Consider the following 52,576-nt stretch of genomic DNA (forward strand, 5'->3'; position numbering starts at 1 on the left):
AAGGCCTTGTCACCGTCTTGAAATGGCCGGCCGACAGGGCGCGCGCGCGCGCCATGGAACTGCTGGAAAAGGTCGGCATGGCCCACAAGGCCGACGCCTGGCCGGCAACGCTCTCCGGTGGCCAGCAGCAGCGCGTGGCGATCGCCCGCGCATTGGCGCCGTCGCCGCGCGTCCTCCTCTGCGACGAGCCGACCTCGGCGCTGGATCCGGAACTGGCCGAAGAAGTGGTCGAAGTGTTGAGCCGGCTTGCGCGCGAAGGCACGACGATGGTGATGGCGACGCATGACCTCAGGCTCGCCTCGCGCGTCGCCGACAAGGTGGTCTTCCTCGACGGCGGCGTGATCGTCGAAAGCGGCACCCCGAAAACGATCTTCTCGACGCCGGAGCGTGAGCGCACCAAGAAGTTCATCGCCTCGCTGAGCGCCCCGCACAGCTACGATATCTGAGCGACGTTCAGGGCGTGGGTTCCTCGCGGCGACCGCTATGGGGCAAGACGGATGGGGGGCGAACGTCCTCCCCCGTCACTCTCCGCCCCTCTCTTTCGTGATCCTCGGACTCCCCTTTGTTCGTCGTCCTCGCGCCCCTTCCCTGTCGTTATCCTCGGGCTTGACCCGAGGATCCACACCCAAGCGAGGGCCTTCGTCGCATTCTGGGACGCATTGGATGATGGCAGCGCATATCTGCGGACTTTTGCTGCGGCCTCCATGGATCCTCGGGTCAAGCCCGAGGATGACGGAGGAGGAGGAGGATGACGGAGGAGAGGTAGTCCTTCCCGTCCACTCACGAAAACGGCCGGATTCGCATCCGGCCGTTTCTATCTTGCCTTGCCCGAAACCTCAGGCGCCAAAAACGATCAGCAGGTCCTTGGCATCGATCTGGTCGCCGGCACGCACCAGAACTTCGGCGACCGTGCCGTCCTTCTCCGCGTGCAAGGCGGTTTCCATCTTCATCGCCTCGATCGACAACAGCACGTCGCCGGCCTTGACCGCCTGGCCCGCATGGACCGCGACCGTCGAGATCACGCCCGGCATCGGCGCGCCGAGCTGCGTGGCGTTGCCGGCCTCCGCCTTGCGGCGGATGGCGCTGGAGGCACCGCGGTTGCGATCGGGAACCTTGATCGGACGCGGCTGACCGTTGAGTTCGAAGAACACCTTGACCATGCCCTTCTCGTCGATCTCGCCCTGGGTCTGGTTGAGAATGACGAGCGTCTTGCCCTTTTCCAGGTCGGCGAACAGCTCCTCGCCCGGCGCCATGCCGTAGAAATAAGCCGGCGTCGGCAGCACGCTGACGGGGCCGTAGGTCTCGGCCGCCAGCGCATAGTCGGTGAAGACCTTGGGATACATGAGGTAGGAGGCGAACTCGTAGTCGTTGACTTCGCGCTCGAGCTTCTCTTCGATGACTTTACGCTCCGCATCAAGGTCGGCGGCTTCGAGCAGGGAGCCCGGGCGCACCACATAGGCCTTCTCGCCCTTCAGCGCCTTCTTCTGCAGGCCTTCCGGCCAGCCGCCCGGGGGCTGACCGAGATCGCCCTTGAGCATCGACACAACCGATTCCGGGAAGGCGATGTCCTTGGCCGGGTTCTCGACGTCGGCGACGGTCAGATCCTGGCTGACCATCATCAGCGCCATGTCGCCGACGACCTTCGACGACGGCGTCACCTTGACGATGTCGCCGAACATCTGGTTGGCGTCGGCATAGGCCTGCGCCACCTCGTGCCAGCGGGTTTCGAGACCGAGCGAGCGGGCCTGCTCCTTGAGGTTGGTGAACTGGCCGCCCGGCATTTCGTGCAGGTAGACTTCCGACGCCGGGCCCTTGAGATCACTCTCGAAGGCGGCGTACTGGTGGCGCACCGCTTCCCAGTAGAACGAGATCCGGCGGATCCACTCGGGATCAAGGCCCGGGTCGCGCTCGGAGCCGCGTAGGGCTTCGACGATCGAACCGAGGCAGGGCTGCGAGGTGTTGCCCGAGAGCGAATCCATCGCCGCATCGACGACGTCGACGCCGGCGTCGACCGCCGCCAAAACGGTTGCAGCGGCAATGCCCGATGTGTCGTGGGTGTGGAAGTGGATCGGCAGGTCGGTCGCCTCCCGCAGCGCCTTGAACAGCACGCGCGCCGCAGCCGGCTTCAGCAGGCCGGCCATGTCCTTGACCGCGATGATATGCGCCCCGGCCTTTTCCAGCTCGGCGGCAAGCGCCGTGTAATAGTTGAGATCGTATTTCGGCCGGGCGGCATTGAGGATGTCGCCGGTATAGCAGATCGCCGCTTCGCAGATCTTGTTCTCCTCGGCAATCGCCTCCATCGAGACGCGCATGTTGTCGACCCAGTTGAGGCAGTCGAACACACGGAAGACGTCGATGCCGCCCCTTGCCGCCTGGCGCACGAAGTATTTGACGACGTTATCAGGATAGTTTTTGTAACCGACGCCGTTGGCGCCGCGCAAAAGCATCTGCAGCAGCAGGTTCGGCGCGTCCTCGCGGATGCGTGCCAGCCGGTCCCACGGATCCTCGGTGAGGAAGCGCATCGAAACGTCGAAGGTCGCACCACCCCAGCATTCGAGCGAGAACAGATTGGGCAGCGCCCGGGCATAGGTACCGGCGACGCGGGCGATGTCGTAGGTGCGCATGCGGGTCGCCAGCAGCGACTGGTGGCCGTCGCGCATCGTCGTGTCGGTGACGAGAACCTGCGGCTGCGCCCGCACCCATTCGGCGAACTTCTTCGGGCCGAGCTGGTCGAGCATCTGCTTGGTGCCCGGCTTGATGTCGCCGCCGATGAACGGCACGACGGGGGCGGCGATCTCGTCCGACGGACGCGGACGGCCCTTGGCCTCCGGATGGCCATTGACGGTGACGTCGGCCAGGTAGGTCAAGAGCTTGGTCGCGCGGTCCTGTCGGCGCACCTGCTGGAACAGCTCCGGCGTCGTGTCGATGAAGCGCGTGGTGTAGGTGTTGTCGTGGAACTTCGCGTGGCTGATGATCGCTTCGAGGAAGGTCAGGTTCGTCGCCACCCCACGGATGCGGAATTCGCGCAGCGCCCGGATCATGCGCTGGATCGCCTCGTCGGGGTTCGGGGCCCAGGCGGTTACTTTTTCCAGCAGCGGATCGTAATAGCGGGTGATGACCGCGCCCGAATAGGCCGTGCCGCCATCAAGCCGGATGCCGAAGCCGGTGGCGCCGCGATAGGCGGTGATGCGACCATAGTCCGGAATGAAGTTCTGCTCCGGATCTTCCGTGGTGATGCGGCACTGCAGCGCGTGGCCGTTGAGGCGGATGTTTTCCTGCGCCGGAACACCCGATTCCGGCGTGCCGATGGCATAACCGTCGAGGATGTGGATCTGCGCCTTGACGATGTCGATGCCGGTGACGACTTCGGTCACCGTGTGCTCGACCTGGATGCGCGGATTGACCTCGATGAAGTAGAATTTGCCGCTGTCGGCATCCATCAGATATTCGACGGTGCCGGCGCCGATATAGTTCGTCGCCTCGGCGATGCGCTTGGAATAGGCGGCAAGTTCCTCGCGCTGGCTGGCGCTGAGGTAGGGCGCCGGCGCACGCTCGACGACCTTCTGGTTGCGCCGCTGGATCGAGCAGTCGCGCTCGAACAGATGCACGACGTTGCCGTGGGTATCGCCAAGCACCTGGCTTTCGACATGCCGGGCGCGCTCGACCAGCTTTTCAAGATAGACCTCGTCCTTGCCGAAGGCGGCCTTGGCCTCGCGCTTGGCTTCCGTCACCTCGCGGGCGAGATCCTTCGGGTCGCGGATGGCGCGCATGCCACGGCCGCCGCCGCCCCAGGAGGCCTTCAGCATCACGGGATAGCCGATCGCCTCGGCCATCTTCGCCACTTCCGCCATGTCGTCGGGAAGCGGTTCCGTCGCCGGCACGACCGGTACGCCGATCGAGATCGCCAGGTTGCGGGCGGCAACCTTGTTGCCGAGCTGGCGCATGGTTTCCGGCTTCGGGCCGATGAAGGTGATGCCCGCCTCCGCGCAGGCCTCGGCGAATTCCGGGCTTTCCGACAACAGGCCGTAGCCCGGATGGATGGCATCGGCGCCGGAAAGCTTGGCAACGCGGATCACTTCGTCGATCGACAGATAGCTCTCGATCGGGCCGAGGTCGCGCGACAGATGCGGGCCGCGGCCGACCTGATAACTTTCGTCCGCCTTGAAGCGGTGCAGCGCCAGTTTGTCCTCTTCAGCCCATATCGCGACCGTTTTCAGACCTAGTTCATTGGCCGCGCGGAACACGCGGATGGCAATTTCGGAACGGTTGGCAACAAGGATCTTCGAGATGGGCAAGTCGGACTCCTCAATGACTTGAAACGCGGGAAATGCTGCACCCGCGAAATGAAGTATTAGCGGGTCGCGGAATGAAGCGCAATTTCAGAGTCGAGCGGAAACCCGCGAGAAAGGGATCAGGAAATGAGCCCCAGCCGGAAGGCGATCGCCACGACGTGGTGACGGTTCTTGCCCTTCAGTTTCTCCTGGATGCCGTTCATGTACCAATCGACCGTGTGACTGGAAATATCCAGCACCTTGCTGATGTCGTTCGAGGTCATGCCGTCGGCGAGGTAGTTGAGCGCTTCCATTTCGCGGCGCGTCATCTGCACTTCGACACGGGACGCGAGCTCGGCTGAAATCTCCGGATCGGTCAGTTCCAGCAGCTTCCAGAACAGACGCTTGGCAATCTGGTCGAACAGGCTGATCTCGACCGGGCTCAGGTCGACGACACGGCCGCCGACCGTCAGGTTGCCGAGCAGGCCGCGGCGGCCATGCACCGGGAAGATGTAACCATCGTGAAGGCCATGGTTGCGGCCCTCGATCATCATGCTTTCCATGCGTTTGCGATGCGGATCGGAGCGGAAGGCGAACAACGTGTCGCGCCAGCGGAAACCGCGCTGCGCGTGGCCGAGGTAGCGAATGGTCGGGTCGATTACCACATACTTCTTGCGGATGTAGATCTGCGGCCAACCCTCCGGCCAACGGCCGGCGAGCAGCAGCCTCAACGGATTTTCGTGAGGCTTCGGCTGCCTGACGACGCCATAGAAGTCGAAGCCGCAGCGGTCGAGCAACCGTTCGAATTCCGGTACGATTTCTTCGCGGGTCTTCATCTCTTCGATCAGCGCGAGAAATTGCACAAGCAGCGTGATATTCATGGATCACCTTCCAGGTAGAACACGTGTGCGAGGGCCGGACACCGGACATGAATGAACCGTTCAGCGGCCATTCATGTTGCACCCGCATAATTCGACATACCATGCCCGGTCTTGTGCGGAAATCGCAAGAAATCGGAATTGGGCGGAAAAGATAGCAAACTATGGATACCTTCGCCAAGCCCGCCGATGGGCAAATGGGGTTCCGCCGTCAAATCCGTCTCAAGCTTCTGATTTTCTTTAGATATCGCTAATGACCGTCCCCGAGCGGCTTGACGGCCGGCAGCGCGGTGCCACGTGCCCGTCTGCCGGGGAGTGTCAAGGCGTGACGCATTTGCCGCTATTTGCTGCGGCGCAAAATCCGGTACCCGAAAGGGGTGAGACAGTGTCATTGTTCCAAGTGTATGCAAGAGCGCTTCAGTATCTTGCGGTTCACAAGTTCCGTGTCTCGGCGATCGTGTTCGCCAACGTCGTGCTCGCCGTCATCACGATTGCGGAGCCGATCCTGTTTGGTCGCATCATCGACGCCATTTCCTCCAAAGGCGAAGTCACGCCGATGCTGCTGATGTGGGCGGGCCTGGGTGTGTTCAACACCGTTGCCTTCGTCCTCGTCGCCCGCGAAGCGGACCGGCTCGCCCATGGCCGCCGTGCCACGCTTCTGACGGAAGCCTTCGGCCGCATCGTTTCGATGCCACTCTCCTGGCACAGCCAGCGCGGCACCTCGAACGCGCTGCACACCCTGCTTCGCGCCTGCGAAACGCTGTTCGGTCTCTGGCTCGAATTCATGCGCCAGCATCTGGCAACGGCCGTTGCGCTCGTCCTCTTGATCCCGACTGCGTTTGCGATGGATGTGCGCCTGTCACTGGTGCTCGTCGTCCTCGGTGTCTCCTATGTCTTGATCAGCAAGGCGGTGATGAGCCGCACCAAGGAGGGCCAGGCCTCGGTCGAAAACCACTACCACACGGTTTTCTCCCACGTTTCCGACGCCATCAGCAACGTGTCCGTCGTTCACAGCTACAATCGCATCGAAGCCGAGACGCGAGAGCTCAAGAAGTTCACCGAACGCCTGATCTCCGCTCAGTTCCCGGTCCTGGACTGGTGGGCGCTGGCAAGCGCGCTCAACCGCGTCGCTTCGACCATCTCGATGATGACGATCCTCGTCATCGGTACCGTGCTCGTCCAGCGCGGCGAACTCGGCGTCGGCGAAGTCATCGCCTTCATCGGCTTTGCCAACCTGCTGATCGGCCGTCTCGACCAGATGAAGGCTTTCGTCACGCAGATCTTCGAAGCCCGCGCCAAGCTTGAAGACTTCTTCCAGCTGGAAGATTCGGTGCGCGAACGCGAAGAACCGGCCGGCGCGATGGACCTGGCTGCGGTCAAGGGCGAAGTGGAATTCCGCGACGTGTCCTTCGATTTCGCCAACACCACGCAGGGCGTGCGCAACGTGTCGTTCACCGCCAAGGCCGGTCAGACGATCGCAATCGTCGGCCCGACCGGTGCCGGCAAGACCACGCTCGTCAACCTGCTGCAGCGCGTTCACGAGCCGCGTGATGGCCAGATCCTGATCGACGGCGTTGATATCGCCAAGGTGACGCGCAAGTCGCTGCGCCGCTCGATTGCCACCGTCTTCCAGGACGCTGGCCTGATGAACCGCTCGATCTGCGAAAACATCCGGCTTGGCCGTGACGACGCGTCGCTCGACGAAGTGATGGCCGCCGCCGAAGCGGCTGCCGCCAGCGACTTCATCGAGAGCCGCAACAGCGGCTACAACACCGTGGTCGGCGAGCGCGGCAACCGCCTTTCGGGCGGCGAGCGCCAGCGTGTTGCGATCGCCCGCGCCATTCTCAAGAACGCACCGATCCTGGTGCTCGACGAGGCGACCAGCGCGCTCGACGTCGAGACCGAGGCGCGGGTGAAGGATGCGATCGACGCGCTGCGCAAGGACCGCACCACCTTCATCATCGCCCACCGCCTGTCGACGGTGCGTGAGGCCGATCTGGTGATCTTCATGGATCAGGGCCAGATCGTCGAAATGGGCGGCTTCAACGAGCTCAGCCAGAGCAACGGTCGCTTCGCCGCCCTGCTTCGCGCCAGCGGCATACTGACGGACGACGATGTCCGCATGAGCCACACGGCGGCCTGAGCCGACACCTTATCAATCATGCAATGCCCAAAGCCCCGGATCGCCTCCGGGGCTTTTTTTGTTCACGTCGCGCGCATCGGCTTTGTGCTGGCGATGCCCCTCAGCCATTCCAGATAGTAGCCGTAGACGAAGTGCAGGCCGATGCCGACGATAACGAAGAATGTGCCGGCGATCGGGTTTCGGCCGGTGACGAACAGCAGCACCTGGCCGACCATCGCCAGGATCGTCCCGAAGATGAAGATCGGCAGAGAATGGCGGCCGACCATCGCCAGCGGATGGTCGGCATCGAGCCTGGCGAGGCGGCTGACGGCGGGAATGACCGCCATGAGATAGGCGATCGCCAAAACATGCGAGAGCCGCGTCAATGACAGGAAGGTCTTGTCGAATCCGGTCAGCACGGCCGGAAGACCGAAGGACAGGTCGATGTTCCACCAGGAAAACAGAACCCACAGTGCCGAAACGACGAGATAGATCGCAGCGATCGCGATCAGCAGCGGCCTGCGCGGCAGGACGGCACCCTGGCGGATCGCCGTCATCGCGACGATGCCGATGACGAAGAGGAACTGCCATGACCACGGATTGAGAAACCAGTAGCCCTCGTCGAGGAAGTTGGAAGGCACCAGCTTGAACACCCCGGCAGCGAGCCAGAGCAATGCGGAAAACACGAGGAGCAGCCGGCTGCTGATGCCGTTAAGCCAGAGGATGCCGGGCAGCATCAGGAACAGCACCGCATACATCGACAGGATGTTGTTATAACCGAGCTGGTGCCCGAGCAGGACCATCGCGACGATACCCTGTTCGGTCTGCTCGACGAAGGGCCGGATGTTGATCTCGCCGATCAGGTCCTGCCTCCCGAAATAGAGGGCGCCGCCGGCAAAGATCGCCAAAGTGACGATGCTGGTCATGATATGGGCGACATAGAGCGCCAGCGCCCGTCGCCAGATCTTCAGCGTCAGCGCCAGACGCGCGCCGGGCACAAACTTGCCGCCATAGGCAAGCCCGACGGAGAGGCCGGAGATGAGGACGAAGGCCTCGGCCGAATCCGAGAAGCCGTAGTTCTTGTGGGTCAGATATTCGAGATATTGCCCGGGAACGTGGTTGACGAAGATCGTCAGAAGGCAGAGCGCCCTCAACACGTCGAGGCGCGTGTCGCGCTCCTTGGGAACCATGCGGGCGGATATCGTCGGGTTCGAACCGCCCCCAGATGTCTTTTGCAGCATGCGGTCTAGTATCCGGGATCTGGCGCCCCTGCCCCACCCCTGTTGAAACGGGCGCCGGACGCGCGCTTGGCCTTGGGGTAAGCGCGTATCCGATGCCGTCGATCGATGTACGAACCTGTTGAGGGTTCGCGGCGCCGGCAGATCTGCAAGAAAAAACCGGCCTTGCCCGTTCGGGTGCAAAGCCGGTTTCAACGTTCATTCAATACCGGCAGTTACAGCAAAATGCCTTCATGCGCGTTTTTTGTGACACTATTATTGATGCTGACGATCGGCTCGCGACTTTTCGCATCGCGCTTGACCGAAATGCGATGCTTGGTGCCGTTCAGCGTCACTTCAGCCGAATAGCCGTCCCAGTCCTCCGGCAGCACCGGGCGGATGACCAGCTTTTCGCCATGCCTGCGGATGCCGAGAATACCCTCGACACCGGCGCGGTAGAGCCAGCCGGCCGACCCGGTATACCAGGTCCAGCCACCGCGCCCGGCCAGCGCGCCTTCACCATAGATGTCGGCGGCCACCACATAGGGCTCGACCCGGTAATGGTCGGCGCCCTCGCGGCTCTGGGCATGCGAGACGGGATTCAGCATCTGGAAGACGCGCCAGGCTTCCTCGGCCCGTCCCTGCTCGGCAAAGGCCAGCGCCACCCAGGTCGCCGCATGGGTATATTGCCCGCCGTTTTCACGCACGCCGGGCGGATAGGCCTTGATATAGCCCGGATCCTGCGTGGTTCTTTCGAGCGGCGGCGTGAACAGCCGGACGATGCGTCGATCCGGATCGACGAGTTCGGCCATCACCGCATCCATCGCGTGCCGCGATCGCTGTTCGTCGCCCTCGCCCGAAAGCACGCTCCAGGACTGGCCGATCGAATCGATCCGGCATTCGTCGCTTTCGCTCGAGCCGAGCGGCGTACCGTCGTCGTAGTAGCCACGACGGTAATAGTCGCCATCCCAGCCGGCCTCATCGAGCACCGTCTTCAGGGTCGCAAGATGCGTCTCCCAATGGGTGATGCGTGCCTTGTCCTTGCGCTGGCGGGCAAAGGGCAGGAAGCCGCGTAACGTGCCCGCCAGGAACCAGCCGAGCCAGACGCTGGTGCCGCGGCCGGCGATGCCGACGCGGTTCATGCCGTCGTTCCAGTCGCCGCCGAGAATAAGCGGCAGACCATTTTCGCCGCTGCGCTTGATCGCCAGATCGAGTGCACGGGCGCAATGCTCGTAGACATCGGCAATCTCGTCGGAGATCTCCGGCTTGTAGAAGCTGTCGTGCTGCCCTTCCTCGAGCGCTGGGCCGGTGATGAAGGCGATCTTCTCGCCGAGAATGTCGGCAGACCCGGTCACTTCGCAATAGTGCGTGACCGCATGGGCAAGCCAGACGACGTCGTCCGAGATCATCGTGCGGACACCCGCGCCGGTGCCCGGCAGCCACCAATGCTGCACGTCCCCTTCGACGAACTGCCGTGCGGCCGCGTTGAGGATCTGTGCCCGCGCCAGTTCCGGCCGATGGATCAGGAACGCCAGCGTGTCCTGCAACTGGTCGCGGAAACCGAAGGCGCCGCTCGCCTGGTAGAAGGCCGAGCGTGCCATGATCCGGCAACCGAGGCTCTGATAGGGCAGCCAGTTGTTGATCATGGTGTTGAAGGCGGCATCCGGCGTTTCCACCTTTACGATATCGGTGAACTCGTTCCAGAAGGCCTTCGCCGCATCCATGACCGTGTCGAACGCAGTCTGGCGCAACTCGCCAAGAACGGAGCGCATCTGCTCGTCGTTGTCGGCATCGCCGAGGATGAACGTCAGCTGCTTTTCGGCACCAGGCTCGATCGTCAGATCGGTTGCCAATGCCGCGCAGGCGTCGCCGTCCACATCGATAGAGCCGGAAAGCTCGGCCCCGGACAAAACCGCCTGCGGCACGAGAATGCCGCCGACCCGCCCGAGGAACTCGCGCCGGCTTGCCGTGTAGCTCACACCGTCACCACCCTCGACGGCAAGGAAGGCCGAGCGACCGGCATAGTCGATGCTGTAGGGGTTGGTCGCTACCAGCGCGTCGGAGGCTTCGTCCCACTTCGACAGGACGAAGGGCGCCATGCGGGCCCGGTTGTTGCCGAGCACCCATTCGGCAAAGCCGTAGATCTTGAGCTGGCGGGCAGCGGCGGAGCGGTTGCGGATCGAGATGCGGACCAGCTTGGCCGGCAAGGTTCGATGCACCGTGTGCGCTGCCTCGATATCGAGATCGTCCTGGGTGCTGCGGAAGGTCGAATAACCAAGTCCGTGGCGCGTCTCGAAGACGACCGACCGGCTGCGCGACAGGGCCGCGTAAGGGGTCAGCACCGTGCCGCTCGCCATGTCGCGGATGAAGATCGCTTCGCCGGGTCGGTTGACGACCACATCATTGGCCCACGGCGTCAGCTGATAGTCGCGCGAATTGCGGCTCCAGGTGAAGGCCGCACCTTCGGCCGAAACATGGAAGCCGAACTGCTCGTTGGAGATGACGTTGATCCACGGCTGCGGTGTCGCCTCGCCGCCGCGCAGGCGCACGACATATTCGCGCCCGCCGTCGGCAAAGCCGCCGTAACCGTTCCAGAAATCGAGACCGTCACCGACGATATCAGCATCGACGGCGTCGGCCGGCTGCGGCGGCGCAGCCAGCAGGGGGAAGTTGCTTTCGCTGCCCTTCACCGGCGGCGTCGAATAGAGCGAATTGGCGCGGGCGATCTGGTCGGAGATCGTACCGTTGCGGGCATGGAAGACAGCGCGGGAGGCCGACAGCAGCGTCGACCAGGTCTCCGCCTCCATCAGGTCGCGGCGCACCGAGAAGATGTGCTGGCGCGGACCATCGGACAGGCCGCGAAGCCTCAGGTTCTCACACATCGAATCGAGCGCGTGCTGCATGTCCTGGGCATAGGACGAGGCGCGCTCGTTGATGATCACCAGGTCGGCGGTGATGCCGCGGGCGCGCAGATATTCCTGCGCCCTGAGCGCTTCCCGGGCGATGCCGAGGTCGCCGTCGTCGTTGATGCGCAGGCAGAAGATCGGGAAGTCGCCCGAGATCGCCAGCGGCCACAGCGTCGACTGCGACGCAAGCCCCGCCTGAACCGTCGCGGTATCGGCCCGCAGGTGCATGTCGGGGTAAACGAGGTAGCGGCCGAGCATCTGGAAGCTTGCGGCCTCCTGCGAGGTGACGCCGACATGGCGCATCTGCACCTGGCTGCGCGTCCAGGCATGGATCAGCTCGTGATTGAAGGTTTCCGTATGCCTGTAGCGGTCGATGGCGCGATCAACGGCTTCGCGGTTCGGCGCAGCGATCGTCCAGAAGACGACGCTGACCTTCTTTCCGGCCGGAACCCGCACGACACGACGCAGCGACATGATCGGATCGAGCGTGAAACCGTCGGTTCCCGAAAGCACGGCGTCGGCGTCGAAGGCGGCAGCCTCCGCAAGGGTGCGCCCCTGGCCGATGAAGCGGCGACGGTCGGTCTCCGCCTCGGTCGGGCGGTCGCTGCCGGCATTGTCGGTGACGAGATGCGCCACTTCCATATCCGGATCACTGGCGCTGCGCTTGTTGCGGCTGACATGGATGACGTCGCCGCGCCGGCTGATTTCCGTGCGCACGAACATCTTGGAGAAGGCGGGATGCGCGCTGTCGGCCTCGTCGGTCGAAAGCACCGGTTCGGCGTAGGAGGTCACTTCGATGAAGCGATCCTGCGTTCCCGTGTTGAGCAGGATGACGCGGCGGCCTTCGGCATCGTGCTCGGTAGCAACGATGCACTCCACCTCGCTGGTGAGGTCGCCGACGGTCTTGACGAATTCGGCCTTGTCGTCGCCGAACCGCGTCAGCACCTTCTCGCCGACGGCACGTCGCGGCTCTGATGTGGCCGACCACCAGTCGCCCGTCGTCGTGTCGCGCAGGAAGATGAAGGTGCCCGTCCGGTCCTCGACCGGGTCCGGTTTCCAGCGGGTGACCGACTGGCCGTTCCAGCGGGCGTAGCCGGCACCGGTTGCCGTCAGCATGACGGCATAATGGCCGTTGGACAGGAACACGGTTTCGCGGTCCTGGGCGAGCGGGTTTTCGATAACACGGACTTCCGGACGCAACAGGTCGTCCTGGCCCTTGCCGAGCGATTCCGGCTCGCGCTTGGCGTTCATGATCGGAATGTCGCGCGGTGCCTTTTCCTGCAGCAGCAGTTCGGCCGCCTCGATCACCGGATCGGCGTGGAACCATTCACGCAGCTTGCCGGTGAAGACGACGTTGGCGACCGCGGCGATCGACATGCCATGGTGGTGGGCATAGTAGTTGCGCACCACGGCGCATTTCTGCCCCTCGGGCACGCGCGTCGGCGTGAAGTCGACGGCATCGTGGAAGCCGTAGACGCCGAGCGCACCGACTTCGCGCAGGCGACCGAGATTGGCCAGCGCCGCCTTCGGATCGTACATGCAGGCGAGGATGGAGGCGTAGGGCGCGATGACGGCGTTCTGCCCAAGGCCACGCTTGAGGCCGAGCGTCGGCACACCGAAGTTGGTGTACTGGTAGGTCAGTTCATGGTCGCGCGCGTTGAACGCCGCTTCGGAGATGCCCCATGGCGTGCCGAGACGGCGACCATGATTAATCTGCTCCTTGACCACCAGATTGTTGGTCTGGTTGAGGATGCCGCCCTGCCGCTCCTGCATGACCAGCGGCGGCATCAGATATTCGAACATCGAACCGGACCAGGAGATCAGCGCGCCGCGCGCGCCGATCGGCACGATCGGACGGCCGAGCTTGTACCAGTGCTCGGTCGGCAGGTCGCCCTTGGCGATGGCGAACAGGCTCGTCAGACGCGCCTCGGATGCCAGAAGGTCGTAGCAGGCCTCGTCGAGTTCGTTGGCATTGACGCGGAAGCCGATCGAAAGCAGCCGACGCTCCGGCCGGAACAGGAAGCCGAAATCCATCGAGAAGGCGATGTCGCGTGCGCGATCCTTCAGCACCGCCAGGCGCTGGCGCAGCGCTTCGATGGCGCCGAGGTCGAACACGCCGTCGGCAATATGCGCTTCGCAGGTGGCGACGAGCGTGTTCGCCCACTTCGTCACTTCGCTGCTCTGGGCCGTGCGCACCTCATGGTCGAGGTTGACGGTCAGCTTGTGCATGTCGCGCGCCAAAACGGCGAGGTTGATCACGCGGATCGATGCGAACTCGTGCTCGCGCTTGACGGCTGCCAGCGCGTTCTGGAAGCCGACGATGCGCTCCTCGATCAGGCGGCGCAGCGGGCGAACGGTCTTGCGGTCGTCCGGCAGGTCCTTCAGCACCTCGGCAAGGATGGCAACCACATCGCCGATGCCGTCGAGACTGCCCTGGACATGCGCAGATGGGGCTTCCGCCCATTCCCGACACATCGACGACACCGCGATCAGGTGACCGGCAAGGTTGCCGCTGTCGACCGACGAGATGTAGCGCGGCTCCATCGTTTCGAGCGTGTTGGTGCGGTACCAGTTGAACAGGTGGCCGCGATATTTCGGCATCCGATCGATGGTGGCGATCGTCTGCTCCAGGCGCGTGATCGTCTCCTCGAAGCCGATCCAGCCGAAGTCGCGTGCCGACATCACCGAGAGCAGGTAGACGCCGATATTGGTCGGCGACGTGCGCTCGGCCAGCACCGGCTGCGGCGTTTCCTGGAAGTTGTCCGGCGGCAGGAAATTCTGCTCGGCGGTCACGAAGGTCTCGAAATAGCGCCAGGTGCGCCGCGCGATCAGACGCATTTCCTCGATCGCCTCGTCGGAGACGACCAGCTGGTCCTCGGTTTCAGCCGATTGGCTGACGAACCACGCGACAGCAGGCGAAAGCGCCCAGAGCAGGGCGAAGGGAATGCCGATGAAGGGCAGGCCGGTATCGGAAATCGCAGCGAGCGCCAGTGACAGCACAGACAGAGCCGGCGCGATCCACATCGCCCGGTAGTAGTCGCCGATGCTTCCATGTCCCGCACTTTGCACCTGGGCGGCGGTGCGCCATTCCAGCATCAGCTTGCGGCTGACGAAGGTGCGGTAGAGCGAGCGAGCGATCGCGTCGCCCATCATCGCCGCGCCATGGGCGATGAAGACGATGCGAAGCGCGACCTGGGCGTTGGCGGCGCGAACTTCGGTCAGCACCGCATGAAGATGGGCGCGCGCGACGATGTCGTTGCGGCGTGGTAAGAGGCCGTTGATCAGCGACAGCGTCGGTGCGACGAACAAGCTGAAGATCAGCACGATCTGCCAGATCAGCGCCTCCGTCGGCTGCATGTAATACCAGCCCATGACCGAGGCGACGAGCCAGGCACAGGGGATCAGCGACCGACGCAGGTTGTCGTACATCTTCCAACGGCCGAGCATCGACAAGCCGTTCGACGGGTTGAAGATATAGGGCAGCAACTGCCAGTCGCCGCGCGCCCAGCGATGCTGGCGCGACATCTCGACTTCGTAGCGGGTCGGGAAATCCTCGACGAGTTCGACATCCGTTACCAGCGCGCAGCGCACATAGGAGCCTTCGAGCAGGTCGTGGCTGAGAACGGCGTTTTCCTCGATCCGGCCCTTGAGCGCCGCCTCGAAGGCGTCGACGTGGTAGAGGCCCTTGCCGGTGAAGCTGCCTTCGCCGGCGATGTCCTGGTAGACGTCCGACACGGTAAAGACATAGGGGTCGATGCCGCGATTGGCCGAGAAGATGCGTTGGAACGCCGAAGCCTCGCTTCCGGTGGTCAGCGACGGCGTCACGCGCGGCTGCAGCAGGCTGTAACCGGCAATCACCTTCTGCGTCTCCGGATCGACGATCGGGCGGTTGATCGGGTGGGACATCTTGCCGACGAGCTTCGTCACCGCGTCGCGCATCAAGCGCGTGTCGGCGTCGAGCGTCATGACGTACTGGACGTTCTCCGGCACGGTGTTGGCGCCCTGGAGGAACGATGTGTCGCGATCGCCGCGCAGCAGCAGGTTCAGCTCATGCAGCTTGCCGCGCTTGCGCTCCCAGCCCATCCACACGCCTTCCGCCTCGTTGAAGAGACGGCGACGGTGCAGGAGGAAGAAGCGCGTCTTGCCGTCATAGGCATAGCGCGCCGAAAGCTCGGCGACCTCGCGCCGGGCATAGTCGAGAACGTCGGTGTCGGCCGAGGTTTCCTCGGACTTGCTGTCGACCCAGTCGCTGAGCAGCGCGAAATAGATCTCGCCGCGCGGATTGGCGAGGTAGTGAACTTCGAGATTGCGCACCAGTTCGTCGACATGGTCGCGCTTGGAGATCAGGCAGGGCACGACGACAAGCGTGCGGGCATATTCCGGAACGCCGTCGAGGAACTCGTAGCCGACCAGCCGCGACGGTTTGACGAAGAGCGTGACGAGAGTGTTGAACAGGCCCATCGCGCCTTCGGACGCCGGCAGCGCAAACAGCAGCAGCATGATCAGCTTCGCACCGTTCGGAATATCCATCGGGCTGACGAAGGCATAGACGGCGATCATCGCCAGGATGGTCAGCAGAATGTTCGGTCCGGCGATCGCGAACCAGTCGAGCTTGCGGCTGAGGCGGATGATGCTCTGCAGCACCGACGGCCGATAGCCGATCTTCTGCTCGAGCGCCTTGCGCTGCTTGCCGACGAGGAAGGAGCCGACGTTCGGCTCCTGAAGCTGCGGCTCGACGGCGGCCGCCGCTTCCGCTTCTTTCACCATCTCGATGGCGATCTGGGTGACTTCATATTCGCTGTGGCCGGAGCGACGTGCCAGCTTTTCGATCGTATCGCGATACTTGTTGCGCGAGCCGAATTCGAGCGCGGCATAATCGGAGCCGTCGCGCAGCGCCGCATCGATCTTGCTGACGCTTTCGAACCAGACGGCCCAGTCGGTGTCGTCGATCTCGCGCAGGCTGCGGATGATGTTGCTCATCGTCGCATTGCCTGACGACAGGCGGTTCTGCTCGGCGACCAGCGCGTCCTCGACGTCGCTGCCGCGCTTTTCCAGCTGTTCCTCGATCCAGGCGATCACCGAGCCGGAGGTCTGCGAGCCGTCGCGCATGCGGTAGAGCAGCTGGGCAACGAAGGTATTGTCGGCCGCAAGCGCCTCGGATTCGGTCAGCAGCGACCGGCACTTCTCCGGGTCATTGTGACGGATGATCTGATCGGCGATGTCGTTCGCCTTGCGCCGCATGCCGCGCGAACGCTCGACGCGGATGGCGATGCGCCGCAGGTTTTCGATCAGGACGAAACGCAGGATCGACGGCAACGCCCACAATTCACCGATCTTGAACGTGTCGTGCTTCTGGAAGCCCTCGACCATCGCGGTGATGCTTTCCCGCGAGACCGTACTTTGCGTATGGGCGACATAGAGCCAGGCAAGCGCCATCGTGCGCGGAATGACCGTCCCTGAGACGGACAGTGTCGGCAGCTGGCGATAGAACTTGCGCGGGAAGTCGCGACGGACTTCCTGGATCGCTTCCTCGACCACGTGGTGGTTGTCGAGCAGCCATTCGGCGGCCGGCGTGATCGACGCCCCCGCTTCGACGTCGGCTGCCGTCGCCCGATACACCCTCAGGATTTCGTTTTCATTCTCGCGATGGCGCGGACGGAATTCGAACGGGAAAAAGCCCGGCAGGGACGGAGCGCCCTTGAGCGCAAGGGCCTCGCCGCATTGCCGCAGATCCTCCATCGAGAAAAAGGTCGAGCGGATCGAATCGTTGTAATCGATCTGTTTCGCTTCCGGTTCGCGAGAAGAGGAGGACGGCGTGTTATGAAGGGGCATGGGTGCTGGTTCTGAATCCAACCGGGGTTGATCGGCCCGGCTCTCGTTGTTCTGCCGGGTTGGCTGCGGTCCTGAGGTTCCAGGCTTGGCCGGCGCGTTGCTAGACACGGTCATGTGTCCTCCCATCCGCCGTCATTTTCCGGCAAACCGGAAACTGGCGGAAATTGGCACCGCCCTTGAACTGGGCATCGGAGAAAGCAAAGCCGGCGGCGCATTGGTTTTCAAGGCCGCGTGATGCATGAAAGTGGCATTTTTTAGCCGTGGTGCCAACAGCTTGCAAGGATCGGCGGCGCAAGTTTGAACGAATTGCGCACACTCTCATCGGGCGAAAACGGAATAGTCCGCGCCCGCCGATGGCACCCTTAAATCTATCTATCAATTTTGCCCCTTCCCGGCGCATCTTTGGGTCGCAGTTCGTCGCAAAACGCCGAGGGCGTGAAGAAGGTTCCTGCCATCGGTCGAAACATGTCTAGGGACGAAAACCTAGCCGACCTGTTCGGTGATCCATTCGCGAAAGGCGAGACTGATCGGGTTTTCGAGTTTGCCTTCCGGAACCGCGAGATAATAACTGTTCTCCGTCTGCATCGGCCGGTCGAGAACGATGCGCAATGTTCCCGCTGCCAGCTCCTGCTCGATCAGATAGCGGGGCAGCAAGGCGAAACCGAGACCGGCCGTCGCCGCCTCGATCACCATCGAGAACTGATCGAAGCGGTTGCCGCGATAAGCGCCCCGGCCGTCCATGCCGTTGGCCTCGAACCATTGCGCCCAGAGCTTGGGCCGCGTCGCCAGATGCAGCAGCGGACCACCGACGATATCCTCGAGCGTCGCAACCGGGTTGGCCGCAAGCAAGGTCGGGCTTGCCGCCGGCACGATGATCTCGCTGCAGAGATAGCTGCAGGTCGCATGCGCCCACACCGGCTGGCCGTAGTGGATGGCGATATCGAAATTCTGCTCGTCAAAATCGAAGGGTGCCGACCGCGACGCAATGTTGACCACGGTGTCGGGGTGCTGGCGCAGAAAATCAGGCAGGCGCGGCACCAGCCAGCGACTGCCGAATGTCGGCAGCGACGCGATCGACAGCGTCGAATCGGCGCGTGCCGAGGCCATCGCCCGAACCATCAGCTCTTCGGTCTGGTTGAGCAGGCGGCGAACCTCGGGCAGGAACTTCTGCCCGGCTTCCGAGAGAATGACGCGCTGGCGCACCCGCTCGAACAGGAGCACGCCGAGCTGGTTCTCCAGATCCTTGATCTGACGGCTGACAGCGCTCTGGGTCAGATTGAGTTCGGCGGCCGCCTGCGTGAAGCTGCCGTGCCGCGCCGCGCATTCGAAAGCCTGCAGCGTCGTAACGTCGGGAACCAGTCTGCGGCTTAACTTCATTCCAGCCTCGCATCAACATAGTCACAAGCAGCGCGATCAATGGCCGCTTCCTTTGGATATGATCCGAAATGAGAATGACCTTGTCCTTCACCCATAGCGCGAGGCGAGCCCCAGTGAAAGAGAATAGTTTCGTATCCGCCGATGATATCCGTTCGGCCTTTTCCGCAGCCATGTCGGTCATGTACCGCGAGGAAGTGCCGGCCTACGGCACGCTGATGGAGCTGGTCGCCAAGGTCAACGACGATACGCTCGATGCCGACCCGGCGCTGAAAGAGCGCCTCGACGCGACGGATTCGCTCGAGCGCATTTCCGAGGAGCGCCATGGCGCGATCCGTCTCGGCACGCCCGCCGAACTCTCGATGATGCGCCGCGTCTTTGCCGTCATGGGCATGTATCCGGTCGGCTACTACGATCTGTCAACCGCCGGCGTGCCGGTGCACTCGACGGCCTTCCGCCCCGTTGGCGAAACGGCTCTGAAGCGCAACCCCTTTCGCGTCTTCACCTCGCTGCTGCGCCTGGACCTGATCGCCGACGAGAGCCTGCGGGCTGAATCGGAAGTCATCCTTGCCGAGCGTCGGATCTTTACGCCCGTCGCTGGCGAGTTGGCTGAGAAAGCCGAACGGGACGGCGGCCTCGACAGGGCGGACGCCGAACGCTTCGTCTCCGAGGTGCTGGAAACCTTCCGCTGGCACGACAAGGCCAATGTCAGCGCCGACATGTACAAGCGCCTGCATGACGCCCATCGGCTGATCGCCGACGTCGTGTCGTTCAAGGGCCCGCATATCAACCACCTAACGCCGCGCACGCTGGACATCGACCAGGTCCAGGCCCTGATGCCGGAATACGGCATCGCCCCGAAGGCCGTCGTCGAAGGACCGCCGACCCGCAAATGCCCGATCCTGCTTCGCCAGACCTCGTTCAAGGCGCTGGAAGAGGCCGTCTCCTTCCGCGACGGTGACGGAGAGTGGAAGGCCGGCTCGCACACCGCCCGCTTCGGCGAGATCGAGCAGCGCGGCATTGCGCTCACCCCGAAGGGCCGCGCGCTCTACGACGAGCTTCTGGAAGCCTCGCGCAAGATCGTGCGCCCGGCAGCCGACGGCTCGAATGCCCGCGAATATGAAGCAGCACTTGCCAAAGCCTTCGAAAGCTTCCCCGATACCTGGGCAGGCATCCGCGAAGCCGGCCTTGGCTATTTCAGCTATTCGCTGACCGACAAGGGCCGCAAGACCAGGATTTCCGACCGCCGCGATATCAATGCACTGATCGCCGACGGCCTCGTGCAGTTCGACGCCATCGTCTACGAAGACTTCCTGCCGGTCAGTGCCGCGGGCATCTTCCAGTCCAACCTCGGCGACGGCGCACAGCAGGACTTTGTCGCAAGCCCGAACCAGAAGCGCTTCGAGATCGACCTCGGCGCCACCGTGCTCAACGAGTTCGATCACTATGCCGGCATCGAAGAGGCATCGATCGAAAGCTGCCTGCGGGCCTTGACCGCAGCCATCGCTGCGGAATGATACGTTCACGATGATCGAACAGGTACACATCGACGCGCTGACCGGCATCCTTGGCGACAAGGCTGTGGTCACGCGCGCTGACGACATGGAAGCCTACGAGACCGGCGCGCGCTACGATCGCGGCCGGGCCTCGGTCGTTCTGCGGCCGGCAACAACAGTGGAAACGTCGGCAACCGTTGCCTATTGCGTGCGTCATGGCATCGCCTTGATCCCACAATCGGGCAATACCGGTCTGGTCTCCGGCTCGACCCCGGACGCATCCGGCAACGAGGCGATCCTCAGCCTCGACCGCCTCACCAAAACGTTCGAACTCGATCTCGACAACCGTTCGGTGCGGGTCGATGCCGGGCTCCGGCTGTCCGATCTCAACCGCCGGCTGGAAGAACATGGCCTGTTCTTCCCGATCGACCTCGGCGCGGATCCGCGCATCGGCGGCATGATCGCCACCAACACCGGCGGCTCGCGCTTCCTGAAATACGGTGACGTCCGCCGCAATACGCTGGGCCTGACGGTCGTTCTCGCTGATGAGGACGGCAGCGTGCTCGATCTTCAATGCGACCTGCGCAAGAACAACACCGGCGTCGACTGGAAGCAGCTCTTCATCGGCACTTCAGGCGCCTTCGGCATCGTCACCGAATGCGTGCTCAATCTGGAGCGGCTGCCGCAGCAGACGGCGACGGCGCTGCTGGTGCCGGCAAGCGGCGCCCATGTGATGCCGCTGCTGCGCGCCATGGAAGAGCGGCTCGGCGCCTACCTCTCGGCCTTCGAGGGCATGTCGAGCAACGCCGTCAAGGCGGCGTTCGCGCATGTCCCGTCGCTGAAGAACCCTTTCCAGGGCGGACATGTCCCGGATTACGTCATCCTTGCCGAGATCAGCCGCACCTGGGCACCCCGCGAAGGCGAGCAATCGCTCGACGCCGTGCTCGAAACGGTGCTGGCCGAGATCTGGGAGATGGAGACGGCGCCGCTCGCCGACGCCTTCGTCGGCCCACCGCATGAAATCTGGGCGCTGCGCCACACACTTTCGGAAGGCGTGAAGCACCTCGGCAAGCTGATCGCCTTCGACGTCTCCTTCCGCAGGGGTGACATCATGGCCTTCTGCGACCATATGAAAGCGGAAATGCCGAACAGGTTTCCGGATGTCACCGTCTGCGACTTCGGCCATATCGGCGATGGTGGTGTACACTTCAATCTCGTGGTGGCGAAGGATAGCCCGCTCATCAGCGATCCGACGTTCGAGCAGCGTTTGAGAGAATGGGTTTTCGCCGTGGCCGTCGACGAGTATCACGGCAGTTTCAGCGCGGAACATGCGATAGGCCGCCGCAACCAGGCCTATTACGACCTTTATACAACCAACAAACTCAAGGACATGGCCGCGGGCCTGAAGACGCTCACCTCGCCGGGGAAACTCGGCAGCGTGCGCTTCGGATAGGCCAGAGCGGAATGAGGAAAAGTGTGTGCGGTTTTCCGCCCATATTCCGCTCTAACCAATGATCTAAGACAGGAAAACGGGAGTCAGACCAAATGAACATTGCAACGAAGAAGATCGACGTCACCAAGGAAGCAGCAGCGCTGCTCGAAAAGATGGGCGTCGCCAAGGAACTCTACACGGGCGGCGACATGCCGTCGTTCAGCCCGGTCACGGGCGAGCAGATCGCCAGCCTGAAGACGGTTTCGGCCGCAGAAGCTGCTGCCAAGATCGACAAGGCCCATGAAGCCTTCAAGGCCTGGCGCCTCGTTCCGGCGCCGAAGCGCGGCGAACTGATCCGCCTGCTCGGCGAAGAGCTGCGCACCTTCAAGGCTGACCTCGGCCGCCTGGTTTCGATCGAAGCCGGCAAGATCACCTCCGAAGGCCTTGGCGAAGTCCAGGAAATGATCGACATCTGCGATTTCGCAGTCGGTCTTTCCCGCCAGCTCTACGGTCTGACGATCGCCACCGAACGTCCCGGCCACCGCATGATGGAAACCTGGCATCCGCTCGGCGTCGTCGGCGTCATTTCCGCCTTCAACTTCCCGGTCGCCGTCTGGTCGTGGAACACGGCGCTCGCGCTCGTCTGCGGCAACTCGGTCGTCTGGAAGCCGTCGGAAAAGACCCCGCTCACGGCTCTTGCATCGCAGGCTATCTTCGAACGCGCGCTTGCCCGCTTCGGCGATGCGCCGGAAGGCCTGTCGCAGATTCTGATCGGCGACCGCACCGTCGGTGAAGTCCTCGTCGACAACCCGAAGGTTCCGCTGGTTTCGGCCACCGGCTCGACCCGCATGGGTCGCGACGTCGGCCCGCGCCTTGCCAAGCGTTTTGCCCGCGCCATCCTCGAACTCGGCGGCAACAATGCCGGTATCGTCTGCCCGTCGGCCGATCTCGACATGGCGCTGCGTGCGATCGCCTTCGGCGCCATGGGCACCGCCGGCCAGCGCTGCACGACCATGCGCCGCCTGTTCGTCCATGAAAGCGTCTACGACCAGCTCGTTCCGCGGCTGAAGAAGGCTTACGGCTCGGTCTCGGTCGGCAACCCGCTGGAAACCACCGCGCTCGTCGGCCCGCTGGTCGACAAGACGGCCTTCGACGGCATGCAGAAGGCGATCGACGAAGCCAAGGCCCATGGCGGCACCGTCACCGGCGGCGAACGCGTCGAACTCGGCTACGCCAACGGCTACTACGCCAAGCCGGCCCTGGTCGAAATGCCGAAGCAGGCCGGACCGGTGCTCGAGGAAACCTTCGCGCCGATCCTCTACGTCATGAAGTATAGCGACTTCGACGCCGTCGTTGCCGACCACAATGCGGTTGCAGCCGGCCTGTCCTCGTCGATCTTCACCCGCGACATGCAGGAATCCGAACGGTTCCTCGCCGTCGACGGCTCGGATTGCGGCATCGCCAACGTCAATATCGGCACCTCGGGCGCTGAAATCGGCGGCGCCTTCGGTGGTGAAAAGGAAACCGGCGGCGGCCGCGAATCCGGCTCCGATTCCTGGAAGGCCTATATGCGCCGCGCCACCAACACGGTGAACTACTCGAAGGCTCTGCCGCTGGCGCAGGGCGTTTCCTTCGACATCGAGTAGGACCAAACGATGACCATCAACGCAACGGTCAAGGAGGCGGGCTTTCAGCCCGCCTCGCGGATCTCCTCGATCGGGGTATCCGAAATCCTCAAGATCGGCGCGCGCGCGCAAGGCATGAAGCGCGAGGGCAAGCCGGTCATCATTCTCGGCGCAGGCGAGCCTGATTTCGACACGCCTGACTATGTCAAAGAGGCTGCCTGCGAGGCGATCCAGCGCGGCGAAACCAAGTACACCGCACTCGACGGCACGCCGGAGCTGAAGAAGGCGATCCGCGAAAAGTTCCAGCGCGAGAACGGCCTCGCCTATGAACAGGACGAGATCACGGTTGCCACCGGCGCCAAGCAGATCCTGTTCAACGCCATGATGGCGACGATCAATGCAGGCGACGAAGTCGTCATCCCGACGCCGTACTGGACCTCCTATTCGGATATCGTCCAGATCTGCGAAGGCAAGCCGGTGCTGATCCCCTGCGACGCGGCTTCGGGCTTCCGGCTGACCGCCGACAAGCTCGAAGCGGCGATCACGCCGAAGACGCGCTGGGTGCTCCTGAACTCGCCCTCCAACCCTTCGGGCGCCGCCTACAGCGCTGCCGACTACCGGCCGCTGCTTGATGTGCTCCTGAGGCATCCGCATGTCTGGCTGCTGGTCGACGACATGTATGAGCACATCGTCTATGACGGCTTCCGCTTCGTCACCCCGGCCCAGCTGGAACCGCGCCTCAAGGACCGCACCCTGACGGTCAACGGCGTCTCCAAGGCCTATGCGATGACCGGCTGGCGCATCGGTTATGCCGGTGGTCCGCGCGAGCTGATCAAGGCGATGGCCGTCGTCCAGAGCCAGGCGACCTCCTGCCCGTCGTCTGTCAGCCAGGCCGCGTCGGTGGCCGCATTGACCGGCCCGCAGGATTTCCTGAAGGAACGCACGGCCAGCTTCCAGCACCGCCGCGATCTCGTCGTCAACGGCCTCAACGCCATCGACGGCCTCGACTGCCGCATCCCTGAAGGGGCCTTCTACACCTTCTCCGGCTGCGCAGGCATGCTCGGCAAGGTCACGCCTTCAGGCAAAACCATCGAGACGGATACGGACTTCTGCGCCTACCTGCTCGACGATGCCCACGTGGCCGTCGTGCCGGGCTCAGCCTTCGGTCTGTCGCCGTTCTTCCGCATCTCCTACGCGACGTCGGAAGCCGAGCTGAAGGAAGCGCTCACGCGCATCGCAGACGCCTGCGCGCGGCTCACGTAACTCGGAAGTAGCCCCTCACCCTAGCCCTCTCCCCGCTTGCGGGGAGAGGGGACACCGTACAGTGTGCAGCACCCGCCCTCTCCCACTTGCAGGGCAGGTCTTCCCATCCGCGCCGGCTCGCGGGAAAAAATGCGTTCCGACAAAGTTCGAGAGGGATCGCGGAGCACGCCGCATGTCCCTTCGCCCCGCCTGCGGGGAGAAGGTCGCGGCAGCGGGATGAGGGGCATTTCCGATCGCCTGCCCTCACCCTCAAAACGTCGGTGGCGTGCAGGCGCTGATCACCTCGCAAGGCACAGGCCCGACGCAGCGAAACCGATGCGGCCGCCGGCTCTCGAAGTAGTAGGCATCCCCGGGCCCCAATATCCGCCGCTCGTCGTCGACCGTGACTTCGATGCGTCCCGACAGCACGATCCCCCCCTCCTCGCCGTCATGTACCAGCGGCACCTTTCCGGTATCGGCGCCCGGCTGATAACACTCCTTCAGGATCTGCAGGCTGCGGCCGAAGAGGTTTTCGCCGATCTGGCGATAGGAGATCGGACCCTTGCCGATCTCGACCAGTTCCTCTGCCGCATAGAACGCCTTGCGCGGCCGCTCCGGCTCGAAGGAGAAGAACTCCGCAAGTCCGATCGGAATGCCGTCGAGGATGCGCTTCAGTGCGCCGACCGACGGGTTGGAGGCGTTCGATTCGATCAGCGAGATCGTCGAGTTGGTCACACCCGCCCGCTTGGCAAGTTCGCGCTGCGAGAGATTGTGCATCAGCCGGAGGTGACGCAGCCGGTTTCCGATATCGACGGTCATGGGCGTTCATCCCGGTGGTGTTCAGGTTGTTCGAAATATCGCAACTTCGCGATCCTCATTCCATAAAATTCAATGGCTTGAAGGACACCAGAAAAGGACTTGTTTGGCAAATCAAATCATGGCGTCAATCCCCCAACCTTCAGGAGGATGCCATGAACCAGCACACCAAACCCAACGCCCCCGTACTCGACAGCTACTGGATGCCCTTTACCGCCAACCGGCAGTTCAAGGCGGCACCGCGCCTGCTCGCATCCGCCGAGGGCATGCACTACACCAGCACCGATGGCCGCACGATCCTCGACGGCACCGCCGGTCTCTGGTGCGTCAATGCCGGCCATGGCCGCCGCCAGATCGCCTCAGCCGTCGAGCGCCAGCTGTCGACGATGGATTTCGCGCCCTCCTTCCAGATGGGTCATCCGATCGCCTTCGATTTTGCCGAACGCCTCGCCGAGATTGCGCCGGGGCCGGAAGGCCAGAAGCTCGACCGCGTGTTCTTCACCGGCTCGGGCTCGGAATCGGTCGACACGGCGCTGAAGATGGCCATCGCCTATCAGCGCTCGATCGGCCAGGGCACGCGCACGCGCCTGATCGGTCGGGAACGCGGCTATCACGGCGTCGGCTTCGGCGGCATTTCGGTCGGCGGCATTCTCAACAACCGCCGTGTCTTCCCGCAGCTGCCGGGTTCCGACCATCTGCGCCATACGCACGATCTCGCCAAGAACGCCTTCGTCAAGGGCCAGCCCGAGCACGGCGCCGAGCTTGCCGACGATCTCGAGCGGCTGGTGGCGCTGCATGGCGCCGAGACGATCGCCGCCTGCATCGTCGAACCGGTGGCCGGTTCGCCCGGCGGGCTGATCCCGCCGAAGGGCTATCTCGAACGGCTGCGCGCCATCTGCGACAAGCATGGCATCCTGCTGATATTCGACGAAGTCATCACCGGCTTCGGCCGTCTTGGCGCGGCATTCGCCACCGACTTCTTCGGCGTGACGCCGGATCTGGTGACGGCGGCCAAGGGGCTTACCAACGGCGCCATCCCGATGGGCGCGGTCTTTGCCAGCCGCAAGGTGCACGACGCGCTGATGCACGGCCCGGAAAGCCAGATCGAACTCTTCCACGGCTACACCTATTCCGGCCACCCGGCTGCCTGCGCCGCCGGCATCGCCACGCTCGACATCTACCGCGACGAGGGCCTGATGACCCGCGCCGCCGAGCTGCAGGATGCCTGGCACGATGCCATGCATTCGCTCAAAGGTCTGCCGAATGTCATCGACATCCGCACCATCGGCCTCATCGCCGGCATCGAGCTGCAGTCGCGCGATGGCGCACCGGGTGCGCGCGCCTATGACGTCTTCGTCGATTGCTTCGAGAAGGGACTGCTGATCCGCGTGACCGGCGACATCATCGCCTTCTCGCCGCCGCTGATCGCCGAGGAAAAACACTTTGGCGAAATCGTCTCGATCCTCGGCGATGCGCTGAAGCGCGCCAAGTAACTCAAAACGACGCTGCCGCCGAAAATCTCGGCGGCGGTGTCGCAAGCCCGTCTTGCGTGGGAATCCGGCTAATCGATTTCGCTAAAGCGCCGTGCGTTCGTCCGAATGCACGGCGCTTTAGTGCTTTGATTCTCGAGCATAGTATCCTCCTGCAGAGGTTCCACCTGAAAGCAGGATGCTCTAACGGATCAGCATCGCCCTGAAATCATTGACGTTGGTTCCGGTCGGACCGGGCACGAAAAGGTCGCCGCTCGCTGAGAATGCCGACCAGGCGTCGTGGCGGGCCAGATGCGCGCGCGGATCCGCACCCGCAGCCCGCATGCGACCGACGCTGCCGCCATCGGCAAATGCACCGGCATTGTCCTCCGAACCGTCGATGCCATCCGTGTCCGCGGCCAGCGCATCGATCCCGTCGAGCCCGTCGATATCGAGCGCCAGCGACAGCAAAAGTTCAGCGTTGCGGCCGCCTTTGCCGTAATCGTTGCCTGAGATCGTCACGGTCGTCTCGCCGCCGGACAGGAGCACGACCGGCTTTTGGAAAGGGCGATTGCGCAGGGCGACTTCGCGCGCCAAAGCCGCATGCATGCGGCCGATATCCCGCGCTTCGCCTTCGATCGCATCCGACAGGATCCGCGCCTGAACGCCCAATTCCTGCGCCGTCCTCGCGGCGGCCTCCAGCGACACGCTTGCCGACGCGATCACGTGGCACGCGTGTCGGCGGAAAACCGGGTCGGATGGATCAGGCGCGCGCGCCGCGTCAGATCGCAAATGGGCCATCACACCGTCAGGCAGGACCATGCCGTAGCGGCTGACGATCTCCAGTGCTTCCTCCGCCGCCGACCCATCCGGCACCGTCGGGCCGGAGGCGACGAAGGCCGGATTGTCGCCGGGAACGTCGGACACGACGAGGCTGACGACACGCGCCGGGCCGGCGGCGGCCGCCAGGCGGCCACCCTTGATGCGCGAGACATGCTTGCGCACGACGTTCATCGCGGAAATCGGCGCGCCGGACGCAAGCAGCGCCTTGTTGACGGCAATCTCGTCGGCAAGCGTCAAGCCCTCCGGCGGCGCCGGCAGCAGTGACGATCCACCGCCCGAAATCAGCGCGACGACCAGATCGTCCGCGGTCAGGCCTTCCACCAACTTTAACAGTTCTTCCGACGCCCGCAGACCGGCCTCGTCGGGCACCGGATGGGCGGATTGCAGCACGCGAATGCGTTCGCATCGTTCGATCGGGCCGTGGCGCGCCACGACGGTCCCGGTCAGCGGGTGATCCCAGAGCTTTTCGAAGGCGGCGGCCATCTGGCTTGCGGCCTTGCCGGCGCCGACAACGATCGTTCGCCCCTTGGGCTTTTCCGGCAGATGCGCGCGGATCGCCTCGTAGGGGTCGGCGGCACGCACCGCTGCCTCGAAAAGAGTGGTGAGGAAGGGACGCGCTTCGAAGTCTGCCATCGTCTTCAACCCGTGATTTCGAGGTCGTAGACGAAAATGCCGTCGATGCCGCCTTGTGCGGCCGCAACGATCTTGGCGCCGGTCTGCCGGTGCTCCGGGTCTTCGAGATAGGCGTCGCGGGCGACCGCGTCAGCGAAATCGACGATGAAGCCTTCCGAATAACCCTTGTCCATGCCGACCTCCGGGCTGACGTTAGCGCCGGCATAGGTTGCGAGAAGCCCGGGAAGCCGGGTTTTCAGTGCGGTGATCTCGGCGAAGATCGACGCTTTCTCATCCGCCGAAATTTCGGGACGGAAGCGAATGAAGACACAGTGGCGGATCATGATTTTCCTCAGCGGATATCGGCACGGGCACGCGGCCGGGCATCGTTTCGTTCATGGGCGAAGATCGCCGGCGGCAGGGGCTGGCGCTCGCGAATGATGTCGGCGCCCTTTTCGCCCATCATGATCGTCGGCCCGTTGGTGTTGCAAGAGGGAACACGCGGCATGACCGAACTGTCGCAGACGCGAAGGCCTTCAAGGCCACGCACTTTCAGATCGAGGCCAACGACGGCCATGGCGTCAGTGCCCATCTTGCAGGTGCCGACGGGATGGTGGTCGGTCTTGGCGTTGGCGCAGCCATAATCGAAGAACTGTTCGTCGGAAACGACACCGTTGCCCGGCAAACGTTCGGCGAGCACGAAGGGCTTGAGCGCTGCCTGCTGCATGATCTCGCGGGCGATCTTAAGCCCCTCGATCGACATCCGGCGGTCGTGCGGATCTTCCCAGTAGTTCGGATCGATCAGGGGCGCTGCGGCCGGATCAGCAGTGGAAAGCCGGACTGTGCCGCGCGAGCGCGGATGCAGATAGGCGGAATTGAGCGTCACCCCGGCGTTCTTCAGCCGCGCGACGCCAGCCTCGATGCCGGAGCCGAGACCGAGGTGGAACTGGATATCCGGCGAGCGGGCGTCCGGATCGGCGTACCAGAAGCCGCCGGTCTCAAACAGGCTCGATGCCACCGGGCCGGAGCGGAAAAGCACATATTGCAGCCCGGCCCATAGCGTCCGATGCAGCTTCGCGACGTTGTCATAGGTATGGTCGCCGGTGCATTCGGAAATGACGAAGAGGTCGAGGTGGTCCTGAAGGTTGCCACCGACGCCGGGCAGGTCATGCTTTACCGCCACCCCCACCGATTTCAGGTGATCGGCCGGCCCGATGCCCGACTGCAGCAGCAGCTTCGGCGAACCGATGGCGCCGGACGAGACCAGAACTTCCCGCTCCGCCCGGATGGTTTCGCTGCCCTTCGCCGTTACCACCTCGACGCCGACGGCACGTGTGCCTTCGAGCACGATCCGGGCGACGCGCGCGCCTGTGCGCACCGTCAGGTTCCGGCGGTCCTTGACCGGCGAGAGATAGGCAAGCGACGCGCTCGAACGCCGACGGTTGCGTTGCGTCAGCTGGTAGAAGCCGACCCCCGCCTGCTGGCCGCCGTTGAAATCGTGATTGTAGGGAATGCCGAGTTCCTGGCCGGCGCGGATATAGGCATCGCAGATCGGCAGCGTGGAAACGGGCATCGATACGCCGAGCGGACCGCCATAGGAATGATAGTCGTCGGCGAATCGCTGGTTGTCTTCGGCGCGCTTGAAATAGGGGAGAACACTACGATAGTCCCAGCCGGCGCAACCGTCCTCGGACGCCCAGAGGTCGTAGTCCGCCGCATTGCCGCGGGTATAGAGCTGGGCATTGATCGATGAGCCGCCGCCGATCACCTTGGCCTGGGTGTAGCGCAGCACCCTGCCCTTCATGTGCTTCTGCGGCACGGTCTCCCAGCCCCAGCTGGCGACGCCCTTGGTCATCTTGGCAAAGCCGGCCGGCATATGAAACAGCGGGTTCCAGTCGCCGCCGCCCGCCTCCAGCAACAGGACGCGCACGGATGGATCCTCGGAGAGGCGGTTGGCGAGAACGCAGCCGGCGGGGCCGGCACCGGTGATGATGTAGTCGTATGTCATTGCCTGTCTTCCTCCACGGCACGGAATTTGGAACGATCCAAATTTCCGACGTGATCAATTCAAAACCCGCTCGCCCTTGCGAGCCCCTGAATTCCCTGCACTTTTCCTAGAGTCTTCCGATCGACAGACCGCCATCCGCCTGGATGACCGAGCCGGTGGCGAAGCCGAATTTCCCGCTGGCAAGCCCCGCGGCGATGTTGCCGATGTCTTCGGGCTCGCCCCAGCGCTTCATTGGCACCAGACCGCCGTCGATCAAGGCGTCGTATTTCGCCGAAACGCCGGCGGTCATGTCGGACCGGATGACGCCCGGCCGGATTTCGAAGACGGAGATGCCGGTGTCGGCCAGCCGCAAGGCGAGCCCCTGGCTGAAGGCGGCAAGCCCGGCCTTGCTCATGCAATAGTCGAGCCGCTCGGGCGAACTCATGGTCGCGGAGACCGAGGTGATGTTGATGATCGAACGCGGCGTCGCATCGGCACCGTCGGCGAGCATCGAGCGCAGCACAGCCTGGGTGAAGAACACCGTGCCGCGCAGATTGGTGGCGACGATCGTGTCGAAATTCTCCGGCGAGAGATCGAGAAAATCACCGCGCACGACGGAGGCGATGCCGGCATTGTTGACGAGACAACGGATCGGCCCCAGCGCCTGGCGGATGCCGGCAACGGTTGTGGCATGTCCGCCGGCATCAGCGAGATTGGCTTCGAGGTAGATGGCGCGGCCGCCCTGTGCCGATAGCTCGGTGAGCGTCGCCTGCGTGGTCTGGTCCGCGGCACCAAGGCCGGTCAGCGCGATGTCAAAGCCGTCGCGCGCCAGCGCGCGGGCAACACCAAGACCGATGCCGCGTCGGCCGCCGGTGACAACAGCCACGGGACGCGTCGATGTCGTCATGCTCCCAGCTCCTTCGCAACGATATGGTCGGCGACGCGTAGCGCCTGTGCTGCCACCGTCAGTGCCGGATTGACGGCGGCGGAAGTCGGCAGGAAGCCGGCATCGACGACAAAGAGATTCGGATGATCGAAGGCGCGGCAATAGACGTCGAGCGGCGCTTCCTTCGGGTCCTTGCCGATCCGCACCGTGCCGCACTGATGCGACGGCGTGCGCTTGTCGAAGGCCTGGGAAAGCACGATCGGATAGCCTGCAGCCTTGAAATGCGCACGCATCTTCGCTTCGAGCCCGGAAAGCGCCTCCATGTTCGAGCGCCGCCACTGCATGATGATGCCCTTATCGTCGACCATGATGCGGCTTTCCGGGTTCGGCAGGTCCTCCGTCATCATGTACCAGTCGACCGCATGGCCGGCCATGAAGTCGAATGCGAAGCGCGGCGCCCAGATAGGCGCATTGGCCTTGAGGATGTCGGCGTTGATCTTGCCGAGCAGTTGGACATTGCCGAGCGGCAAACCGTCCCTGCCACCGGCCAGGTAATAATCGTTCAGCATCAGCGTCTTCTGGTAGATGCTGTCGTTGCGCCTGAACGGATTGATCGCCAGCATGGCGCTGCAATTGTGGTTCATGAAGTTGCGGCCGACCTGGTCGGAGGCATTTGCCAGCCCCTTGCTGTCGCCGGAGCGCAACAGGATCGCGGCCGAGTTGATCGCCCCCGCCGACAGGATCACCAGTTTGGGCGACAGGCGCTTCTTCTCGCCCCTATGGGTGTAATGGATCGCCTCGATCCGGCCGCCCGGGCCTGCCTCCAGCCTGTCGACATGCGCGGAGGTGATCAGCTCGATGTTGGGGTCATTCAGCGCGGAGGCGAGCGATGCGGTCTCGGCATCCTTCTTGCCCGTGCCGGTGTTGGGAAACCCGTCCCATGGCGTGCGTCCGCCGGCCAACCACGTGTCGATATCGACACCAAGCGGCAATGTCGCCGGATTGAGCCCCTGCGCCTTCAATTCGGCGCGGGCGCGGGCAATGGCCGGCTCGTCCGGCACAGGGCCATGAGGATAGGGCGTGGAGTGGCGCGGCTCCGTCGGGTCCTGACCCAATTCACCGCGAACCTCGAACAATTGCTCGGCCTTGCCGTACCACGGCTCCAACTCGTCATAGGGGAAGGGCCACGCCGGCGAAACGCCGCCAAGATGCTGCATCTCGGTGAAATCCTCCGCACGGTAGCGCAGGAGCACCGCGCCGAAGAGCTTGGAATTACCGCCGACGAAATAGAAATTTCCCGGATTGAACTCTGTGCCATCAGCTTCGCGCCACATCTCCTTGGGCCGGAAATGGCCCTTGACGAAGATCGAGCTGTAGCTGCGCGCTTCCGGTGTGTCGGGCAGACGTTCGCCACGTTCGAGAATGGCGATGCGGGCGCCGGAGCCGGCGAGCCCCGCAGCGACGGTCGATCCACCGATCCCCGACCCTATGATGACGATATCCGGCTCTTTCGGCATGGCTCAGTTCACGCGATCCGTTGCTGTGTCTGAGGATCGAAGAACACCGCCTTGTCGAGATTGAAGGCGAGCTGCGATGTCTGGCCGGGCGCGATGCGCGCGTCGGCACGCAGGCGGGCAACGACCTCCTTGCCGCCGAGACGGGTCACCGCAAAAGTGTCCGAACCGGCGGGCTCGACCACCTCGATCAGGCATTCGCCTTCGACGATCGCCTTGGCATTGCGGTCGGCACCATCAGGATCGGTCAAAGCTTCCGGACGGATGCCGAAGACGACGTCCTTGCCGGCATAGGCGGCGAGTGCGCCGTTATGCGGCACCGCCAGCTTCATCGGCTCGGCGTTCGGGCGCGCGAGCGTGACGGCAACGTCGGAACCGCTCTTTTCAATGCGCGCCGTCAGCAGGTTCATGGCCGGCGACCCCATGAAGTCGGCGACGAACATGTTGGCCGGGTTGTTGTAGATTTCGGCCGGCGTCCCGAACTGCTGCAGCACGCCGTCCTTCAGCACCGCGATCTTGGTCGCCAGCGTCATCGCCTCGATCTGATCGTGCGTGACGTAGACGATCGTCGTCTTCATCCGGTGATGGAGGCGCTTGATCTCGGTGCGCATGTCGACGCGCAGCTTGGCGTCGAGGTTCGACAGCGGCTCGTCGAAGAGAAAGACCTGCGGATTGCGCACAAGCGCGCGGCCCATTGCGACGCGTTGGCGCTGGCCGCCGGAAAGCTGGCTTGGTTTACGATCGAGCAGATGGCCGATCTGCAGCATGTCGGCGACCTGCTTGATCGCCTTCTCGCGTTCATCCTTCGGCACGCCGCGGATTTCCATGCCGAAGGCGATGTTGCCGGCGACCGTCATGTTCGGATAGAGCGCATAGGACTGGAACACCATGGCGATATCGCGCTTCGACGGATGCAGCCCGGCGACCGACCGGCCGTTGATGGCGATATCGCCCGAGGTGATCGGCTCGAGGCCGGCAATGGCGTTGAGCAGGGTTGACTTGCCGCAACCGGACGGCCCGACGAGCACGAGGAACCCGCCTTCGTCGATCTCCAGATTGATGTCCTTCAGGATCTCGAGCGCGCCGTAGGATTTGCGCAGGTTGCTGATTTTGAGGAAAGACATGGGCTTATCCTTTCACGGCGCCGGACATCAGCCCGCGCACGAAGTAGCGGCCGGACACGATGTAGACGAGGAGCGTTGGCAGGGCGGCGAGAATCGCGCCCGCGAAGTGAACGTTGTATTCCTTGACCCCGGTCGACGAGCTGACGAGGTTATTGAGCGCCACCGTCATCGGCGTCGAGGACGCGCCGGAGAAGGACGCCCCGAACAGGAAGTCGTTCCAGATGTTGGTGAACTGCCAGATGACCGAGACGACGATGATCGGGCCGGACGACGGCAAGAGGATCCGCCAGAAGATCTGGAAGAAGCTGGCGCCATCGATCTGCGCTGCGCGCACGAGTTCCGTCGGGAAGGCCTCGTAGTAGTTGCGGAAATAGAGCGTGGTGAAGCCGAGGCCGTAGATCACGTGCACGAAGATCAGGCCCCAGATCGAGCCGGCAAGGCCGATGATGCCGAGCACGCGCGCCATCGGGATCAGCACGATCTGGAACGGGATGAAGCACGAGAGCAGCAGCATGCCGAAGAAGATGTTGGCACCGGGAAAGCGCCACTTGGTCAGCACGTAGCCATTGAGCGCGCCGATGATCGTCGAGATCGCCACGGCCGGCACCACCATCAGGATGGAATTGATAAAGAACGGTCTCAGGCCGGTCGGCTGCACGCCGATCTGCGCCGTCGACCAGGCGGAAAGCCAGGGTTCGATTGTGAGCGTCTGCGGCAGGTTGAGCATGCCGCCCTGGCGGATCTCATCGAGCGGCTTCAGCGAGTTGACCAGCATCACGTAGAGCGGCAGCAGCGAATAGAGCGCGAAAACGATCAGCGCCGTGTAGATCAGCGCCCGCGTCAGGCGGTTGTGCGAGATGACATTGTCTGGGCTGGGGGCGCTCATGGGCGTTTTCCTCCCCGGATTTCGGAGTAGAGATAGGGAACGATGATCGAGAAGATCATCACCAGCATGATGATCGCCGACGAGGCGCCGATGCCCATCTGGTTGCGGGTGAAGGTGTAGGAATACATGAAGGTCGCCGGCAGTTCGGTTGCCTGGCCGGGGCCGCCGCCGGTGAGCGCGATGATCAGGTCGTAGGCCTTGATCGCCAGATGGGCGAGAACGACGAAGGCCGAGAGGAAGACCGGCCGCATCAGCGGAATGATGATCCGACGATAGATCGTCGATGTCGGTGCGCCATCGATTTGCGCCGCCTTGATGATCTCGTTGTCGACGCCGCGCAGGCCGGCGAGGAACATCGCCATGATGAAGCCGGTCGATTGCCAGACGGCCGCGATCACCACGCAATAGATCGCGTAGTTGCGGTCCTTGATCCAGTTGAACGAAAAGCTCTCCCAGCCCCAGAGGTGCATGGTGTTTTCAAGGCCGATGCCGGGATCGAGAAACCACTTCCAGGCCGTGCCGGTCACGATGAACGACAGCGCCATCGGATAGAGGTAGATCGGCCGCAGGAAACCTTCCGCCCGGATCTTCTGGTCGAGCAGGATCGCAAGCCCAAGACCCAGCACCGAGCAGATGATGATGTAGAGCGACGCAAAGATCGCCAGGTTGCTCACCGCCCGCCACCAGTGCGGCAGGGCCCAGAGCTTCTGATAATTGCTGAAACCGACGAAATTGTAGGACGGCAGCATCTTGCTGTCCGTCATCGACAGGAAGCCGGTATAGGCGATGAAGCCATAAACAAAGATCAGGACGATAACGAAGCTCGGGGCAAGGACCAGCTTCGGTATCAGGTCCTGCAGTCGACTGCGGCTATCCATGAACGTTCACCACTTCTGGCGCTTAGCCATCGGGAAATTCCCTGATATCGGCATCCGCGCAGGTTCTTTGTATCAAAACGCTCCCGTGCGTCCGCGATGGACGCGGCGCTTCGAAGACGCTTGCATGTCAGAATGGGTGTCCGGGACGCCTGTTCGCGTCCCGGACCGGGTCTTGCCCGTTACTTCGCAGCCGCGACGGCGGCGACGAGTTCCTTGACTGCCTCATCGGAGGACAGTTCACCGTTGAACTCGCGCGTCACGACGTCGTAGATCGCGTTCTTGACGGATGCCGGGTTGGCATGGCCATGGGCCATGGAGCCGAACAGCGTGCCGCTGGTGTTGGCTTCGGCGAGATCCTTGATGCCCTTCTTGCCGCAAGCGTCGAAGTCCGTGTCCGGAACGTCGGTGCGGGCCGGAACCGAACCCTTGACGACGTTGAAGGCCGACTGGAAGGTCGGGCTTTCAATCGCCGATGCCATTTGCAGCTGAGCCGGGATCTTGTCGTCGGCAACCTTGAACATCGCGAACTGGTCGGAGTTGAAGGTCACGGACCCCTGCGTGCCCGGGAAGCGCATGCAGACGAAATCGGTGCCCGGCACCTTCTTCGCCTTCAGGAACTCGCCCTTGGCCCAGTCGCCCATGAACTGCAGGCCGGCCTTGTTCTCGATGACCATCGCGGAAGCGAGGTTCCAGTCACGGCCGGAGAAGTTGTCGTCGACATAGGAACGCAGCTTCGTCATGCGATCGAAGGCTTCCTTCATCTTGTCGCCGCCGAGCGCTGCCGGGTCGAGATCGATGAAGGCCTGCTTGTAGAAGTCGGTACCGAGCGAGAGCACGACGGCGTCGAAGATCGTCGCATCCTGCCACGGCTGGCCGCCATGGGCGATCGGCGTGATGCCCTGAGCCTTGAAGTTGTCGAGCAGAACGATGAGCTCGTCCCAGTTCGTCGGCTCCTTGCCGCCAGCCTTGTCGAGGGCGGCCTTGTTGATCCAGACCCAGTTGGTCGAGTGGACGTTGACCGGAGCAGCGATCCAGTGGCCGTCATATTTCGAGAACTGCTGCAGCGCCGTCGGGATGACCTTGTCCCAGCCTTCCTTGGCAGCGGTTTCGTCCAGGTTGCCGAGCGCGCCTTCCTTGGCCCAGTCGAGAATGTCGAAGCCGAGCATCTGCACCGCGGTCGGAGCGTTGCCCGAGGTGACGCGGGCGCGAAGCACGGTCATGGCTTCCGTGCCGCCGCCGCCGGCGACCGGCATGTCGGTCCAGGAAATGCCCTTGCCTTCCAGGTCCTTCTTCAGAACGTCGAGCGCGGCAGCTTCACCGCCGGATGTCCACCAGTGCAGCACTTCCACGTTTTCTGCTGCGCGCGCGGCCGTGGCCGCCATCATCAGCGCCACAACAGCCGTCGTCGTCATCAACTTGCGCATCGTTTTCCTCCCGTTTGCAAGTTATCGAAGCGGAACCTCCTCCCGCCTCGGATATCGCACCGCCTAAGGCAGCGGCTGGCCAATTTAAAACGTTATAAATTCAGCAAGTCAAGCATTCCGCACGCGTGCGTTATTCCACCTCAAGAAGCGATTGAATTTGCTGAATTATATGCGATCCCAGCCGTTTCGCAACGCAACAATCCATGTCGCAGCGCGAGATTTAAAACGTTTTCATGATTCGATTGCCTAAGCGTTCGTGCCACGTTACAAAAGCCGCTCATGACCGCCTTGAGGATGACTAGCATTGGCCGATCCCTCCAAGCCCGCCCGTTCCGAAGACAACGGCCCGCCCGCCAAACGCGGCAAGCCGACCCTTCGCACGATCGCAGAAATCACCGGGCTGGCGGTCACCACGGTTTCGCGTGCCCTTGCCGAAGCGCCGCAAATCTCCGCCGACACCCGCAAGCGGGTTCGCGAGGTGGCGATCGAAATCGGCTATTCGCCCGATCGCGCCGCCCAGCGCCTGAAGACCGGCCGCACCAACGTCATTGCCGTGCTGCTCGACCCGCACGAGGAAATCCTCGGCTACGGCACCTCGATCATGAGCGGTATCGCCAAGGCGCTGCAGGGCACCTCCTACCACCTGATCGTCATGCCGAATTTCCTCAATTCGACCAACGTCGAGGCGGTCAACTACATCACCCGCAACAGCATGGCGGACGGCCTGATCTTCTCGCGCACCGAGCCGCTCGATCCGCGCGTCATGCTGCTTTCGGAAATCGGCTTTCCCTTCGTCACCCATGGGCGCACCGAGCTTTCGACGCCGCACGCCTATGTCGACTACGACAACTTCACCTTCTCCTATCAGGCCACCCGCCGGCTGATCGCCAAGGGCCGTCGCAAGCCGGCGCTGATCAGCGGCCCGGCCGACTTCACCTTCGCCGGCCATCTGCAGCATGGCTTCATGACCGCCGTGCGCGAGGCGGGCTGCGCCTACGAAATCCTCTCCGGCATCGATCTCGACAGCCCCGCCGGCGACATTCGCGACCGTGTGCGCCAGCGTTACGGCGAGCCTGACCCGCCGGACAGTTTCATGTGCGGCGGCGAAGTCTGCGCTCTCGCCACCATCACCGGCATGAGCGATTGCGGCCTGACGCTCGGCAACGAATACGACATCGTCGCCAAGCAGACCTCGCACCTCTTGGGCGCGATCCAGCCCCAGGTCGAGACGATCTACGAGGACCTGACCGCCACGGGCGAGGATATGGGCCGCGTATTGCTTCAGCGTATCGGTGGCGAGACCGACGTCGGAAAACTGCAGTTGCTGCTCTCCCCGCAGATCCCCGCCAACTGGTAGATATCGGGCTGAGCCGCGCGACGACGACCGGTCGACGGCGCCGACTGACGCCGCGTCCCGTTTCGTTGTTGCGATCCCTGCCCTCATTGTCCGTCTCCTCGTATCCCCGGAGTTAGCGTGGCATCCACCAGCCGGTGCGCGCGCCGATATGCATGTTGAGCGTCTTGGTTTCGGTATAGTCCTCGACCGCATGGCGGCCGAGCTCGCGGCCGAGGCCGGACTGGCGATAACCGCCGAACGGCAGCTCGGAGGCGCCATCCATGAAGGTGTTCATCCAGACGGTGCCGGCACGCACGCGACGACCGATCGTCAGGCAGGTGTCGAAGTCGCGGCTCCAGACGCCGGCCGACAGACCGTAATCGATGGAATTGGCAATGCGGATCGCCTCGTCGGTGGTCTCAAAGGTCAGCACCGACAGGACCGGGCCGAAAACCTCCTCGCGGGCAACGGCCATGTCAGGCCGCACCGACGAGAGAATGGTCGGCGCCATGAACTGCCCCATGCCGAGGTCGAGTGCTTCGCCGCCATGAGCGACAGCGGCGCCGTCCTTCGATGCGGCAGAAACATAGCCGGCGATCTTTTCCAGGTGCTGCGGCGTGATGATCGCACCGACCTGGGTTTCCGGATCCAAGGGATCGCCGACCTTGACCTTGGCCGAAAGCGCGGCGATGCGCGCCGTCACCTCTTCGGCAATATCGCGGTGAACGATCAGTCGCGAGCCGGCATTGCAGCATTCGCCAGCGTTGAAATAGGCGCCGAACACGGCCGCGTCGATGAACTCGTCGATGTTGGCGTCGGGAAAGACGATCTGCGGGTTCTTGCCGCCGAGTTCGAGCGACACCTTCTTCAGCGTCTGCGCCGCATTGGCCATCGTCAGGCGGCCGACGCCGGTCGAGCCGGTGAAGGAAATCATGTCGACATCCGGGTGCGTCGTCATCGGTGCACCGACCTCCGGACCGGTGCCGGTGATGATGTTGACGACACCGGCCGGCACACCGGCCGCTTCGAGAATTTCACCGAGCACCAGCGTCGAGGCAGAGGTCAATTCGGAAGGCTTGACCACTGTGGTGCAGCCGGCAGCAAGCGCAAAAGGCAGCTTCTGGCTGACGATCAGGAACGGAAAATTCCACGGTGTGATGATCGAAACGACGCCGATCGCTTCGCGCAGAACCACACCGAGCGTGCCATCGCCGAGCGTATTGTAGCTTTCGCCGTGAAGATCACGGGCAAGGGCGGCGGCATAACGCCAGATATCGGCGGCACCGCCGAGTTCGCCCTTGGCCTGGCTGATCGGCTTTCCCGATTCGATGGCGTCGAGGAAGGCAAGCTCGTCGGCGCGCGCGGCGATTAAGTCTGCCGCCTTGAGCAGGATCAGCGACCGCTCGGACGCCGTCATGCGCGGCCAGGGACCATCGTCGAAGGCACGACGGGCAGCAGCGATCGCCCGCTCGGCATCGACGCTAGCGGCCGCCTGATAACGGCTGACGACGACGCCATGTCCGGGCGAGACACGCTCGATCGTGCGCCCATCGGCACTGTCGACCCATTTACCGTCGATCAGCATCTGAAACGTGCGCACCTTGTGATCGCCGAGTGCCTTGGGCCTCACCAGAACCGTCATTACCATTCTCCCTTGAACTGGGCTTCGCGCTTTTCTGAAAAAGCAGCGACGCCTTCCCTGAGGTCGCCGGTCTTGGCGACGAGGATGGACCCTAGCGCTTCGACCGCCGCGCCATTGTCCTCGCCATTCGCCGAAGCGATCATCAGTTTTGAAATCTCGAGCGCGGCCGGGCCGCGTTTTGCCACGCGGGCCGCATAATCGCGCGCCGCCTGCATTACTGTTCCGGTCTCGACGACCGCATCGACCAGACCTTCGGCCTTCGCCGCCTCCGCCGAGAACATCTCGCCGCCAAGCACCATGCGCCGGACGATCTGGGCGCCGAAGCGGGTAACGAGACGCTGCGTGCCCGACCAGCCCGGAACCATGCCGAGGCTCGTTTCCGGCAGACCGATCTTGATCTGACTTTCGGCGATCCGGATGTCGGCTGCAGCGGCCAACTCCAAGCCGCCGCCAAGCGCATGGCCGTTCAGTGCCGCAATGACCGGCATTCTCAACGTCGCCAGCCGCTCGAACACACGATGGCCAAAGCGCACCCAGTCATGGCCGAAGGCGGCGGCATCCATGCCGCCCCAGGCCTTGATGTCGCCGCCGGCGGAGAAGGCCTTGCCCTCTCCCGTCAGGATCAGCACGCGCACTTCGCGCATCGTCTCGACCGTATCGCAGGCCGCGGCAAGCGCCTTCAGCATGTCGATGTCGAAGGCATTGAGCTTGTCCGGACGGGCGACGGTCATCGTCGCGACCGGTCCATCGACGGCGATCTGGATGCGGTCCTCAGACATGGGCGCCCCCTGCCAGTGTGCGGGCAGTTTTAACAGGCAATGTCAGGCCGATCAGCGCCTCGTGGAAGAGCGCCGCCTCCATTGTCTTCAAACGATCCGATACGATGAGCGGAAACTCGGACTGGTCGAGGATATGGGCCTGCAGATCGACGCCCGGCGCAATTTCCGTGAGCATCACGCCTTCGGGCGTCAGCTTCATCACGCAGCGCTCGGTGACATAGGTAATGTCCTGGCCCTGCTCGATACCTCGGCGGCCGGAGAAGGTGACGTGCTCAACCTCGTTGACGAGCTTCTTGAGCTTGCCTTCCTTTTCGATCACCAGTTTGCCATCGGCAACGGCAAGCTTGGCGCCGGCATTGAACATGCCGGAAAAGACGATCTTCTTCGCCCGCGCGGTGATGTCGACGAAGCCGCCGGCACCGGCCGTCACATGCGGCCGGAAGGAGAGCTTCGAGACATTGACCGAACCGTTGCGGTCGATTTCGAGGAAGGAGAGCAGCGAGGCATCGAAGCCCGCACCCTGGAAATAGGTGAACTGATAGGGCGACGGCATGAAAGCATCGGCGTTCGACGCGCAGCCGAAGGCGAAATCCAAGAGCGGCACGCCGCCGACCGCCCCCTGTTCGATCACCCAGGTCACAGTGCCGTGCAGGCCTTCCTCGAGCAGGATGCGTGGCACGTTGGCCGAAATGCCGAAGCCGAGATTGACGGCGCTGCCCGTCTGCAACTCCTGCGCCACCCGGCGGGCGATGACCTTCTGGATGTTGAACTCCGGCACGCGGAAACTGTCGAGCGGACGGAAGATCTCGCCGGAGATGGCCGGATCGTAGAGCGTCTGCGTCGTCTGCTTCTGGTCGGGATCGACGACGACATAGTCGACGAGCACGCCAGGCACGCGCACGTCGTGCGGCTTCAACGAGCCTTCCTTGGTGATGCGCTTGACCTGGGCGATGACGATGCCGCCATTGTTGCGGGCAGCGAGCGCCTGGTCGAGACCGCCGAGATAGGCGCCCTCGTGCTCATAGGTCAGATTACCGCGCTCGTCCGCCGTGGTCGCTCGAATGATTGCCACCTGAGGCGCAATCGCCTTGAAATAGAGCCAGTCCTCGCCCTCGAAAGTGACCTTCTTGACCACCGGTTCGGCCGCCGCGGAGGCGTTCATGGCGCAGCCTTCGCGTGACGGGTCGACGAAGGTGTCGAGCCCGACCTTGGTCATGACGCCGGGGCGCTTGGCTGCCGCCTCGCGGTGCATGTCAAAGAGGATGCCGGAGGGAACATTGTAGGCGGCCACCTCGTCGGCGCCGATCATCTGCCAGATCAGGGGCGGTTCGGCGCTCGACGGACCTGAAGGATAGGAGCCGCCGATGATCTTCTTCAAAAGCCCCTTCTTGGCGATGTAATCGACACCCTTGATGCCGCTCATGTCGCCGGCGGCGATCGGGTGCAGCGTCGTCAGGTCACGGGGATGGCCGGTCGCATCAAACCGCTCGCCGATCGCCTTCAGCATCAGATCCGGGCAGCCAAGACCACTCGAAGACGAGACCGAAACAACGGCACCATCCGGAATGAGGGCGGCGGCTTCAGCCGGCGAAATATGCTTGTTCATCGACATCAACTCAAAGTCCCGTTTCGATCGCAACCGCCTGGCCCGTCGCCGCCGCCTTGGCGACGGCGAGGCCCGTGGCAAGCGACCAGACGCCGTCTTCGCCGGATGCCGACGGGCGGCCATTGCCTTCGATGGCGGAATGGAAGGCGGCAAGCGCCGTTTCGTAGAGGTTGCGATGGTCGAGCGTCAGTTCGCTCTCGCCATCGGCATTGCGCAGCGTCACCGTGCCGACCGGCTTCTGGGTCATGACGTTGCGGCCGATCAGCGACCCCTCGGTTCCGTGCACCTCGAGGCCTGTCTCGGCGAATTTGGTGGTGAAGGCATCGTGGAACTGGGCGATGACGCCGGAGCGGAAACGAAGCACGCCCATGACGCCGTCCTCCAGGCCTTCCTTGCCCATGCCGGCGCTGTGGCTGATGGCAACGGCTTCGGCGGGGTCGTCGTCGAGGATGAAACGCAAGGTGTCGACGTCGTGCACGGTGATGTCGAGAATGACGCCGCCGCCGGCATCCGGCCGCTCCAGCCGCCAGCCCTGAAGATGCGGCGGCAGATAGACCGCATGGAAGACGCGCGCCGCGATCGGCCGACCGATCCGCCCTTCGGCGATCGCCTCACGCATGGCGCGATGGGTGGCGGCATTGCGCAGGTGGTGGTTGGTGCCGAGCACGACGCCGGCCTCACACGCCTTCAGCACCATTTCGCAGCCATCATTGAGGTTCATCGCCAGCGGCTTCTCGCAGAGCACATGCTTGCCGGCGGCGATCGCCGCCAGCGTCTGTTCGCGGTGAAGTTCGTTGGTCGTCGACACATAGACCGCATCGACATCTGGGTCGCCGACCAGGTCTTCGATCGATGTCACCGATTTGGCGATGCCGTTCTCTTCAGCGTAAGTCGCGCCGCGTTCGGCGCTGGTGCTCATCACCGAGACGACTTCGCCGCCGGTAGCGCGGATCGCGCCAATCACCCATTCGCGCGCGATCGTGCTCGCGCCGATCAGACCCCACCCAGTCATGACAATGCCTCCCTCGTTCTGCGCTCGATCGCAGCGCCGCAGCTCTGGCGGACGACGAGACGCACCGATCCGATGATCGATTCGGCCTCTGCCCTGCCCGCGTTGATCTGCTTCAACAGCAATTCCGCTGCCCTCTGCCCCATGCCCTGCGGATCGACGGACACGGTCGTCAGTGCCGGCACCGCGGTCTTCGCCTCGATCACGTCGTCGAAACCGATCACGGCAAAATCGGCGCCCGGCTCCAGCCGCCGCGCCCGCAGGCCGTCGCAGACGCCGAAGGCGACCGCGTCGTTGAAGCACAGTGCTGCCGTCGGCCGGTCGGCAAGCATCATCGCCTGCTCGATGGCGGTGACGCCGCCGGCGCGCGATGGCGCCGAACCGACGACAAGCGCATCGGCCGCATCGAGCCCGGCCTCGAGCAAGGCATCGCGGTAACCGCGCATGCGCGCTTCGAACACGGCAGTGTCGGGGAAACCACCGAGAAAGGCGATGCGCCGATGACCGCGCTCGATCAGGTGGCGCACGGCCGCCACGGCGCCGGCATGATTGTCTGACGTCAGCGAAGAGACGCCAGCGTCGGCAATGTCGCGAACAACGAGCACGACCGGGATGCCGCTATCGACCAAAGGCGCCAGGTCGGCAGCCTCGGTACCACGCGCCGGCGAGATGATCAGCCCGGAGACCCCGTGCTCGCGCATCGACGCCACGACTTCGCGCTGGCGCTCGATCTTTTCACTTGTATTGGCGAGAAACTGAACGAAGCCAGCCGACTGAACCACGGCATCGACACCGACGGCGAGCTCGGCAAAGAAGCTGTTGGTCAGGTCGTTGACGACAATGCCGATGATCTTCGACTTCGATTGGCGCAGGTTGGCAGCGCTGCGATTGTAGACATAGCCAAGCTCGCGAATGGTGGCATTGACCTTGGCACGGGTCACCTCGTTGACCAGCGGGCTGCCCTGCAGGACGAGCGACACGGTCGACTTCGACACGCCGGCTGCGTGTGCGATATCGACCACCGTTACCCGTTCCTTGACCAAAGCATCCTCCCAAAACATGCGGTATTTTTCACATTCATAATTGGAACGTTCCAAATCAGTCAAGAGGAAAACGGTCACATTTTTGATTTCGGCAACACGGAAGCGGAGATGAAGCAGCGTGCGCAATTGACATTCCAGCAAACTATTGGCGCCATCATTTCGGATTATATCTCATATTTACATAGGTTTAATCTCAAATCTCCGCACGCCATCTTCTCTCCGCATCGAGCCCGGAAAACAAACGGCAATACTTGCCGCTTGAAATTTGGAACGATCTAAATTATTCGAAGGCAACGGTCCGAGGAGGAGACGAAAGCCGATGACAAGCCTGACGTTGCCACGCCAAGACGGCTCATTGGAGCAATACCGACTGACGGGAATCCCGATCGAGCGGCCGAGCACCGCCCCAACCTTCAACCGCATCGCCTATGCCGCCGCCCATGTCGTTTCGGATCCGCTTCGCGATGCCGATCCCTGGGGCAATGCCGCCATCGACTGGGACCAGACCATGGCGTTCCGCCATCACCTCTGGAGCCTGGGCTTCAAGATCGCCGAAGCGATGGACACGGCCCAGCGCGGCATGGGTCTTGCCTGGCCGGGCGCACAGGAGCTGATCCGCCGCTCTCTCGCCGAGGCGCGAAACGTGCCGGGCGCCGATCTTGCCTGCGGCGCCGGCACGGATCACCTGGCGCCTGCCGATGCCCGCTCGCTCGATGACGTCATTGCCGCCTATGAGGAACAGATCGGCTTTGTCGAGAGTGAGGGTGGCCGCGCCATCATGATGGCAAGCCGCGCGCTTGCCCGTGTCGCCCGCTCGCCCGACGATTACCGCCATGTCTACGGTCATATCCTGCGCCAGACGAAGGACAAGGTGGTGCTGCACTGGCTCGGCGACATGTTCGACCCGCAACTGAGGGGTTATTGGGGGTCTGACGATTTCGACCAGGCACTCGACGCGGTGCTGTCGGTCATCGAGGCCAATCGCGACAAGGTCGAAGGCATCAAGATTTCTCTGCTCGACAACGCCAAGGAAGTCGCCCTGCGAAACCGCCTGCCGGAGGGCGTGCTTTGCTTCACCGGCGACGACTTCAACTATGCGAAACTGATCGAGGGCGACGGCGCGAAATACAGCCACGCCCTGCTCGGCATCTTCGATGCAGTGGCACCTTCTGCCTCCAAGGCGCTTGCCGCACTGGCCAAGGGCGATGTGGCCACGTTCCGTGGCGTCATCGAGCCGACCGTGCCGCTGTCGCGCAAGATCTTCGAGGCGCCGACGCAGTACTACAAGGCCGGCGTGGTCTTCCTCGCCTGGCTGAACGGCCATCAGAGCCATTTCACCATGCCGGCAGGCATGCAGTCCGCGCGTGGCCTGCTGCACTATGCCGAGATCTTCCGGCTTGCCGACAAGGCCAGCGTGCTCGATCGACCGGAACTCGCGGTTAAGCGGATGCAGAGCTTTCTCGCAACCCTCGGCGTCGAACAGGCCGGCTGATAACGAAAACGGCGCCCGCGAAGGGCGCCGTCAATGACCGGGGCAGGGATCTCGGCGGGTGGCCTCAGAATGTCGCCGTCAGGCTCATCCAGAAGCGGCGCCCCTCCATGACCGTGTTGAAGTCGGTCTGCTCGACCGTCTTGTCGAGAAGGTTGTAAACCGCCGCGTTCAGCGTCAGGCCTTCGCCGAGCGCGTATTTCGTGCCGATGTCGACGGTGGCATAGGCGTCGTATTTCCGCCCCTGCTGGCCGTTGATCGTCACCGGTTTGCCGTTGGTGCCGATGCGCGCGCCGGCGGCGATCTCCTCGCCATGATAATTGACCGAGGCCCAGGCTTCCAAACCCTCGACCGGCGTGAACCAATCGGCCCTGAGATTGGCCATTTGCTCGGGTGTGCGCGCCAGCGGGAAGTCGGCAAAAGTTCCGGTCTTCTGCTCGGATTGCGTATAGGTGTAGCTGCCGCGCAGGGCCAGGTCCGCCGTGGCGTTCCAGGTCGCCGTCAGCTCGACGCCCTGGATGACGGCGTCATCGATATTGTAGTTGTACCACAGCCGGTAGTTCGGATCCTCGCTCCAGCGCGCCGGATTTCCGGCGGCATCGAGCACCAGCGAATTGGAAATCTTGTCCTTGAAGTCGGTGTAGAAATAGGCGCCGCCGAGGATGACGTCGCCATTGTCCCAGACAGCGCCGATTTCATAGCTCGTGCTCGATTCGGCCTTGAGGTTCGGGTCGGCGATGATCACGCCGCAGGTGCCGGCCGGTCCATAGGAGCAACCGCCGCCGCCGGTGGTGTAGGCATATCCCGAGGCGATGCTGCGAATGTCGGGCGCGCGGAAGCCAGTAGGTCGCGGAACGATCCCTTCTCCAGCTCTTCGCCAGTCACCACGGTGATACTCGCGGGCGCGTCCTTGACGTTCTACTCGAAGCCGGTCGCGGTCACCACGATCTGCTGCAGCTCCGTGGTCTTCTCCTTGTCCTTGGCTTTCTGGGCCTGCGCTTCCATCGGCACCGTCAGCGCCGTACCGGCAAGGCATGCGCAGAGGAAACGCTGCGGTAGACCGGACGGTCGTCGCTCGGTCTTGCGCCGGACCGGTAACGCGAATGTGTGCCGCGCGATGCCGCTATCCACCGGGCGGTGGGCCTCAATGCTCATCTTTGTCTCCACAAATAACTTGAGTATAAAAGTCCACTTAATTATTGGCGAGACAGGCGGTCAACGGTACTGTTTTAGAACAATTCTAAATTTAAATGAGCGCAAAACACGGGCTCCGAATATGCGCGAATCGTGTTTGACGGAAACGACAGCAATGAAGGCGCAGACGCAGGAGATTTTACCCCCGCACGATCGCCAGACCGATATGCGCAAATTGTGCCTGCTGCTGGCGCTGGATGCACTGTTGCGGGAAAACAGCGTCAGCCGGGCAGCCGTCAGCGTCGGCCTCCAGCCTTCCGCCATGAGCCGGCTACTATCCCAGTTGCGCGAGGAATATCGCGACCCGCTGTTCCTGCGCACCGGCCACGGCCTGCGACCGACACCCCTCGCCGAAACGCTGCGATCTGCTGGCGCTGGATGCACTGTTGCGGGAAAACAGCGTCAGCCGGGCAGCCGTCAGCGTCGGCCTCCAGCCTTCCGCCATGAGCCGGCTACTATCCCAGTTGCGCGAGGAATATCGCGACCCGCTGTTCCTGCGCACCGGCCACGGCCTGCGACCGACACCCCTCGCCGAAACGCTGCGATTGCGGGGGCGCGCCCTTGCCGCGGAGGCGGAAGCTCTTTTCGAACGACCCGGCCGAACCGTGACGCCGGATCCGCAGGAACAGAGTGGCTGGGAAGGGGTTGGCCTGATCGCGGCGCCGCCGCTCGCCGCGCGGCCAAGCCTGATGCTGGACGGCGAGCCGACCCCGGAAGCCTTTGCCGCCAAGCTCGCGCTTATCGGCGACGATGCGGCACCGCAACGGCGGCTGGCCCGCAGCATCGCAACCATCGGCACCGGTGCCGGCCGCAGCCGACCCTTGAGCGAAGCGGAAGCGGAAGAAGCGCTGATGATCATCCTGGCCGGGGAGGCGGACCCGGTGCAGATCGGCGCCCTGATGGTGGCGCTGCAATATCGCGGCGCGACCGCCGGAGAGATCGCCGGGTTCGTGCGGGCGATCCGCCGCCATGTCGGCGCTGTCGCCGCCGGCAGCGGTGCGGCAGATCTGGACTGGCCGTGCTATCTCTCGCCGAAGCTCAAGACCGCACCGTGGTTCCTGCATGCAGCAAGGCTGGTCGTAAGCGCCGGCTACCGCGTCCTGTTGCACGGCCACTATGGCCAGGATGGCACTGAGCGCGGCAAGCTCGAAATCGCCGCCACCCGCGCCGGGATCGCCATCTGCGTATCGCTTGAGGAAGCCAACATCGCTTTGGCGACAACCGGGATTGCCTATCTGCCGCTACCGGCACTGTCGCCGCAGATCTATCGCCTGCTCGGCCTCTACGGGCTGATGGAAATGCGCATCCCGCTTGGCTCCGCGGTGCATCTGATCAATCCCATGGGCGCGCGCACGAGCCTGCTTGGCGTCGCCAACTCCGCCGCCCGGACGCTGAGCCGGGACATCGCCTTGCTGCTCGGCGTAAGAGATCTGACGATCCTCGGCAACACCCGCGACCATGCGGAGTTCACCCCCTATCGCCAGACACCCTTGTTTCGGCTGGTCGTCGGCGAGGCCCACGACCTGGTCATTCCGGCCCTGCCGGCGCCACCGACCGAAGCGCGCACCGGCCTCAGCACGCGCGAATATTGGGAAGCGGTCTGGACCGGGGCGGCCCGCGACGAGCGGGCCGATTCGACGATCGTCACCACGGCGGTCGCTGCCCTTCTCAGTCTCGGCAATAGCTCGGGCTTCGAGGCGGCCTGCGAAACGGCGCGTGCGCTGTGGTCGGGCCGATCGCGCCAGATGGCGCGATAGGACGCACCATCGCTCAGGCCGCCAGGCCCTTCTTGGCGAGCATTGCATCCGGGCTCGGCAGTTTGCCGCGGAAAGCCTTGTAGGCGTCCTCCGGATCGATCGAACCGCCGACCGAGTAGACGTTATCCCTGAGCTTGCGCGCCATATCCGGATCGAAGGGGTTGCCCGTCTCTTCGAAGGCAGCGAAGGCATCCGCATCGAGCACCTCCGACCACATGTAGGAATAATAGCCGGCCGAATAGCCGTCGCCGGAGAAGACATGCAGGAAATGCGGGCTGCGGTGCCGCATGACGATCGACTTCGGCATGCCGATCTTTTCCAGCGTTGCCGCTTCGAGCGCCATCGGTTCACCCTGCGTTTCCGCCGTGTGATAGGCCATGTCGACCAGTGCGGACGACGTGAACTCGACCGTCGCGAAGCCGGAATTGAAGGTGCGTGCAGCAAGCACCTTGTCGAGCAACGCCTCGGGCATCGGTTCGCCGGTCTGGTAATGCACCGCATAGCGCTTGAGGATATCCGGCACCGTCAGCCAGTGTTCGTAGAGCTGCGACGGCAGCTCGACGAAGTCGCGCGAGACGCCCGTACCGGAAACCGAGGGGTAGGTGACATTGGATAGCATGCCATGCAACGCATGCCCGAACTCATGGAAAAGGGTGCGCGCATCGTCGAGCGACAGCAGCGCGGGCTTGCCTTCGGCGGGCTTGGCAAAGTTGCAGACGTTGTAGACGATCGGCAGTTCGCCGATGGCGCCGTTCTTCAGCGTCAGCTTGTGCTGCGACTGGAACGAACTCATCCAGGCGCCGGAGCGCTTTGACGAGCGCGCGAAGTAATCGCCGAGGAACAACGCCACAAGCTTTCCGGCTGCGTCGCGGATCTCGAAAACGCGCACATCAGGATGGTAGCCGGCAATGCCCTGCTTCTCCGTCGCGGTGATGCCGAACAGGCGCTGGGCAACGTCGAAGCAGGCGTCGATGATCTTTTCGAGCTGCAGGTAGGGCTTCAGCTCGCCTTCCGAGAAGTCGAACTTTTCGGTGCGCAGCTTTTCCGCATAGTGGCGCCAATCCCAAGGCATGACGTCGTGATTGCGGCCCTCCGTCGCGACCAGCGTGGCAAGATCCGCCTCTTCCTCCCGGGCACGGGCAACCGCCTTTTCCCAGACCTGCATCAACAGGCCGTTCACGGCTGCCGGTGTCTTGGCCATGGTGTTGTCGAGCTTCAATGCCGCGTAGTTGGCGTAGCCGAGCAGCTTGGCCTTCTCGGCCCGCAGCGCTAGCGTTTCAGCAATGTGGCCGCGATTGTCGGTTTCGCCACCATTCTCGCCGCGGGCGATCCAGGCGCGGAAAGCCTGTTCCCGAAGCTCGCGATTGTCGGAGAAGGTCAGAAACGGCTCGATGATCGAACGCGACAGCGTCACCGCATATTTGCCCTTTTCGCCGCGGTCGCTGGCGGCAGCGGCCATGGCGTCGCGCAGAAAATCCGGCAGCCCGGCCAGATCCTCGTCACTCGCGAGGAAGAGCACCCAGTTCTTCTCGTCGGCAAGCACGTTCTGACCGAACTTGGCGCCGAGGCCGGCAAGCGTTTCGTTGATTGCCGCCAGCCGCTCCTGCTCATCCTTCGCGAGCTTCGCGCCGGATTTGACGAAACCTTTCCAGTGCCGCTCCAGCACCCGCGTCGCCTCCAGATCGAGACTGAGGCTTTCGCGGTTCTCCCAGAGCGTGTCGATCCGCTTGAACAGCGCGGCATTCATGCCGATCTTGGAATAATGCCGGGACATTTTTGGCGCGATGTCGCGTTCCAGCGCCTGAATGGTTTCGTTGGTATCGGCGCCGGCCTTGTTCCAGAAGATCGAGGATATGCGCGACAGCTCATCGCCGGCGATCTCCAACGCGACGACGGTATTTTCGAATGTCGGCGCGTCAGGGTTTCCGGCGATTTCGTCGATCTCCGCCTCATGTGCCCGGAAGGCCGCTTCGAAGGCCGGCGCAAAATCCGTGTCCTTCACCAGATCGAAGCGGGGCAGGCCCTCATGTCCGGTCCAGGTCGTCAGGGCAGGGTTGAGCGGGGTACTCGCGGTCATGGAAGGTCCTTTCGCATGCGGATGCCGGCCAGAGACCGGGAGGGAGCGCCCGTGAAGCCGCAGGCTGCCGGGCGGAAGAGCTTGAGGTGGTTGCTGGCGGCCTTGGCGTCAAGGCTCGTCGTCAAGGCTTGCGCAAACCGAGAAGGCCGGGGGCGGCGTGCCACACGGCCTGGACGGCAAAGCCGATGAACAGCAGGCCCGAAAGCCGGACGATCGCCAGCTCATGGCGGCGATAGAAGCGCCGAACGACCGAAGCGCCGATGATGACGATCAGGATCAGGTCGGCAACGAGAAAGCCGATGAGCGAGACGCCGAGCAGCATCGGCAAGGCGTCGAATTCCAATGCGTTGGCGGAGCCGGCGAGCAGGGCGGTGAAGGTCGCGAGCGCCACCGGATAGCCCTTCGGGTTGGTCAGGCCGAAGATCAACCCGCGCCGAAGCGGCCGCTCTACCGTGATCAGCGCCCTGTTTTCGCCTGTCGGCCGGGCGCGCAGGGCGGTCCAGCCGATCCAGCCGAGATAGAGGCCACAGAAGAGGCCGAGAATGTCGAAGATCGTCGTACCGACAGAACGCGCGCCGACGATCGCAACGAGCGCCAAGGCTGACCAGAGAATATCGCCGACGAGGTGTCCGCCCATGAACAATGCTCCGGCCTTGCGGCCCTGGCCGGCGCCGATGCCAAGCAGGGCGAGAAAGGCCGGCCCGGGAATGAGCGTGTAGGAGAGGGCGGCGAGAAAGGCACCGATCAGCAGCGTCTCGGACATGGCAGATCCCCGGTTGTGTCTGCGGGCCATTCGATCCGCAGCCGGCGATTCCGTCAAGCGGAAAGACTGGCCGCTCAAACGCCGCGCCTGGCATGACAACGCGCCGGCGCGAGGCGGTATCGCAACGGGTCTGGATCGGCGGCATCAGCAACAAAACCGGCATCGCTCGAATGGCGCCCGCGCCAAGCATCAGCGGAATCCTCCACCCGAACGATTGCCGAAGGTGAGGGCATCGATGGTGGCGCGAAGAAGCGCCGTGATCGTACGAATGAACTTGCGCATGGGTTTCGGTCCTCCGGCCGGTGCGGCGCTGCCGGTTGCGTGCCGCCGTCGTCAGAATTCCATCCTTTTAAGGCAGGGCCTGTTTCGCCGGGAACGACGACCGGACGACAGCGACCGCGCACAATTCTTTCGTCGCGATCATTTCCCTCGATACGAAGTTGCGCTAAGACGCGCGCGAGTTTTCCCCGCGAGAAGGACCTTCCATGACAGTGCGCAATCTCTTCCTTCTGCCCGGCGACGGCATCGGCCCGGAAGCCATGGCGGAAGTCCGCAAAATCATCGCCTACATGAACGCCGAGCTTGGCAGCGGCTTCGTGACGGACGAAGGCCTTGTCGGCGGCTCGGCCTATGACGCCCACGGCCAGGCGATTTCGGAAGGGGACATGGCCAAGGCGCTCGGCGCCGACTCCGTGCTGTTTGGCGCCGTCGGCGGTCCGAAGTGGGATGCCGTGCCCTATGACGTCCGTCCGGAAGCCGGTCTTCTCAGGCTGCGCAAGGACCTTGAGCTGTTTGCCAACCTGCGCCCGGCGATCTGCTACCCGGCGCTCTCCGCCGCCTCGTCGCTGAAGCCGGAACTGGTCGAAGGCCTCGACATCCTGATCGTGCGCGAGCTGACCGGCGGCGTCTATTTCGGCGAACCGAAGGAAATCATCGATCTCGGCAACGGCCAGAAGCGCGGCATCGACACCCAGGTCTACGACACCTACGAGATCGAGCGCATCGCCGGTGTTGCCTTCGAACTGGCCCGCACCCGCAACAACCGCG

At 63.5% G+C, this 52,576-nt stretch carries 34 protein-coding genes and 2 pseudogenes (1 of these 36 running past the window's edge); 12 read left to right on the forward strand and 24 right to left on the reverse strand.

Annotated features, from left to right (window positions below):
• On the forward strand, positions 1-446 hold the 3' portion of the coding sequence (locus tag AC244_RS25820; protein WP_053251685.1) for an amino acid ABC transporter ATP-binding protein. It extends 316 nt beyond the left edge of the window; the window shows 446 of its 762 coding nt (coding positions 317-762); its start codon lies beyond the left edge, outside the window; the stop codon is at positions 444-446.
• Between the two features lie 390 nt (positions 447-836).
• Here the strand turns inward: AC244_RS25820 and pyc are convergent, their stop codons facing one another.
• A complete protein-coding gene (pyc, locus tag AC244_RS25825) occupies positions 837-4,295 on the reverse strand; it encodes a pyruvate carboxylase (protein WP_053251686.1) in 3,459 nt (1,152 codons plus the stop codon).
• Positions 4,296-4,411: 116 nt separating this feature from the next.
• Positions 4,412-5,152, reverse strand: a complete 741-nt coding sequence (locus AC244_RS25830) for a helix-turn-helix transcriptional regulator (protein ID WP_053251687.1) — start codon at positions 5,150-5,152, stop codon at positions 4,412-4,414.
• A gap of 382 nt (positions 5,153-5,534) precedes the next feature.
• Here AC244_RS25830 and AC244_RS25835 point away from each other — a divergent pair, with 382 nt between their 5' ends.
• Positions 5,535-7,292, forward strand: a complete 1,758-nt coding sequence (locus AC244_RS25835; protein WP_053251688.1) for a glucan ABC transporter ATP-binding protein/ permease — start codon at positions 5,535-5,537, stop codon at positions 7,290-7,292.
• Between the two features lie 62 nt (positions 7,293-7,354).
• Here AC244_RS25835 and AC244_RS25840 read toward each other — a convergent pair whose 3' ends face one another.
• The 3 genes from AC244_RS25840 to AC244_RS25850 form a co-directional block, all read right to left on the reverse strand.
• Positions 7,355-8,512, reverse strand: coding sequence for an OpgC family protein (locus tag AC244_RS25840; protein WP_053251689.1), 1,158 nt, complete (start codon positions 8,510-8,512; stop codon positions 7,355-7,357).
• A gap of 212 nt (positions 8,513-8,724) precedes the next feature.
• Complete coding sequence (ndvB, locus tag AC244_RS25845) at positions 8,725-17,340, reverse strand: cyclic beta-(1,2)-glucan synthase (protein ID WP_053251690.1); 8,616 nt, start codon at positions 17,338-17,340, stop codon at positions 8,725-8,727.
• Between the two features lie 369 nt (positions 17,341-17,709).
• Positions 17,710-18,603 carry a LysR family transcriptional regulator gene (locus tag AC244_RS25850; RefSeq protein ID WP_025425244.1) on the reverse strand — a complete coding sequence of 298 codons (894 nt, stop codon included), beginning with the start codon at positions 18,601-18,603 and terminating at the stop codon, positions 17,710-17,712.
• A gap of 113 nt (positions 18,604-18,716) precedes the next feature.
• Here AC244_RS25850 and AC244_RS25855 point away from each other — a divergent pair, with 113 nt between their 5' ends.
• From AC244_RS25855 to AC244_RS25870, 4 genes are all read left to right on the forward strand, one after another.
• Positions 18,717-20,117 carry a VOC family protein gene (locus tag AC244_RS25855; RefSeq protein WP_053251691.1) on the forward strand — a complete coding sequence of 467 codons (1,401 nt, stop codon included), beginning with the start codon at positions 18,717-18,719 and terminating at the stop codon, positions 20,115-20,117.
• A gap of 10 nt (positions 20,118-20,127) precedes the next feature.
• Positions 20,128-21,549 carry an FAD-binding oxidoreductase gene (locus AC244_RS25860; RefSeq protein ID WP_053251692.1) on the forward strand — a complete coding sequence of 474 codons (1,422 nt, stop codon included), beginning with the start codon at positions 20,128-20,130 and terminating at the stop codon, positions 21,547-21,549.
• A 92-nt stretch (positions 21,550-21,641) separates the two neighbouring features.
• Entirely contained in the window at positions 21,642-23,174 is a 1,533-nt protein-coding gene (locus tag AC244_RS25865; protein ID WP_053251693.1) for an aldehyde dehydrogenase family protein, read from the forward strand.
• 9 nt (positions 23,175-23,183) lie between these two features.
• A complete protein-coding gene (locus AC244_RS25870) occupies positions 23,184-24,416 on the forward strand; it encodes a pyridoxal phosphate-dependent aminotransferase (protein WP_053251694.1) in 1,233 nt (410 codons plus the stop codon).
• Positions 24,417-24,665: 249 nt separating this feature from the next.
• Here the strand turns inward: AC244_RS25870 and AC244_RS25875 are convergent, their stop codons facing one another.
• Positions 24,666-25,214: a cupin domain-containing protein gene (locus AC244_RS25875; RefSeq protein ID WP_053251695.1), complete on the reverse strand. Its 549-nt coding sequence runs from the start codon at positions 25,212-25,214 to the stop codon at positions 24,666-24,668.
• 152 nt (positions 25,215-25,366) lie between these two features.
• Here AC244_RS25875 and AC244_RS25880 point away from each other — a divergent pair, with 152 nt between their 5' ends.
• The gene (locus tag AC244_RS25880) at positions 25,367-26,704 is read left to right on the forward strand and encodes an aspartate aminotransferase family protein (RefSeq protein WP_053251696.1); all 1,338 of its coding nucleotides are present in this window, start codon (positions 25,367-25,369) and stop codon (positions 26,702-26,704) included.
• Positions 26,705-26,884: 180 nt separating this feature from the next.
• Here AC244_RS25880 and AC244_RS25885 read toward each other — a convergent pair whose 3' ends face one another.
• From AC244_RS25885 to AC244_RS25925, 9 genes are all read right to left on the reverse strand, one after another.
• Positions 26,885-28,156 carry a glycerate kinase gene (locus AC244_RS25885; RefSeq protein WP_053251719.1) on the reverse strand — a complete coding sequence of 424 codons (1,272 nt, stop codon included), beginning with the start codon at positions 28,154-28,156 and terminating at the stop codon, positions 26,885-26,887.
• A gap of 5 nt (positions 28,157-28,161) precedes the next feature.
• On the reverse strand, positions 28,162-28,479 hold the full coding sequence (locus AC244_RS25890) for a Dabb family protein (protein ID WP_053251697.1): 318 nt from the start codon (positions 28,477-28,479) through the stop codon (positions 28,162-28,164).
• Between the two features lie 8 nt (positions 28,480-28,487).
• Positions 28,488-30,143, reverse strand: a complete 1,656-nt coding sequence (locus tag AC244_RS25895; RefSeq protein ID WP_053251698.1) for a GMC family oxidoreductase — start codon at positions 30,141-30,143, stop codon at positions 28,488-28,490.
• Between the two features lie 106 nt (positions 30,144-30,249).
• Positions 30,250-31,029: a 3-ketoacyl-ACP reductase gene (locus AC244_RS25900; protein ID WP_053251699.1), complete on the reverse strand. Its 780-nt coding sequence runs from the start codon at positions 31,027-31,029 to the stop codon at positions 30,250-30,252.
• Entirely contained in the window at positions 31,026-32,525 is a 1,500-nt protein-coding gene (locus AC244_RS25905) for an FAD-dependent oxidoreductase (RefSeq protein ID WP_053251700.1), read from the reverse strand. The genes AC244_RS25900 and AC244_RS25905 overlap by 4 nt, the downstream gene beginning before the upstream one ends.
• An 8-nt stretch (positions 32,526-32,533) precedes the next feature.
• A complete protein-coding gene (locus AC244_RS25910) occupies positions 32,534-33,646 on the reverse strand; it encodes an ABC transporter ATP-binding protein (protein ID WP_053251701.1) in 1,113 nt (370 codons plus the stop codon).
• 4 nt (positions 33,647-33,650) lie between these two features.
• A complete protein-coding gene (locus AC244_RS25915) occupies positions 33,651-34,532 on the reverse strand; it encodes a carbohydrate ABC transporter permease (protein WP_053251702.1) in 882 nt (293 codons plus the stop codon).
• A complete protein-coding gene (locus tag AC244_RS25920) occupies positions 34,529-35,410 on the reverse strand; it encodes a carbohydrate ABC transporter permease (protein ID WP_053251703.1) in 882 nt (293 codons plus the stop codon). The genes AC244_RS25915 and AC244_RS25920 overlap by 4 nt, the downstream gene beginning before the upstream one ends.
• 179 nt (positions 35,411-35,589) lie before the next feature.
• Complete coding sequence (locus AC244_RS25925; protein WP_414735952.1) at positions 35,590-36,822, reverse strand: ABC transporter substrate-binding protein; 1,233 nt, start codon at positions 36,820-36,822, stop codon at positions 35,590-35,592.
• Between the two features lie 316 nt (positions 36,823-37,138).
• On the opposite strand from AC244_RS25925, the gene AC244_RS25930 reads away from it, so the two are divergent.
• Positions 37,139-38,191 carry a LacI family transcriptional regulator gene (locus AC244_RS25930; protein WP_053251705.1) on the forward strand — a complete coding sequence of 351 codons (1,053 nt, stop codon included), beginning with the start codon at positions 37,139-37,141 and terminating at the stop codon, positions 38,189-38,191.
• Between the two features lie 112 nt (positions 38,192-38,303).
• Here AC244_RS25930 and AC244_RS25935 read toward each other — a convergent pair whose 3' ends face one another.
• From AC244_RS25935 to AC244_RS25955, 5 genes are read right to left on the reverse strand one after another with little or no spacing between them, the layout of a single operon-like run.
• Entirely contained in the window at positions 38,304-39,812 is a 1,509-nt protein-coding gene (locus AC244_RS25935) for an aldehyde dehydrogenase family protein (protein WP_053251706.1), read from the reverse strand.
• The gene (locus tag AC244_RS25940; protein WP_053251707.1) at positions 39,812-40,591 is read right to left on the reverse strand and encodes an enoyl-CoA hydratase/isomerase family protein; all 780 of its coding nucleotides are present in this window, start codon (positions 40,589-40,591) and stop codon (positions 39,812-39,814) included. Before AC244_RS25940 ends, AC244_RS25935 begins: the two co-directional genes overlap by 1 nt.
• Positions 40,584-42,203 (reverse strand): acyl CoA:acetate/3-ketoacid CoA transferase, encoded by a 1,620-nt coding sequence (locus AC244_RS25945; RefSeq protein ID WP_053251720.1) that lies wholly within the window; start codon positions 42,201-42,203, stop codon positions 40,584-40,586. Before AC244_RS25945 ends, AC244_RS25940 begins: the two co-directional genes overlap by 8 nt.
• Positions 42,204-42,207: 4 nt before the next feature.
• On the reverse strand, positions 42,208-43,209 hold the full coding sequence (locus tag AC244_RS25950) for a Gfo/Idh/MocA family protein (protein ID WP_053251708.1): 1,002 nt from the start codon (positions 43,207-43,209) through the stop codon (positions 42,208-42,210).
• Positions 43,206-44,249 carry a LacI family DNA-binding transcriptional regulator gene (locus tag AC244_RS25955; RefSeq protein ID WP_053251721.1) on the reverse strand — a complete coding sequence of 348 codons (1,044 nt, stop codon included), beginning with the start codon at positions 44,247-44,249 and terminating at the stop codon, positions 43,206-43,208. Before AC244_RS25955 ends, AC244_RS25950 begins: the two co-directional genes overlap by 4 nt.
• A 319-nt stretch (positions 44,250-44,568) precedes the next feature.
• Between AC244_RS25955 and AC244_RS25960 the strand changes: the two genes are divergently transcribed.
• Positions 44,569-45,741 carry a dihydrodipicolinate synthase family protein gene (locus AC244_RS25960; protein WP_053251709.1) on the forward strand — a complete coding sequence of 391 codons (1,173 nt, stop codon included), beginning with the start codon at positions 44,569-44,571 and terminating at the stop codon, positions 45,739-45,741.
• 64 nt (positions 45,742-45,805) lie between these two features.
• On the opposite strand, the pseudogene AC244_RS25965 reads toward AC244_RS25960, so the two are convergent.
• Together AC244_RS25965 and AC244_RS37250 are read right to left on the reverse strand one after the other, a co-directional pair.
• Positions 45,806-46,582 (reverse strand): annotated as a pseudogene (locus AC244_RS25965) (TonB-dependent receptor domain-containing protein); the annotation flags it as partial.
• A gap of 74 nt (positions 46,583-46,656) precedes the next feature.
• The gene (locus AC244_RS37250; RefSeq protein WP_161807899.1) at positions 46,657-46,893 is read right to left on the reverse strand and encodes a hypothetical protein; all 237 of its coding nucleotides are present in this window, start codon (positions 46,891-46,893) and stop codon (positions 46,657-46,659) included.
• A 205-nt stretch (positions 46,894-47,098) separates the two neighbouring features.
• Here AC244_RS37250 and AC244_RS38320 point away from each other — a divergent pair.
• Positions 47,099-47,275 (forward strand): annotated as a pseudogene (locus AC244_RS38320) (helix-turn-helix domain-containing protein); the annotation flags it as partial.
• A gap of 31 nt (positions 47,276-47,306) precedes the next feature.
• The gene (locus tag AC244_RS25970; RefSeq protein WP_268750782.1) at positions 47,307-48,689 is read left to right on the forward strand and encodes a glycosyl transferase family protein; all 1,383 of its coding nucleotides are present in this window, start codon (positions 47,307-47,309) and stop codon (positions 48,687-48,689) included.
• Positions 48,690-48,702: 13 nt separating this feature from the next.
• On the opposite strand, the gene AC244_RS25975 is transcribed toward AC244_RS25970, so the two are convergent.
• Entirely contained in the window at positions 48,703-50,766 is a 2,064-nt protein-coding gene (locus AC244_RS25975) for a M3 family metallopeptidase (protein ID WP_053251710.1), read from the reverse strand.
• 121 nt (positions 50,767-50,887) lie between these two features.
• Positions 50,888-51,529 (reverse strand): LysE family translocator, encoded by a 642-nt coding sequence (locus AC244_RS25980; protein WP_053251711.1) that lies wholly within the window; start codon positions 51,527-51,529, stop codon positions 50,888-50,890.
• Between the two features lie 485 nt (positions 51,530-52,014).
• Here AC244_RS25980 and AC244_RS25985 point away from each other — a divergent pair.
• Positions 52,015-52,576 (forward strand): isocitrate/isopropylmalate family dehydrogenase (locus AC244_RS25985; protein ID WP_234717034.1); only part of this gene is annotated, 562 nt, incomplete at its 3' end.

This window comes from Ensifer adhaerens (assembly GCF_001270265.1).
Taxonomy (GTDB): domain Bacteria; phylum Pseudomonadota; class Alphaproteobacteria; order Rhizobiales; family Rhizobiaceae; genus Ensifer; species Ensifer adhaerens_B.

Coding starts and splice junctions, on each gene's coding strand:
- AC244_RS25830 (WP_053251687.1), bottom strand. CDS start 5,152: ATGAATATCACGCTGCTTGTGCAATTTCTCGCGCTGATCGAAGAGATG.
- AC244_RS25840 (WP_053251689.1), bottom strand. CDS start 8,512: ATGCTGCAAAAGACATCTGGGGGCGGTTCGAACCCGACGATATCCGCC.
- ndvB (WP_053251690.1), bottom strand. CDS start 17,340: ATGACCGTGTCTAGCAACGCGCCGGCCAAGCCTGGAACCTCAGGACCG.
- AC244_RS25850 (WP_025425244.1), bottom strand. CDS start 18,603: ATGAAGTTAAGCCGCAGACTGGTTCCCGACGTTACGACGCTGCAGGCT.
- AC244_RS25860 (WP_053251692.1), top strand. CDS start 20,128: ATGATCGAACAGGTACACATCGACGCGCTGACCGGCATCCTTGGCGAC.
- AC244_RS25865 (WP_053251693.1), top strand. CDS start 21,642: ATGAACATTGCAACGAAGAAGATCGACGTCACCAAGGAAGCAGCAGCG.
- AC244_RS25870 (WP_053251694.1), top strand. CDS start 23,184: ATGACCATCAACGCAACGGTCAAGGAGGCGGGCTTTCAGCCCGCCTCG.
- AC244_RS25875 (WP_053251695.1), bottom strand. CDS start 25,214: ATGACCGTCGATATCGGAAACCGGCTGCGTCACCTCCGGCTGATGCAC.
- AC244_RS25880 (WP_053251696.1), top strand. CDS start 25,367: ATGAACCAGCACACCAAACCCAACGCCCCCGTACTCGACAGCTACTGG.
- AC244_RS25885 (WP_053251719.1), bottom strand. CDS start 28,156: ATGGCAGACTTCGAAGCGCGTCCCTTCCTCACCACTCTTTTCGAGGCA.
- AC244_RS25890 (WP_053251697.1), bottom strand. CDS start 28,479: ATGATCCGCCACTGTGTCTTCATTCGCTTCCGTCCCGAAATTTCGGCG.
- AC244_RS25895 (WP_053251698.1), bottom strand. CDS start 30,143: ATGACATACGACTACATCATCACCGGTGCCGGCCCCGCCGGCTGCGTT.
- AC244_RS25900 (WP_053251699.1), bottom strand. CDS start 31,029: ATGACGACATCGACGCGTCCCGTGGCTGTTGTCACCGGCGGCCGACGC.
- AC244_RS25905 (WP_053251700.1), bottom strand. CDS start 32,525: ATGCCGAAAGAGCCGGATATCGTCATCATAGGGTCGGGGATCGGTGGA.
- AC244_RS25910 (WP_053251701.1), bottom strand. CDS start 33,646: ATGTCTTTCCTCAAAATCAGCAACCTGCGCAAATCCTACGGCGCGCTC.
- AC244_RS25915 (WP_053251702.1), bottom strand. CDS start 34,532: ATGAGCGCCCCCAGCCCAGACAATGTCATCTCGCACAACCGCCTGACG.
- AC244_RS25920 (WP_053251703.1), bottom strand. CDS start 35,410: ATGGATAGCCGCAGTCGACTGCAGGACCTGATACCGAAGCTGGTCCTT.
- AC244_RS25925 (WP_414735952.1), bottom strand. CDS start 36,822: ATGACGACGACGGCTGTTGTGGCGCTGATGATGGCGGCCACGGCCGCG.
- AC244_RS25935 (WP_053251706.1), bottom strand. CDS start 39,812: ATGACGGTTCTGGTGAGGCCCAAGGCACTCGGCGATCACAAGGTGCGC.
- AC244_RS25940 (WP_053251707.1), bottom strand. CDS start 40,591: ATGTCTGAGGACCGCATCCAGATCGCCGTCGATGGACCGGTCGCGACG.
- AC244_RS25945 (WP_053251720.1), bottom strand. CDS start 42,203: ATGTCGATGAACAAGCATATTTCGCCGGCTGAAGCCGCCGCCCTCATT.
- AC244_RS25950 (WP_053251708.1), bottom strand. CDS start 43,209: ATGACTGGGTGGGGTCTGATCGGCGCGAGCACGATCGCGCGCGAATGG.
- AC244_RS25960 (WP_053251709.1), top strand. CDS start 44,569: ATGACAAGCCTGACGTTGCCACGCCAAGACGGCTCATTGGAGCAATAC.
- AC244_RS37250 (WP_161807899.1), bottom strand. CDS start 46,893: ATGAGCATTGAGGCCCACCGCCCGGTGGATAGCGGCATCGCGCGGCAC.
- AC244_RS25975 (WP_053251710.1), bottom strand. CDS start 50,766: ATGACCGCGAGTACCCCGCTCAACCCTGCCCTGACGACCTGGACCGGA.
- AC244_RS25980 (WP_053251711.1), bottom strand. CDS start 51,529: ATGTCCGAGACGCTGCTGATCGGTGCCTTTCTCGCCGCCCTCTCCTAC.